Origin of the sequence: Nonomuraea marmarensis (genome assembly GCF_043197025.1) — a bacterium.
In the GTDB taxonomy this organism is placed as follows: Bacteria; Actinomycetota; Actinomycetes; order Streptosporangiales; family Streptosporangiaceae; genus Nonomuraea; species Nonomuraea marmarensis.
In genome coordinates, this window is record NZ_JBICRM010000011.1 from 1 (window position 1) to 56,365 (window position 56,365).

General features: G+C 66.8%; 55 protein-coding genes, 1 tRNA gene and 1 pseudogene (1 of these 57 cut by a window edge). 35 read left to right on the top strand and 22 right to left on the bottom strand.

Annotated features, from left to right (window positions below):
* The first annotated feature begins 210 nt into the window (after positions 1-210).
* Together ltrA and ACFLIM_RS19545 are read left to right on the top strand one after the other, a co-directional pair.
* The gene (gene ltrA, locus ACFLIM_RS19540) at positions 211-1,476 is read left to right on the top strand and encodes a group II intron reverse transcriptase/maturase (protein ID WP_393167362.1); all 1,266 of its coding nucleotides are present in this window, start codon (positions 211-213) and stop codon (positions 1,474-1,476) included.
* Between the two features lie 318 nt (positions 1,477-1,794).
* Positions 1,795-2,001 (top strand): hypothetical protein, encoded by a 207-nt coding sequence (locus ACFLIM_RS19545; protein ID WP_393167364.1) that lies wholly within the window; start codon positions 1,795-1,797, stop codon positions 1,999-2,001.
* A gap of 33 nt (positions 2,002-2,034) precedes the next feature.
* On the opposite strand, the gene ACFLIM_RS19550 is transcribed toward ACFLIM_RS19545, so the two are convergent.
* Positions 2,035-3,360: an IS701 family transposase gene (locus tag ACFLIM_RS19550; RefSeq protein ID WP_393167366.1), complete on the bottom strand. Its 1,326-nt coding sequence runs from the start codon at positions 3,358-3,360 to the stop codon at positions 2,035-2,037.
* 275 nt (positions 3,361-3,635) lie between these two features.
* Positions 3,636-4,013, bottom strand: coding sequence for a VOC family protein (locus tag ACFLIM_RS19555; protein WP_393167368.1), 378 nt, complete (start codon positions 4,011-4,013; stop codon positions 3,636-3,638).
* Between the two features lie 403 nt (positions 4,014-4,416).
* On the opposite strand from ACFLIM_RS19555, the gene ACFLIM_RS19560 reads away from it, so the two are divergent.
* Positions 4,417-4,899 (top strand): hypothetical protein, encoded by a 483-nt coding sequence (locus ACFLIM_RS19560; protein ID WP_393167370.1) that lies wholly within the window; start codon positions 4,417-4,419, stop codon positions 4,897-4,899.
* A 294-nt stretch (positions 4,900-5,193) separates the two neighbouring features.
* Here the strand turns inward: ACFLIM_RS19560 and ACFLIM_RS19565 are convergent, their stop codons facing one another.
* Positions 5,194-5,502: a helix-turn-helix domain-containing protein gene (locus ACFLIM_RS19565; protein WP_393167372.1), complete on the bottom strand. Its 309-nt coding sequence runs from the start codon at positions 5,500-5,502 to the stop codon at positions 5,194-5,196.
* Between the two features lie 726 nt (positions 5,503-6,228).
* Here ACFLIM_RS19565 and ACFLIM_RS19570 point away from each other — a divergent pair.
* Both ACFLIM_RS19570 and ACFLIM_RS19575 read left to right on the top strand, forming a co-directional pair.
* Positions 6,229-6,498 (top strand): hypothetical protein, encoded by a 270-nt coding sequence (locus ACFLIM_RS19570; RefSeq protein ID WP_393167374.1) that lies wholly within the window; start codon positions 6,229-6,231, stop codon positions 6,496-6,498.
* Entirely contained in the window at positions 6,495-7,424 is a 930-nt protein-coding gene (locus tag ACFLIM_RS19575; RefSeq protein WP_393167376.1) for a hypothetical protein, read from the top strand. Before ACFLIM_RS19570 ends, ACFLIM_RS19575 begins: the two co-directional genes overlap by 4 nt.
* A 742-nt stretch (positions 7,425-8,166) precedes the next feature.
* Here the strand turns inward: ACFLIM_RS19575 and ACFLIM_RS19580 are convergent.
* From ACFLIM_RS19580 to ACFLIM_RS19590, 3 genes are all read right to left on the bottom strand, one after another.
* Entirely contained in the window at positions 8,167-8,643 is a 477-nt protein-coding gene (locus ACFLIM_RS19580) for a hypothetical protein (RefSeq protein WP_393167378.1), read from the bottom strand.
* 511 nt (positions 8,644-9,154) lie between these two features.
* On the bottom strand, positions 9,155-9,475 hold the full coding sequence (locus tag ACFLIM_RS19585) for an ASCH domain-containing protein (RefSeq protein ID WP_393167821.1): 321 nt from the start codon (positions 9,473-9,475) through the stop codon (positions 9,155-9,157).
* A gap of 37 nt (positions 9,476-9,512) precedes the next feature.
* Entirely contained in the window at positions 9,513-9,863 is a 351-nt protein-coding gene (locus ACFLIM_RS19590) for a hypothetical protein (protein WP_393167380.1), read from the bottom strand.
* A gap of 1,428 nt (positions 9,864-11,291) precedes the next feature.
* Here ACFLIM_RS19590 and ACFLIM_RS19595 point away from each other — a divergent pair.
* From ACFLIM_RS19595 to ACFLIM_RS19650, 12 genes are read left to right on the top strand one after another with little or no spacing between them, the layout of a single operon-like run.
* The gene (locus tag ACFLIM_RS19595; RefSeq protein ID WP_393167381.1) at positions 11,292-11,693 is read left to right on the top strand and encodes a hypothetical protein; all 402 of its coding nucleotides are present in this window, start codon (positions 11,292-11,294) and stop codon (positions 11,691-11,693) included.
* Positions 11,672-12,463: a hypothetical protein gene (locus ACFLIM_RS19600; RefSeq protein ID WP_393167383.1), complete on the top strand. Its 792-nt coding sequence runs from the start codon at positions 11,672-11,674 to the stop codon at positions 12,461-12,463. Before ACFLIM_RS19595 ends, ACFLIM_RS19600 begins: the two co-directional genes overlap by 22 nt.
* Positions 12,464-13,147 (top strand): SAF domain-containing protein, encoded by a 684-nt coding sequence (locus tag ACFLIM_RS19605; RefSeq protein WP_393167385.1) that lies wholly within the window; start codon positions 12,464-12,466, stop codon positions 13,145-13,147.
* Complete coding sequence (locus tag ACFLIM_RS19610; protein ID WP_393167387.1) at positions 13,148-13,909, top strand: hypothetical protein; 762 nt, start codon at positions 13,148-13,150, stop codon at positions 13,907-13,909.
* Complete coding sequence (locus ACFLIM_RS19615; RefSeq protein WP_393167388.1) at positions 13,906-15,279, top strand: CpaF family protein; 1,374 nt, start codon at positions 13,906-13,908, stop codon at positions 15,277-15,279. Before ACFLIM_RS19610 ends, ACFLIM_RS19615 begins: the two co-directional genes overlap by 4 nt.
* On the top strand, positions 15,276-16,148 hold the full coding sequence (locus ACFLIM_RS19620) for a type II secretion system F family protein (RefSeq protein ID WP_393167390.1): 873 nt from the start codon (positions 15,276-15,278) through the stop codon (positions 16,146-16,148). The genes ACFLIM_RS19615 and ACFLIM_RS19620 overlap by 4 nt, the downstream gene beginning before the upstream one ends.
* Positions 16,145-16,984: a hypothetical protein gene (locus ACFLIM_RS19625; protein WP_393167392.1), complete on the top strand. Its 840-nt coding sequence runs from the start codon at positions 16,145-16,147 to the stop codon at positions 16,982-16,984. Before ACFLIM_RS19620 ends, ACFLIM_RS19625 begins: the two co-directional genes overlap by 4 nt.
* A gap of 14 nt (positions 16,985-16,998) precedes the next feature.
* Complete coding sequence (locus tag ACFLIM_RS19630; protein WP_393167394.1) at positions 16,999-17,211, top strand: hypothetical protein; 213 nt, start codon at positions 16,999-17,001, stop codon at positions 17,209-17,211.
* An 11-nt stretch (positions 17,212-17,222) separates the two neighbouring features.
* Entirely contained in the window at positions 17,223-17,618 is a 396-nt protein-coding gene (locus ACFLIM_RS19635; protein WP_393167396.1) for a TadE family protein, read from the top strand.
* Positions 17,615-18,034 carry a TadE/TadG family type IV pilus assembly protein gene (locus ACFLIM_RS19640; RefSeq protein WP_393167397.1) on the top strand — a complete coding sequence of 140 codons (420 nt, stop codon included), beginning with the start codon at positions 17,615-17,617 and terminating at the stop codon, positions 18,032-18,034. The genes ACFLIM_RS19635 and ACFLIM_RS19640 overlap by 4 nt, the downstream gene beginning before the upstream one ends.
* A 3-nt stretch (positions 18,035-18,037) precedes the next feature.
* Positions 18,038-18,469 carry a pilus assembly protein TadG-related protein gene (locus ACFLIM_RS19645; RefSeq protein ID WP_393167399.1) on the top strand — a complete coding sequence of 144 codons (432 nt, stop codon included), beginning with the start codon at positions 18,038-18,040 and terminating at the stop codon, positions 18,467-18,469.
* Positions 18,466-20,943: a hypothetical protein gene (locus ACFLIM_RS19650; protein ID WP_393167401.1), complete on the top strand. Its 2,478-nt coding sequence runs from the start codon at positions 18,466-18,468 to the stop codon at positions 20,941-20,943. The genes ACFLIM_RS19645 and ACFLIM_RS19650 overlap by 4 nt, the downstream gene beginning before the upstream one ends.
* 21 nt (positions 20,944-20,964) lie before the next feature.
* Here the strand turns inward: ACFLIM_RS19650 and ACFLIM_RS19655 are convergent, their stop codons facing one another.
* From ACFLIM_RS19655 to ACFLIM_RS19680, 6 genes are all read right to left on the bottom strand, one after another.
* On the bottom strand, positions 20,965-22,056 hold the full coding sequence (locus tag ACFLIM_RS19655; RefSeq protein WP_393167403.1) for a serine hydrolase domain-containing protein: 1,092 nt from the start codon (positions 22,054-22,056) through the stop codon (positions 20,965-20,967).
* A gap of 25 nt (positions 22,057-22,081) precedes the next feature.
* Entirely contained in the window at positions 22,082-23,164 is a 1,083-nt protein-coding gene (locus ACFLIM_RS19660; RefSeq protein ID WP_393167405.1) for a glycosyltransferase family 4 protein, read from the bottom strand.
* Positions 23,161-23,598, bottom strand: a complete 438-nt coding sequence (locus ACFLIM_RS19665; protein WP_393167823.1) for a dCTP deaminase — start codon at positions 23,596-23,598, stop codon at positions 23,161-23,163. Before ACFLIM_RS19665 ends, ACFLIM_RS19660 begins: the two co-directional genes overlap by 4 nt.
* Before the next feature lie 100 nt (positions 23,599-23,698).
* On the bottom strand, positions 23,699-24,232 hold the full coding sequence (dcd, locus tag ACFLIM_RS19670; protein WP_393167406.1) for a dCTP deaminase: 534 nt from the start codon (positions 24,230-24,232) through the stop codon (positions 23,699-23,701).
* On the bottom strand, positions 24,229-25,437 hold the full coding sequence (locus ACFLIM_RS19675; RefSeq protein WP_393167408.1) for a metallophosphoesterase: 1,209 nt from the start codon (positions 25,435-25,437) through the stop codon (positions 24,229-24,231). The genes dcd and ACFLIM_RS19675 overlap by 4 nt, the downstream gene beginning before the upstream one ends.
* Positions 25,434-26,750 carry a hypothetical protein gene (locus ACFLIM_RS19680; RefSeq protein ID WP_393167410.1) on the bottom strand — a complete coding sequence of 439 codons (1,317 nt, stop codon included), beginning with the start codon at positions 26,748-26,750 and terminating at the stop codon, positions 25,434-25,436. Before ACFLIM_RS19680 ends, ACFLIM_RS19675 begins: the two co-directional genes overlap by 4 nt.
* A gap of 441 nt (positions 26,751-27,191) precedes the next feature.
* On the opposite strand from ACFLIM_RS19680, the gene ACFLIM_RS19685 reads away from it, so the two are divergent.
* Together ACFLIM_RS19685 and ACFLIM_RS19690 are read left to right on the top strand one after the other, a co-directional pair.
* Complete coding sequence (locus ACFLIM_RS19685) at positions 27,192-28,175, top strand: hypothetical protein (protein ID WP_393167412.1); 984 nt, start codon at positions 27,192-27,194, stop codon at positions 28,173-28,175.
* Between the two features lie 11 nt (positions 28,176-28,186).
* Positions 28,187-28,804 carry a 2'-5' RNA ligase family protein gene (locus tag ACFLIM_RS19690; protein ID WP_393167414.1) on the top strand — a complete coding sequence of 206 codons (618 nt, stop codon included), beginning with the start codon at positions 28,187-28,189 and terminating at the stop codon, positions 28,802-28,804.
* Positions 28,805-28,941: 137 nt separating this feature from the next.
* Here ACFLIM_RS19690 and ACFLIM_RS19695 read toward each other — a convergent pair whose 3' ends face one another.
* The gene (locus ACFLIM_RS19695; protein WP_393167416.1) at positions 28,942-29,166 is read right to left on the bottom strand and encodes a hypothetical protein; all 225 of its coding nucleotides are present in this window, start codon (positions 29,164-29,166) and stop codon (positions 28,942-28,944) included.
* A 739-nt stretch (positions 29,167-29,905) separates the two neighbouring features.
* Here ACFLIM_RS19695 and ACFLIM_RS19700 point away from each other — a divergent pair.
* From ACFLIM_RS19700 to vph, 9 genes and pseudogenes are all read left to right on the top strand, one after another.
* Positions 29,906-30,658 carry a hypothetical protein gene (locus tag ACFLIM_RS19700; protein ID WP_393167418.1) on the top strand — a complete coding sequence of 251 codons (753 nt, stop codon included), beginning with the start codon at positions 29,906-29,908 and terminating at the stop codon, positions 30,656-30,658.
* Positions 30,659-31,110: 452 nt separating this feature from the next.
* Positions 31,111-31,431: a hypothetical protein gene (locus ACFLIM_RS19705; protein WP_393167420.1), complete on the top strand. Its 321-nt coding sequence runs from the start codon at positions 31,111-31,113 to the stop codon at positions 31,429-31,431.
* Positions 31,418-31,843: a hypothetical protein gene (locus ACFLIM_RS19710; RefSeq protein ID WP_393167422.1), complete on the top strand. Its 426-nt coding sequence runs from the start codon at positions 31,418-31,420 to the stop codon at positions 31,841-31,843. The genes ACFLIM_RS19705 and ACFLIM_RS19710 overlap by 14 nt, the downstream gene beginning before the upstream one ends.
* A gap of 6 nt (positions 31,844-31,849) precedes the next feature.
* Positions 31,850-32,143, top strand: coding sequence for a hypothetical protein (locus tag ACFLIM_RS19715; RefSeq protein ID WP_393167424.1), 294 nt, complete (start codon positions 31,850-31,852; stop codon positions 32,141-32,143).
* A gap of 277 nt (positions 32,144-32,420) precedes the next feature.
* Complete coding sequence (locus ACFLIM_RS19720; protein WP_393167426.1) at positions 32,421-33,464, top strand: DUF4192 domain-containing protein; 1,044 nt, start codon at positions 32,421-32,423, stop codon at positions 33,462-33,464.
* A 6-nt stretch (positions 33,465-33,470) separates the two neighbouring features.
* Entirely contained in the window at positions 33,471-34,949 is a 1,479-nt protein-coding gene (locus ACFLIM_RS19725) for a YifB family Mg chelatase-like AAA ATPase (RefSeq protein WP_393167428.1), read from the top strand.
* A gap of 83 nt (positions 34,950-35,032) precedes the next feature.
* On the top strand, positions 35,033-36,070 hold the full coding sequence (locus ACFLIM_RS19730; protein WP_393167430.1) for a DUF932 domain-containing protein: 1,038 nt from the start codon (positions 35,033-35,035) through the stop codon (positions 36,068-36,070).
* Between the two features lie 92 nt (positions 36,071-36,162).
* Positions 36,163-36,645: a hypothetical protein gene (locus tag ACFLIM_RS19735; RefSeq protein ID WP_393167432.1), complete on the top strand. Its 483-nt coding sequence runs from the start codon at positions 36,163-36,165 to the stop codon at positions 36,643-36,645.
* Between the two features lie 134 nt (positions 36,646-36,779).
* A pseudogene (gene vph, locus ACFLIM_RS19740) lies at positions 36,780-37,624 on the top strand (viomycin phosphotransferase).
* A gap of 131 nt (positions 37,625-37,755) precedes the next feature.
* On the opposite strand, the gene ACFLIM_RS19745 reads toward vph, so the two are convergent.
* From ACFLIM_RS19745 to ACFLIM_RS19775, 7 genes are all read right to left on the bottom strand, one after another.
* A complete protein-coding gene (locus tag ACFLIM_RS19745) occupies positions 37,756-39,048 on the bottom strand; it encodes a C40 family peptidase (RefSeq protein WP_393167434.1) in 1,293 nt (430 codons plus the stop codon).
* Positions 39,045-39,935: a replication-relaxation family protein gene (locus ACFLIM_RS19750; protein ID WP_393167436.1), complete on the bottom strand. Its 891-nt coding sequence runs from the start codon at positions 39,933-39,935 to the stop codon at positions 39,045-39,047. The genes ACFLIM_RS19745 and ACFLIM_RS19750 overlap by 4 nt, the downstream gene beginning before the upstream one ends.
* A gap of 14 nt (positions 39,936-39,949) precedes the next feature.
* Positions 39,950-42,319 (bottom strand): type IV secretory system conjugative DNA transfer family protein, encoded by a 2,370-nt coding sequence (locus ACFLIM_RS19755; protein ID WP_393167438.1) that lies wholly within the window; start codon positions 42,317-42,319, stop codon positions 39,950-39,952.
* Positions 42,316-43,995, bottom strand: coding sequence for a VirB4 family type IV secretion system protein (locus ACFLIM_RS19760; protein WP_393167440.1), 1,680 nt, complete (start codon positions 43,993-43,995; stop codon positions 42,316-42,318). Before ACFLIM_RS19760 ends, ACFLIM_RS19755 begins: the two co-directional genes overlap by 4 nt.
* Positions 43,996-44,063: 68 nt before the next feature.
* The gene (locus tag ACFLIM_RS19765) at positions 44,064-45,002 is read right to left on the bottom strand and encodes a PrgI family protein (protein ID WP_393167442.1); all 939 of its coding nucleotides are present in this window, start codon (positions 45,000-45,002) and stop codon (positions 44,064-44,066) included.
* Complete coding sequence (locus tag ACFLIM_RS19770; protein ID WP_393167444.1) at positions 44,999-46,594, bottom strand: conjugal transfer protein TrbL family protein; 1,596 nt, start codon at positions 46,592-46,594, stop codon at positions 44,999-45,001. The genes ACFLIM_RS19765 and ACFLIM_RS19770 overlap by 4 nt, the downstream gene beginning before the upstream one ends.
* A 5-nt stretch (positions 46,595-46,599) precedes the next feature.
* Entirely contained in the window at positions 46,600-47,871 is a 1,272-nt protein-coding gene (locus ACFLIM_RS19775; protein ID WP_393167446.1) for a hypothetical protein, read from the bottom strand.
* Positions 47,872-48,477: 606 nt separating this feature from the next.
* Between ACFLIM_RS19775 and ACFLIM_RS19780 the strand changes: the two genes are divergently transcribed.
* The 6 genes from ACFLIM_RS19780 (at position 48,478) to ACFLIM_RS19805 (ending at position 54,459) form a co-directional block, all read left to right on the top strand.
* Positions 48,478-48,939, top strand: coding sequence for an XF1762 family protein (locus ACFLIM_RS19780; RefSeq protein ID WP_393167825.1), 462 nt, complete (start codon positions 48,478-48,480; stop codon positions 48,937-48,939).
* Positions 48,936-50,102, top strand: a complete 1,167-nt coding sequence (gene dcm, locus ACFLIM_RS19785; RefSeq protein WP_393167448.1) for a DNA cytosine methyltransferase — start codon at positions 48,936-48,938, stop codon at positions 50,100-50,102. Before ACFLIM_RS19780 ends, dcm begins: the two co-directional genes overlap by 4 nt.
* Positions 50,099-50,341, top strand: a complete 243-nt coding sequence (locus tag ACFLIM_RS19790; RefSeq protein ID WP_393167450.1) for a helix-turn-helix domain-containing protein — start codon at positions 50,099-50,101, stop codon at positions 50,339-50,341. The genes dcm and ACFLIM_RS19790 overlap by 4 nt, the downstream gene beginning before the upstream one ends.
* A 151-nt stretch (positions 50,342-50,492) precedes the next feature.
* Positions 50,493-50,642: a hypothetical protein gene (locus tag ACFLIM_RS19795; RefSeq protein WP_393167452.1), complete on the top strand. Its 150-nt coding sequence runs from the start codon at positions 50,493-50,495 to the stop codon at positions 50,640-50,642.
* Between the two features lie 218 nt (positions 50,643-50,860).
* The gene (locus tag ACFLIM_RS19800) at positions 50,861-52,699 is read left to right on the top strand and encodes an ATP-dependent nuclease (protein WP_393167454.1); all 1,839 of its coding nucleotides are present in this window, start codon (positions 50,861-50,863) and stop codon (positions 52,697-52,699) included.
* Entirely contained in the window at positions 52,696-54,459 is a 1,764-nt protein-coding gene (locus ACFLIM_RS19805; protein WP_393167456.1) for a UvrD-helicase domain-containing protein, read from the top strand. Before ACFLIM_RS19800 ends, ACFLIM_RS19805 begins: the two co-directional genes overlap by 4 nt.
* 641 nt (positions 54,460-55,100) lie before the next feature.
* On the opposite strand, the gene ACFLIM_RS19810 is transcribed toward ACFLIM_RS19805, so the two are convergent.
* Both ACFLIM_RS19810 and ACFLIM_RS19815 read right to left on the bottom strand, forming a co-directional pair.
* Positions 55,101-55,174, bottom strand: a tRNA-Pro gene (locus ACFLIM_RS19810).
* Positions 55,175-55,238: 64 nt separating this feature from the next.
* Positions 55,239-56,102 (bottom strand): metallophosphoesterase, encoded by an 864-nt coding sequence (locus ACFLIM_RS19815; protein ID WP_393167827.1) that lies wholly within the window; start codon positions 56,100-56,102, stop codon positions 55,239-55,241.
* A 97-nt stretch (positions 56,103-56,199) separates the two neighbouring features.
* Between ACFLIM_RS19815 and ACFLIM_RS19820 the strand changes: the two genes are divergently transcribed.
* A protein-coding gene (locus ACFLIM_RS19820; RefSeq protein WP_393167458.1) for a GatB/YqeY domain-containing protein crosses the window boundary here: on the top strand, positions 56,200-56,365 show its start. 296 nt of this gene lie beyond the right edge of the window; 166 of the gene's 462 nt are visible here — the first part of the coding sequence; its start codon is at positions 56,200-56,202; its stop codon lies off the right edge, out of view.

Here is a 56,365-nt window from a genome sequence, read left to right on the forward strand (position 1 = left end):
CATGTTTGCTCACTGGAAATGGGTCTCGGGTGCCTGGGGACCAGGATGACAAGAGCCGTGTAAGTCGAGAGGTTTACGCACGGATCTGTGGGAGCCGGGAGGGGAGGTTCCTCCCGGCTACCCGACCTCCTGTAATGGGGGTGGAGCGAAGGAGCCGGACTGTCCTGGTGATGTTCGTTCGGGCAACCAGAGGTTTCTGGGAGGGATCGAGTGGGCGAGCCGAAGTCGATGGAAAAGCCGTTCAGTATTTCGAAGTGGCTCGTGTGGGAGGCATATCAGAGAGTCAAGGCCAATAGGGGAGCGCCAGGTGTGGATGGGTGCTCGATTGAGGACTTTGAGGCTGATCTGGAGAACAACCTCTACCGGATATGGAATCGGATGTCCTCGGGAAGTTACTTCCCACCCCCGGTGCTGGCGGTGGAGATACCGAAATCGCATGGCGGGGTAAGGGTCCTCGGCGTGCCCACCGTAGCGGACAGAATCGCGCAGACAGTGGTAGCCATGGAACTGGAGAAACGGGTGGAACCTAAATTCCATCCCGACTCCTATGGCTATCGGCCGAGACGGTCCGCGTTGGATGCGGTGGGAACATGTCGGCAACGCTGCTGGGAGTACGACTGGGCAGTCGATTTGGACATCCAGAAATTCTTCGACAGCGTGGACCACTCCCTCATGGTCAAGGCGGTCGAGACGAACACCGACCAACCATGGGTGGTGCTGTATGTAAAGCGCTGGCTTGTTGCGCCGATACAGCATCCCGATGGATCCCTGCATGAGCGGGAGAAAGGAACGCCGCAAGGCTCGGCTGTTTCTCCCGTGTTAGCCAACCTATTCCTCCACTATGCGTTCGACATGTGGATGGCAAGGAACTTTCCGGCCGTCCGGTTCGAGAGATACGTGGATGATGCGGTGGTCCACTGTGCAGACCTGCCGCAGGCGAAAATGCTGCGCGATGCGATTGGCCAGCGGATGGTCGAGGTCGGGCTGCAACTGCACCCGGACAAGACCCGGATAGTCTACTGCAAGGACAGCAACAGGCGAGGGGATTATCCTAATGTCTGGTTCACGTTCTTGGGTTATACCTTCCGTCCCCGCAGGGCGCGGAACAAGCGAAGGGGCGTGCGTTTCACGTCGTTTCAGCCCGCGATGAGCCGGGAGAAGCTGGTCGAGAAAGGCAGGGAAGTCCGCGGCTGGCGACTGCACAGGAGACCTAACGACACTCTGGAAGACCTCGCGGCAGCGATCAATCCGATCGTGCGAGGTTGGATGACCTACTGGGGACGGTACTACCGAACCGAGATGGATCCCCTTCTTAAGCGCATCAATACCTACCTGATGCGCTGGGCCCGGAAGAAGTACAAGCGGCTGCGTGGGTTCAAACGGCTCAAAGCCTGGTGGAAAGGGGTCACCCAACGGGACTCCGGACTGTTTGCGCACTGGGCCTGGACGCACCGATTCCACCCGACTGGATGGTAAGAGCGGAGTGACGGGAGACCGTCACGCTCCGTTCTGTGGGAGCCCGGGGGTGCGATTCCCCCGGGCTACCCGACACTGCAAGGACCAATCACGGCGTGGCTCGTACGAACATGTCGCGTTCACGTTCCTGGGGTTCACGTTCCAGCCGAGGCAGGCGCAGGACAAGTACGGGAGGCGGTTTCTTAACTTCCTGCCTGCGATCAGCAATGACGCCCTCAAAAGGCTCGGTGCCGTCGTTCGTGGATGGCGGCTGCACCAGCGGGTCAATCTCACTGAGCAAGAGCTCGCCAAGGCGATCAACCCGATCGTCGCGGCTGGATGCGGTACTACGGCCGGTTCTACCGGTCGAAGCTGTACCGGCTCCTGACGCGCATCAACGCCTATCTGATGCGCTGGGTCCGCTCGAAGTACAAACGGCTGCGGGCGAGAAAGAAGGCCCACCAGGCGTGGCTGAGGGTCACCAAGCAGTACCCAAGGCTGTTCGCGCACTGGCGTTGGATCGTCACCATGCCCGCCGTCTGGTGACCAGGGTGACTCGTGTTTCGCACTTGTGGGTGATCATGTTTCGGCTGCTGCCCAGGCTGCCAGGACGGCCTGGGTTTCTTCGGGTGTGGCCTGGTAGGGGGCTCGGGGCCGAAAACGTTCGGCGATGATGACGCGGCGGAGCTTGATCACCATGTCTTCGAAGGACGGTTCGGTCTTGGTGGTGTACCACCGTGAGCGTGCCCGGCGTTCGGCGGTGTCGGCGGGGCTGTGGCCGCTCATGGCGTACCACAGAATGGTCAGACTGAGACAGATCATGCCGAACGGCACGGTGCGTTCCACCGCGAGTCGGGTGCGGTTGCGGGCCTGGCCGACGCCCAGGCTCTGGCGGGCGTCGAAGAAGGCGACCTCGATGCACCAGCGGGCGGCGTAGCGGGCGATGAGATCTTCGGCGGGTGAGAGTAGGTCGGTGGTGATCAGGGGCAGGCCGTAGCCGCGGTTGTCGCCGTCGCGGGTACGGGGCAGGGCATCGCGGACCAGGATCACCCGGATGCTCTGGGTGCGGAAGGGGCCGTACCACAGGCACACCGTCTCGGATAGGTGCACGGTGTCGGTGCGTCCGTAGCGGCGCACCCGGGTGGTGCGCCAGGCGCCGGCGGCGGCCAGGTCGGCCGGGGTGCCGAGCCGGGCGCCTTTGGTGCGGGGCCGTCCGGACTTGCCGGTTCTGGGCGGAGGCAGGGCGTGCAGGACTGAGGTGACCTTCAGCCGGCTGGTCCAGGTGATCGCGTCATGCAGGCCGCGTAGATGTTCACCGGCGTAGGCGGCATCGCCGACGGCGTGCACCATCCGGGTGGGGTAGCGGGCGGCGATCGCCTCGACCATCTCCCGGGCGAACGCGATCTTGCCGGTGCGTCCGGGACGCCATAGCCGGGCCAGCACCGGCAGGCAGAGCGGCCGGGACAGGAACGGCAGCTGCACGATGATCCCGGCGATCACCCAGCAGTTGCCGAACCCGATCGGCTTGGGCCCCTTGGCTGCGCCGTCGTGATGCCAGGCGACGCCGAACACTTTCTTGCCCGACCGTTTGAACAGGGTGTCATCGACCACCACGGTGAGCGCCGAGCCCGGCGGCAGCAGCCGGGCCACGATCAGATCGCACAACGCCAGCCCGACAGTGTCGGTGCGCCAGCGGGCGGTGGAGAAGAAGCGGTGTGCGCGGCAGTGATGCCACACCCGTTCCAAGCCGGCGCCCAGCAGCATCCCGCACACCGTGCGGCGCCGCGTCTGCGCGATCAACCCCACCACCAGAGCGGCGAACGAGCGGTGACCCGGTGCGGTGAAACAGGACCGGAACACCGTCAGCAGCGCAGCCAGCGAGGGTAACGTGCCATCGGGGAGCATCGGCGGATTCACCTTCTACCAGGGTGTTACAGACACCGCCGATGCTCCTCCGGCATCTCCACGTCCGCCCCGCAGACCAGCGAAGGCACGCGGAAACATCCCCCTCGCCACATGCACGACGATCAAAGAAAACTGCGAAACACGAGGGGTGACAAGAGCCGTATAAATCGAGAGGTTTACGTACGGATCTGTGGGAGCCGGGAGGTGAGATCCCTCCCGGCTACCCGACCGCCCGAGGGATGATCGTTTCCCTCTGGCTGTTCCGGCTTGTGACCTCAGCGGGGGTCAGCGACGCAGAATTCGTTGCCCTCCGGGTCTCGCATGATCGTCCAGGAGTCGAACTCGCGCACCATCGATGCGCCTTGCGAGATCAGCCGTTCGACTTCAGCCGACCGATCAGCGGCGATGAGATCGAGATGGATGTGGTTGCCGGGGTTTCCAGTCTCAGGGACTTCACTGAAGAACAAAATTGGCCCGGGGCCGTCGACGGCCACGTTGGGGTCGGTCTCGGGCGTTCGGCCCAGGCTGGCGAGCCGTTCGATCTCCGCCTCGTCGTATGGTCGTATCTCGTATCCGTCTAGCGCTTGTGCCCAGAACCGGGCCATCGCAGACGGCCGCTTACAATGAAACACGATCTCCCGTAATACCGCCATTTATGTCCCCTTTCGGCTTTTGGAAGCGGTACCCGCTCGGCAACCTTACGAGCTGGCGATCCGGATCACCATCGCCTGGTCTGCAGCGATAAGACGAGGCCGAGGTCACTTGCGGTCCCTTGATCCGGGGGAATCGGCAACCATGAAGGCTCGGCCCACCTTTGCTGTCAACGGCCCGCCAAGTTGCTGTGTGGAATGCGGTCGCTTTCCGGATCGCGTCGGCGTGAACGATGACCTCGGCGGTGATCGTTTCCGGGCGGTTGGCGGGATCGTCGTTCTCGAGCGGTTTCGTTGAGGGATCTTGCAGTCTTCAGGGTCAGCGATGCCATTGCCGCCTACAGTGTGGAGTTGCAGCCATGCGGTGAGTGATGGCGGTGGTCTGGGGACTGCTGCGAGGGAGGCGATGGTGACGTCGCTGCTGACAAAGCTGGAGCGGGCCGAAGAATCCGCGCGGCAGCAATGCGCTGAGCTGTCCGGGCAGATGGAAGAGCTGCAGGAGCAGCTGGCCGTGGCGCAGCGTCGCCTGGAACGGCTGTCCATCGCACGCGAGGAGTTGACCGCGCTGGAGGCGGCCGACGAGCCGGCCGACGCGAAGCCCGGCGATGCCGCCGAAGGCAATCAGGATGCAGGCCGCAGCGGCCTGGAACCCGCCGGGCACACGGAGGTTCCTCAGGAGCGTCCGGCTCTGCGGGGGCTGCGCAAGGACGCGGTGGTGTTGCTGGCCAGCTGCGACAAGCCGCTGCGGGCGCGGGATGTGGTGCGGGCGCTGGGTCAGCAGGATGTCCGCGGCCAGGTGGAGGGGATGCGCCGCGGCTCAAGCGGCTGGTGGACGATGGCTGGCTGGCCGAGCACGAGCAGGGCCTGTTCACGATCGCGGCTGGGGTGAACGGGTTCGCCGGCGAAGGGAGCGCCGCCACGAGCTGAGTACGGCTTGCCGGTCTGGCGACCGGGTCAAACAGTGGTGCCGCCGAGTTGCAGCTCGACGGCACCGGGTTGCGTGAAGACCCACCAAGACCTAACTCTTTGAAGGCTCGCGCCTTCTGAGCGTAACGCGATAGGTGATCGCTTGGAGGCTGTCGAGCCAAATGACGGCTGCTTCTGCCCGGATGTCCGGGTTGTCTGGGGTGGCGGGAGGGAAGGCTCGATCATGCCGTCCATGTCATCACGGCGCCCGGCACCGTCATCGGGGCGCCGAGGAGTTGTCCGGCCACAGCCGGGCAGCGAGCGTGGTCTCCAGCAGGGCGATGGTGGCCACGTCTGGCCAGGACCGCCCGGCCAGCAGGTCGGCGATGGACTGGCGGTTGACGCCGGAGGCGGCGGCCAGGCCGCGCAGGCTCAGGCGGCGTTCGGCCAGGATGCCGGCCAGGGTGGCGGCGATGGCCTGGACGACGGCGGCGGCGGGATGGCTGGCCAGGTTAGCGTGGGGCCAGGCCTGCGGATCCTCGGCCAGGTCCCGGGGGGCGGCCGAGCGCGCGCGTCCTCCGACCATGACAAAGCACTCCTTTCGGTGGATGTCGTCGCTCTGCGTAACGGCTGCTGTCCTGCCGCTATGGGTGGGGTGTGACCCTCGATCCCGCGACCTCGGCAAGGATCACCAGCTACCGGCCGCAGCATGCTCCGCCGGAGTGGGAACGCATCTGCGGGCATGTGCGCATGCTGGTCGCTGCCAGCGCCGACCGCTCCCCCTACCGGGTGGAACGGCTGCTCACCGCAACCACCCGCCTGGCCGTGTGGTGTCACCGCTCCGGTCTGCCGGATGACCCGGAAGTGTGGTTGCGGCATGAGACGATCGACGCGTTCGTCCTGACCGGCTGCACTGACCTGGCCCCGAGTTCGGCGCAGACCTACCGCAGCTGGCTGCGGCACATGCGCGCCACGCTGGCCTGGCTGGAACGCGGTGAACAGGCGCCGCCGCCGATGAAGGCCCCCAAGAAGGTCAGCCCGCCATACTCGCCGGCCCAACTCGGCCACCTGCGCGGCTGGGCCGAACGCCTGCCCGGCCAGGCCAGAGGCGACGCGCTGGCGTTGATTGCACTCGCCTTCGGCTGTGGTCTGACCTCCGGGGAGGTGGCCGCCGTCCGCACCGAACATCTGCGCCGCCTGGGCTCCGGCGCGATCGTGGTCACCGTCCCCGACACGCAGCGGTTGATCGTCTGCCGCGCCGCCTGGGAGGACGTCCTGGTTCAACGCCGCCGACCAGCCGGGCGACCGGTTTGTGTTCCGGCCCAGGCGCGCCGCCCGGCACGCCAAGAACCTGTTCAGTTCCTGGACGGCTCGTCACCGGCCGACCGGCGGTCTGCCCGCGCTGTCGGTGCGCCGGCTGCGCTCCTCGTGGATCGTCGAGTTGCTGAGCGCGAGGATCGATCTGGGCGTGGTGGCCGCCGCGGCCGGGATGAGCACCTCCGCGCTGGCCCGCTACCAGCATTTCGTCCCCGCTTTGGACGAGCCCACCGCGGTCGCGCTGCTGCGCGGCCGCGCCATGTGAGTGCGGCGAAGCCACGCGCCTGGCCGCCGCGCACCACCCGAGCCCGAGCCACCCGGCCCCGGCCTCCCACCAAGCAGACCCCGCAGATCCCCGACGCCGTCACCAGCCACTACGCCCGACTGTTGGACGACTCCGGCATCATGCCGTTGATCGACGTCGAGCTCGGCCCACGCGCAGGACCGGCGGGAGTGCCGATCCGGGCGGTGCTCGTCTGTCTGATGGTCTCGATCCACTACAGCGGCAAGGCCACGCTGGCCGAAGCCTGGCGGCTGGCCGCCTTCTGCCTGTCCCCGACCGCCCGTGAACATTTGGGACTGGACGCCGACCGGCCACCTGCCGACGATCCGCACGCCTGCCTGGCCGACAACCGGCGTTTCTACCGCGCCTTCGACCGGCTCACCAGCTTGCTCGATCCGGCCCGCCACAACCGCCGCACCCGCCTGCCCCAAGCGCAGGCCGACCTGCTCGCCACCGCCTGGCAAGACGACGACCCCGACCACGCCCGCAAGCGGGACCTGCTGCAAGACCTCGTCACCGCGCTCGTGCTCACCCCGGCCCGCTGGAGCAAAGGCCGCGGCTACCTGGCAGGATTTGGCGGCGACGTCGGCATCGACACCACGGCCGCCCCGGTCTTCGCCCGCCCGCCCCGAACTCGCCGCTCCACCGGCGAACTGATCGCCTCCACCGAGATCACCGCGGGCTGGCACCACTCGGCTGGCAACGGCCCACCCGAGTACGGCTACAGCGCCACCCTCACCGTCGCCGCCCGCACCCGCTCGGTTCCCGGCTCTTTCCCACAACTGGCGCTCGGCCTGGTCCTCGACCACTTCCTCGACCAATGGCGCCACACCCACCAGCCCCCAGATGACCCCGACACATCCGCCGACATCCTTCAGATCCCAACAGAGCGCCCCGATGTCCGGTGACATCCAACACGGCCCGCTTCGACGCTCTGACCTGCACGGGCCTGTTTGAGTGGCACGCGCTCGGGACGTTGATCGTGTCGAATGAGCCTCACGGCATGTGGGTCGGGCCAACTTGGGTGACGCGTAGGTAGGGCGTGACTTGGGAGAACGCCTCCAGCAGTGCCTCAAGACATCGAACGGGCCGGAATCGATGGCATCCGGCCGACTTCGTTGTCACCGGACACCCGACCGCTCGCCGCTCACGGGCCGGAGCAGGCCGCCACTGTTCTGTCGCAGCGGAAATTGAGCGATTCTCATCGAAGTTTGAGTGATCGTGGCTCGGCTGCTGTTCTCTCATCTGCCTTCTGGCGTTGCTTTCGGCGTTCTCGGTAGGCCCATACTCGGCACGCGTCCGAGCACCAGAGCCGAGGCAGACCGCGGGGGTCGTCGCGAGGCAGCGGAGTGTCGCATCGGCCGCATCGTCGGCGCGCTGGCTGGCTGGCGCGGCGACAATCACGAGAGCACCAGCGGGATGGGGGACTGTACCGTTCTCTTTACAGACCCGACGAGATTGTGGCAGGGAAGGGGTCGCACTTGGACGTCGAGGGGTGGAGAGTGGGCGGCAACGCGGGCGCTCGACCTTGGCCCGACGGGGAGCATCGACCGCGTTGCCGCCCGCTCGTGAGCGGAGCGATGCGGGTTCGGAAGTGCTCCCTTCACCTGGAAGGGGGCTTCCCGCATTGCTCCGCCCTGTCTGTTGCGATCAAGGTTTCAGCGTCAGCTCCACGCAGGTGCCGCAGGCTCCGGTTGCTGTGGGCGTGAATCGCAGGGACCAACCGCACACTGGAAGGGGATGAACCTGTTGTCCACACAGAGCCCTTCGAGGGCCCACCTGGATGGCGTATTCGTCCAGTGCGAAGGCATGCTGGTCGCGTTCGATCGTGTGCTGGTCAAGCCCAACCGCATGTTGCACAGTCCGGTGGCCGACAGTTAACAGGCCCACCCGGTAGGAGATCTCCACTTTCTCGGCGTCATTTGCTTTGTGCTCAAGGATGTCGAGATCGTCCCAATGTACAGCCCAGCGTCGGCAGCCCAGGGGCAGGTCGTAGAGGTCGCCGTCGAGCTTGACCAGGGCTATCGAGCCGAGGCGCAGCAGTTCGACCACCACCCCTTGACGGCCCAACAGGTAGTCGGCGTATCTGCGTGTCTCCGCTGGACTGTGCTCCAACTGATCGATCACGACCCGGCTTCCCCTCTCCCGGGGGTGTCTCACGACGGCGCCTCTCCCATAGCCCCGCCAGGCGGCAAGCCCGGCCATGACAGAGGACGAGCCGCGCGTTGCCGCTGAGGCGGCATCACACCTTCGCCGCGTGGGCCGATACATCGGGTGAGCCGACCGGAGTCTCCCTCAGCCTTGAGCGCTGTGAGGAGGGCCGTCGGTTGTGCCGTCGTCTGAGGGGCCGCCGTCGAAGCCCTTTCGGGGAGGCAGTCGAACCAGACGTTTACCGTCGCGGGTCCGCGGTGCTCATCGTCGTCCAGGGATAGTTCGGTGTCGTCGGCTTGTGGATGTGGTTCTGCAGGGAGTTCCCCCGCCATGGATGCAGTGCATGGCCTAGGGGTGCGCAGTGAAGGATTCATCCCCCCAGCCAAGCCGCTGACCTTGGGATAAAGCAGGATGGCAATGTCGGACAGGCAGGGACACGACCTGGCCTGGTGGGTGTCCTCCGTGGCGCGTGGGTTCTGCTGACGGTTTATTGCCCGGGTGTCTCGATCCCGATGGCGAGGACACCGAGGCGTTCTTTCTCTGCTGGGTAGATGTTTCGGATCATCGCGAGCAACTCGTCGGTGCTTTTGCCGAGGTCGCCGCCGATGGCGATCGGGTCCTCATGCTGGAGCATGTCCTCGAAGGAGACGTACTCGCTCACTCGCGTGACCCGGGTCCGTAGCCGCTCATTCCCGGAGAGGAAGTCGAGGTCCTGGCCAGGCTGGATCTTGCGCATGCTCGCGTACCCCACCCGCACCTCCACCGTCTTGACGCCTGAGGCGATGAGGTCGAAGTACAGCTTGCGGATATGGAGTTCCCGCCGGGCGGGATGTCCTTACGCTCGCTCACGGGGCCGCTCCTACCTGCGTGGCAGCCAGCGCCGACTCGAATTCCGCCGCGTGGCTCGTTCCGGGATGCTGAATCGCAAGGGCGGTGTTCAGGTCGGCCGCCCGTGCTTGTACGAAGGCGACCAACCGCGGCGAGGACAACGCCTGCAGGCCGAGTGTCACCGCCTCCTTGGCAGAGCCGAGGAAGGCTAGCGCGATACCGAGATCCAGGTGGGCGATCGCCTCTCGGCTGAGAGATCGTTTGCCGATCGGTGTCGCGTCGTGTGCTTCGGTCGCCCTCTCGGCGTGGTGGCGGGCTTGTTCGTAGTCGCCGAGCCAGATCAAGGACGAGGCGGTGTAAGTGGTCATCGCATAGGCGGACAGTGGGCCGGTGTCGGTGCCGTCGGGGCGGGTGGGGTGCGGCTAGGCAGGGCGTTCCACAGGCGGTGGGCCTGCTGGTGGCTGGCGTGGAAGTCGTCGCGGTTGCCGACCCGGGCGTGGCCGCGCGATGCTTGGGCGTGCAGCCGTACCGCGAGCGGATGATCGACGGGGACGTGGACGAGGCCGCGCAGCGCAGCGGAGACCGCTCGGGCGGGCTGGCCAGCGTGCAGGGCGATGGAGGCCATGGCGTCGGCGGCCCAGGCGCACAGCTCGTCGTGCCCAGCCTGGTCGGCGTGCTCGAAGCAGTCGATGGGCGTACGCCTCGCCGGTCAGCGGGTCGCCCAGGTCGTGGGCGAGCCAGGCCAGAATCTCCGACAGCCATCCGGCGTAGACGAACAACTCCCGCTGTTCCTTGAGGGTGTGCGGGCCGGCGATGAGCTGATCCACTTTGCGCCGGTAGAGGCGGGCCACGGTGAACAGGTCCGCCGGAGGGCGGCGCGAGTAGCTTCCCGAGATATCGCAGACCACGGCGTGGAGATGATCCAGCGTCCCGCGGCCGACGGCGGAGGTGTTCGCGCGACGGGTGAACTCCAGAGCCTCGTCGGCGGCCTCGCCCAGCACCTGGCCGACCGGCGGCCAGGCCCAGTTTGAGGGCGTCGCGTCGGTTCGTGGGTTCGTCCTCCTCTCGCGATTCGGACTGGTGGCTTTCCTCCTTATTGTTCTCTCGTTCGTCGAACAGCATTCGCACGTCGCGGGAGAAGATGCGGCTGTAGAGCAGCCGGTAGCGCTCGGTCATCGTGGTGACCTCGCCGGACTCCCAGCGGCGGATGGGCCGGACGAGCGAGGCGTGATCGGGGAAGGGTTCGTTCCCGGCGGCCTCCCGTAGACGGCGGGCCGTGCTGTGCACGTCCCAGTCGCGCGCCTGACGCTCGGCTCGGATGCGTGCAGGCCATCCCATCATCGTCACCTACGAACTTTCGGAGAAACGTCACGTGACGTGTCGTCGCCGTCTTCGATTGTCCCCCTCGACCGGTGCTCGTGCAGGTCCCATTTCCGCGCCCATGGCGTCGTCTCTGCTTGCCGATAAGCAAACTGGGAGTGATCGGTGCGAATCGCTCCAGTCTTTCCATGGGCCGGGTGGATCTGATCACGTTCTGGAGAATCTGCTGCTCACGGCCTTGATGAGGGCTTTGTTGAAACCCTACGCTACTCTTCGAATTCGAGTAATCGCTTGGAGTCAAGATGGGGATGGTTGTGGTGATTCGTGGTCGTGCCCTGGCGCTCCTATTCGTGCCGATGGGGGTGACGGCATGCCAAGCGGCCGCCCCAACGAGCTTGCCACCGCGAACACCGCCCACCGCATCCACTGCGGCATCCACGCCCAAGCCTTCCCCGACCACGCCCCACGATCTGATCGTGGACACTTATTCGGCCTACTGGCCCGTTCTGGCCGAGGCGGGTAGATCGTCGCCTGACCAGGCGCGGGAGTTGCTGAAGCCGTACGTGAAAGGTGGCTATCTTGACCATCTCGTCGACGGCGTCCGAGACATGGTCAAGCAAGGGCGCGAGCCTTACGGCCAGGCAATTCCGCGCATCAAGGAAGTCCGTGTGGGCGGTAACTACGCCGAGGTCACCGATTGTCTGGACATGTCCAAAGCGGCCATAGCCGACCGGCGTACACACCGGCTCATTCCCGAGACTGCAGACGCCAAGACCACGACGACCGTCACGGCAATTTTGGAACGCTCCCAGGACGGGCGGTGGCGGCTGACGGGACTGAGCATGAAGGGGGCGACATGCACGTTGCCATCGCGATGAGTTCGCTTCTCGCCCTGCTGGCAGGCGCTTACGGACCCCCGACCGAGGACAACGGGGCCACCCGCATGGGCGGGGATTGGGTCACCTACGGCGTCCACAGGCAGACCGAACCAGGCGCCGCAGGCGCCGCCGGAAGAGGGACAAGTGGAGGCTTCGGCGACTGCCACGGCATTGGCGGGCCAGGGCAGATCAGCTACGTCCAGTGCGACACCGGGCCGGACGGTCAGCGCAACGTCTTCAACGCCGTTGTGCCTGGAGATCGGGCGGCCCCAGCGGTTACCCCCGAGATGCTCATGGAGCAGGCACTGCGGCTGCTCACACCGCCTACACCAAAGATCGTCACCGCTCCGCCTCGGGGCAAGAACGGGTACGTGGGCCTGCGGCAGTTCTTCTGGGCCGAGCCAGGCCAATGGCATCCCATCAGCAAGAAGGTCACGGCAGGTCCGGTCTGGGCGGAGGTCACCGCAGCCCCGACCAAGTTGACCATCCAGCCCGGCGCAGGCCAGGCGACACTCAGCTGCCCGGGACCCGGCGTGCCGTACGACCCGGCGAAGTCGCCAGACGATCAGAACATCGAGTGCACGCACGTCTTCACCGAGTCCAGTGCCGGGCTTCCCAAGTCGCAGTACCAGGTGAAATTTTCGACGGTCTGGTCCGCCAACTGGACCGGCTCGGGTGGTGCCGGTGGCCCGCTCGCGCCGATCACCACCTCGACGACGTTCCCGCTGCGGATCGGGCAGGCCCCCGCGCTGGTTGGAAGGAGTTCGTGAATGGCGCGCAAGATTCAGCCCGCGGCGCCCGGTCAGTCGTCCAACGGTGAGGTTCCGCCGGCGCAGGTGCCCAAGCTGCTGGCGCAGCCGCGTCAGCGTAGGCGCAGTTCGTTGGTGCTGGGCGCACTCGTCGTCCTCGGCGGTACGGCGATGGCCGTCCACACGGTCAACCGGCTGAGTGATCGCGAATCGGTCCTCGTCATGACCCGGGATGTCGCGTTCGGACAGCCTCTCACCGCCGAGAACGTCTCCACCGCCATGGTGGACGGGGATCAGAATGTGGCGACCGTGCGAGGCGAGGACCTGCGACAGGTGATCGGCATGCGGGCGGCCGTCGATCTAATGCGCGGCATGCTCGTCCAGCCCAGGATGGTCACCGACCAGGTCACGCCGCAGGCAGATCAGCAGCTCATCCCGATCGCGGTCAAGCCGAGTCGTCTTCCGGCGCGCGGGCTGCGGCCGGGCGATCGGCTCCTCGTCGTGCCGAGACCTGAGGGGCAGGCCGTACCCGAGGCCCAGGCGTCGTCGGGCGCCATCGAGGCCGTGGTGGACCAGGTGAAGGGGCCGGACAACGACGGGCTCATGGTGGTGGACGTCCTGGTGAACAAGAGCGATGGCCCCAAACTGGCTCCGCTGGCCGCCGACGGTCAGGTCGCCTTGGCGCTCATTCCGAGGAGACCGTGAATGGCGATGTACGCGCTGATGAGCCCAGGTGGGTCGCCCGGAGTCACCACCACCGCGCTGGCTCTCACCTACGCCTGGGAAGGGCGGGCATTGCTGGCTGAATGCGATCCCCAAGGTGGTGATGTCCTACGCGGGTTCCTGGCCGGAAGTATGGACCAGCACGAGTGCGGCTTGCTGGAGCTGACGCTGGCCGCCGCCCACAACCCGGATCCGGGCATTCTGTGGCGGCACGTCATCGCGCTCGATCACGACGCCCGCAACTGGCTGCTGCTGCCCGGCCTGCGCGATCCTCGGCATCTGGTGCAGCTCGACGGCGCCTGGGACATCATCGCGGGGATTCTCAAGGCGGCGCAGAGCACTGCCGACGTGGTGGTGGACGTCGGCCAGATCGGCCGATCCGATACCCCCACCAGCCTCATCACGGCTTGTGATCTGGCGGTCATGCTGGTGCATCCCACACTGAAGCATGTCGCTCAGGCGCGCCCGCGTCTGGATGCGCTGGGCCGTCACATCGGTGGCGATGTCGCTGTCGGACTGTGCGTGATCGGCAACGGTCCCTACTCTCTCAAGGAGATCAGCGGAGCACTCTTCGAGCTGCCCGTGCTGGCATGGATCCCGTACGACCCGAAATCCGCCGCGGTGCTCTCCGACGGCAACCGTGCCAAGAAGTCCTTTCATCGCTCCGCGCTGATACGCGGCACCTCCCAGATGGGCGCTGCCATGAGAAACCACCTTGCCCAGGCAGAGGTGGTGACCCAATGAGCCGTTCGTGGCCGCCGCAGACGCCGATCGACCCCGTCCTCATGTCGCAGCCGCCGACACCTCCGGACAACGGCCAGACGTTTCGCGACGCGGTGCTCGCCATCACGACCGCGGTCGCGGACGACCTCAAGGACACCGAGGACCGTGACGAGGCACGCCAGGTCATCCAGGCGCGGGTCCAGCAGTGGTCGCAGGACCAGGTCGCCGCAGGTGTCCCGGTCAGCTTCGCGACGCAGCGCCGGCTCGTCGACGCCGTGATCGACGAACGATTCGAGCTGGGCGTGCTCACGCCGTACCTCAACGATCGTCGGGTGGAGAGCATCGACCTCAACGGATGCGACCAGGTGTGGATCACCTACAACGACGGCAGCTGCAGACGCGGCCCTGCCATCGCCACCAGCGACGACGACCTGATCAAGATGATCCAGATGTGGGCTCTGCACAAGAGCTACAACCCGCGCGAGTTCTCCGCCGCGAATCCACTGCTCAACACCGCGCTGCAGCCGGGCGACGGCGACGACGGTGTGGGGGTACGGCTCAGCGCCACCATGGCCGTCACCCGCCGTCCGTGCGCCAGCATCCGCTGCCACCGCCTCGTCGACGTCACCCTCGATGACCTGGTCAAGCTCGGCACCATCAACCGCAGCCTGTACGCCTTCCTGCGCGCCGCCGTCCTGGCCCGGCTGAACATCGTCATCACCGGCGGCACCGCAGCAGGCAAGACGACACTGCTGCGCGCTCTGGCCTCGGTGATTGACCCGGCCGAGCGGCTGGCCACGCTGGAGTCGGACTACGAGCTCTTCCTCGACCGACTCACGCACCGCCACCAGAACGTGATCGCCTTCCAGGTACGCCAGGCCAACTCCGAGGGCGCCGGCACCATCGGGCTGAACGACCTGATCCCGCACTCCCTGCGCAAGAACATCAAGCGGATCATCGTGGGCGAGGTGCGGGCCGACGAGATCGTGCCGATGTTCGAAGCGATGAACACCGGCCATCCCGGCTCCATGTGCACCATCCATGCCGACGGCACCGAGGAGATCTTCAACAGGATCGTCATGCTGTGGACGCGCGGCGTCGGTGCCCAGACCCCGCCGGCCGTCATCCACCTCAACACTGGCGAAACCATCGACCTGGTCGTCCACCTGCGACTGGATCCGGCGACCAACACCCGGTTCGTCTCCGAGGTCCTCGAGGTCCTGCCCCCGGCCGACAGCGAGCTGCCCAGCCGCAACCATCTCTACCGGCCGACCGGGCCAGGTGGCAGGGCCGTACCGGACATCACCCCACAGTGCCTGCCCCGGCTGAAGGCGGTCGGCTTCGATCCTGCCCAACTCGATCCGTTCACCGCGCGCTGGGAAATCCGATGAACACCCTCTCCCTGCTGGGCGGGTTCAGCGCCGCCATGATTTTGGGCGGCACGCTGAGCATCATCGCGGCCCTGCGCGCCCCCGATGATGAACAACCTGTCCGCCCGCCCTCTCGCTGGGCCGGCCTCGGCAGGACACTTCTGGCGCACTATCGGCTGATCGCCTTGGCTCTGGCGGTGTCGGTGGCGGTGCATGCGTTCACCGGCTGGCCAGTCGCGGCTGTCGCCGCCGGGGCGGCCGTGTTCACGCTGCCCAAAGCAATGACCGGCAAGGCAGCCGCCGAGCGCATCCGCAAGCTGGAGGCTCTGGAACTGTGGACCCGCCGCCTGGCGGACCTGCTCGTCGCAGGCAGGGCTCTGGAACAGGCGCTGGAGCACAGCGCGGCCCGCAACGTCCCACCGGCCATCGCCGCCCCGGTCACCACACTGGCCCGGCGGCTTTGTGTCACCCGGATGCCGACCGAGGAGGCGTTGCGACTGTTCGCCGACGAACTGGACGATCCCATCGGGGACCGCATCGCCGCCGCCCTCATCCTGGTCGCCCGCCGTCGGGGGAAAGGCGCCAGCGCCGTACTCCAGCAGCTCGCCGAGCTGGTGGCCAAGGACGTCTCCGACCGCCGGGAGGTGGAGGCGGCCCGCGCCGAACACCGCACCACCGTGCGCTGGATCATCGCCATCCTCGTCCTGTTCAGTGCCCTGGCCGTCTTCCAGAAGTCGTACGTCGCGCCCTTCGGCACTCCGCTTGGCCAGGTCGTCTTGGCCATCGTGGCGCTCTTCTACGCGGGAACGCTGGTCTGGCTCCACCGACTTGGGACCGCCGCGCCCGGGCACCGCTTCCTCAACAACAACGACGCTGGGACGAAGCGATGAACGTGCTGGCCATGGCGTCCGGAGCGCTGATCACTCTCGGGCTGCTGATCGTGACGCACGAGCTGATGCCCGGCCCGCCCCGGCTGGATGCCGCGCTCGCTCGCCTGGACGGGCGTCCTGCCCCGGTACGTGGCGACTGGATCAGGCTGAGGCTGGCCCGGTTGCCGATCCCGCGCGACGATCTGGCGCTGCTGGGCATCAGCGTGGAACGCTTCACCCTCCAGCGCATCGGTTTCCTGTTGATCGGACTGCTGTTCCCAGTGCCGCTCAGCCTGCTCTGCACTTTCGCCGGATTCCCCCTACCCTGGGCCATCCCCACGGGTGCCGCCGTCATTCTCGCAGTGCTGTTCGCGCTGATCCCTGACATCAGCGCCCGCCGCCAGGCCCACGAACGCCGCCGCGAGTTCCGCGCCGCCCTGGCAACCTACCTGGACATGGTCGCCCTGGAACGCGCCGCCGGCGCAGGTCCTCCCCAGGCCCTGCAGGCCCCTGTGGATATCTGCACCGGATGGGTGTTCAGCCAGATCGCCCAGGTACTCCAGCACGCCAAACGCGCCGGCGAACAGCCCTGGCGCGGCCTCGGCACGCTCGGCGAACGGGTCGGCATCCCCCAGCTCACCGAACTGGCCGACATCGCCGAAGACGCCGGCTCCGAAGGCACCCGCGTGCTGTCCACGCTGCTGGCCAAGGCCCAGTCCATGCGCACCGCCGCGCTGGCCGACGCCCGCGCCCAGGCCAACAGCCGTACCAGCGAAATGCCCATCGCCATCGGCTTGTCGATCTTCGGCTTCCTGGGGCTCGTCTGCTTTCCCGCCATCTACCGCATCATGAGCTGAAAAGGGGGACACCCGTGCCCAAACTCCTGCCACCCGAGACCGCCTACTGGAAAGCCGTCACCGCGCTGCTCCGGGACCGCCTCGAACGCGCCCGCAAAGACCCGGAAAAGGGTGCCATGTCCGCCGAAGCAATGATCATCATCGCCGCGCTCGTGCTGGTCGCGGTCACTGTCATGGGCATCGTCACCGCCAAGATCGTCGACAAGGCGAACACGATCAACCTCTAGGCAGGGGACCGGTGCACACCTTCCGTGCCGCTCGGGGCAGCGTCACCGCGGAGACGGTGATCGCCCTGCCCGTCATCATGCTCGCCATCTTGGCCTGCATGCAGCTGTGCCTGCAGTTCTTCGCCCAGTCGGTCGCGCTCGCCGCCGCCCAGCAAGGCGTCCGGGCCGCACGAGCGTACGGCGGATCCCAGGACTCGGGCGCGGGCGTGGCCAAGCGCTACGCCGAGCAGACCGCCAGCGGTTTCCTGACCTCGATCAGCACGGCCAGCACCGGCGACGCCACCACCATCCGGATCACCGTGCGCGGCCAATCCCTGTCCCTGGTGCCGTTCCTACCCTCCATCGAGGTCTCCGAGGAAGCGGCTGGCCCCGTCGAACGCTTCACCACACCCGAGCGGACGACATGAACGAGCAGGGCAGTGTCACCGTGGAGGCCATCCTCGCCCTCACGGCCATCGTGCTGGTCATCCTGCTCGGCGTCGCCGCCGGCCGGATCACCGTGGCCAGTGCCGCCGTGGAGGCCGCCGCCCGAGATGCCGCCCGCCAGGCATCCATCGCCCATACCGCCGCCGCGGCCAGCACCAACGCCGAAACCAGCGCCCATGAATCTCTGAAGAGCCAAGGCGCGAACTGCGCGGCGGTCACGGTGGAGGTGAACGCGAAAGGCTTCAGCCGTCCGGTTGGCTCCCCGGCTGATGTGTCGGCGACGGTTTCCTGCACCGTGCCACTGGCGGACCTCGCCTTCCCAGGACTGCCGGGAGCTATGGAGCGGCGTGCCACCTCCACCAGCCCATTGGATCCCTACCGCGAAAGACGGAGGTGAGGCATGCAGAAATGGGTGATCCGCAATCCCGAGCGAGGCTCGGTCACGCCATACGCCCTCATCTTCATTACGGTTCTCATGCTCTTCATCGGGCTGGTCGTTGACGTCGGCAACAAGCTCCGGGCCGGATGGGAAGCGGTCGGCGTCGCCGAGGAGGCCGCGAGAGCCGGCGCCGGAGAGATTGACCGAGCCGCCGCTTACCTCGGTCACGAACTCGTCGTTGACCGGAGCGCCGCTCTACGTGCCGCCCAAGCCCACCTGTCCAACAGCGGCCACCAAGGCAATGTCACGATCTCCGGTCCGACGTCCGTCCGCGTCACCGTCACCGTGACCAAAGAGACCTGGCTGCTCTCCCTGGTGGGCTTGTCCACTGTGTCGATGACCGCTCACGCCAATGCTGACCTGGTAGCCGGTGTCGAAGGACCGAATCGATGACGGTGCTCCGCCTGTTGCGTGCGCTGGCCGCATCCGCCGTCCTGCTCGCTGCCGTGGTCGGCTTTCCCATCCTGTTCTACAAGATCACAGGACTTCCCCTTCCTGACCGCTTGCCCACGCTGCGGCAGATCGCCGACAAGCTGACCGCCCCTGACGATGGCACCTTGTTTGTTACGGCCCTGGAACTCGTCGCCTGGGGAGCCTGGGCCACGTTCTCCTTCTCCGTCATCTGCGAGGTTGTCGCCAAATGGCGGGGCCGACGCATCGCTCCCCGGCTCCCGGGACTGCGGGGAATGCAGCGCCTCGCCGCATACCTGGTCGCGTCCGCAACGCTGACCGTCCTCGCCCCCGGTGTGAGTGACGCTACGGCACCGCCACCGGTCGTCGCCATGGCACCTCTCCACCCTCTTGGGCAGGCCGCAACCACAGAAGTCGATTCGCCTTCGGAAGAGCGGATCTACCACGTGAGGAAAGGCGACACCCTGTGGGACATCGCTGACAAGGAACTCGGCAGCCCACGCCGCTGGCCCATGATCTGGAAGCTCAACGCCCGATCACGGCAGCCGGACGGGCACACCTTCGCAGATCCTGGCTTGATTCGCCCCGGTTGGAAGCTCCGTCTGTCCCTCAAGCGCCCGACGCCGTCCGATACGTCCCCGACAACCGAGCAGCCTCTCGCCACAGAGGCCAGCCCGAAACCGAGACCATCGACCTCACAACCCCAGCCGCCGAGCTTACAACCCCACCCGGCGCACGAAACCACCGAGGCGATTCGCCTGTCATCAGGGTCTCTCGTAGCCCTGGCCTATGCCGCCGGAATTAGCACCGCCTACGTTGCCAATCGCCTCTACCAACGCCGACGCCGAATCCCACCCTCATCCGCAGAAGCCGTGACCGTCACCCCTGAGCCCGAACCTCCCGCACCCGTTCGGGAACTTCACCATGCCCACCGCCAAGCCTTTGTCGAGCGGGATGAACCACCACCGTCTGACGGCGAGCTGATACGACGGGACTACTCCATCGACGTGCCCGAGCAGATTCACCTGGGGCAGAGCGCTGACGGCTCTCCGCTGCGGATAGCCCTCGAAGGTCCGGGTATCGGTCTCTTCGGCCCGGGGGCCGACGCCGTGGTCCGCTATCTGCTCGTCGATCTGCTGCGCCAGTCCAGCAACTACCGCGTCCAGGTCACCGTCTCCGCGGCTCTGGCCGGAAGGCTCTTCGGCCTTACGGAAGGGGATCTTCATCGAATCGCCGGCGGGCTGCCTGGACTACTTCTGGCGGCCTCGCATGAACAGGCCCTGCGGCACTTCGAGGAGACATACTTCATGCGCAGGCGGATGGTGCTCGAACGCGAGTCCTCAGAGATCGGTGACCTGCGCCGCACCGACCCGGGCGAAGCCCTGCCCGCGATCCTGCTCATCACCGAACTCGATGACGAGGTCTACGAACACGTCACGGCGCCGCTTATGTCCGCCCAGAGCGCAGGAGTCGGTGCTGTGTTCTTGGGATCCTGGCCGGGCGGCGTCACCTGCGAAATCAGCAGTACACACTTCGTGGAGGCAGCCGAAGGCCGCGGCTCCGACGCTCTGGCCGACGGCGAACTGTTCCATACCACTGCGGAGGAAGCCGCAGCTCACCTACGACAACTAGCCTCCGTGGAATGCGGAGTTGTCGTCGACATTGAGTCGGCGTCGAGGGACAGCCAACCCGATTGCCCGGGCGCAGCCCTCGTCCGCCTGACGATTCTGGGCCATCCCACGGTCTACGTGCGCGACAAGGGGGAGCCGCTGCCGCTGAGCTGGTTGCAGCTGAACACGCTGACCTATCTCGCCCTTAACCCGAACGGAGTAACTCGTGATCAGCTGACCGCCGCGCTGTGGCCGGACGATTGCGGCAAGGACATCCACAACGCCCTGCGCCACCTCCGGAGCGCGCTCGTCGCCGGAACGGACTACAAGAGCGTCGAGGCGAAGCGGGCACCCTTCATCAGTGCTTCGACCACGAAGGACTCCGCGATCTACCGCATCGATCGCAACCTGATCAGTGTGGATCTGTGGGATTACGAGTCGGCACTGGAGCAGGTTCGGACCGCGGTAGCCCCAGCGGATCGTGTCGCTGCTCTATCGAAAACCGCCCGGCTGTGCACAGGCGAACTGGCTGAAGGATTGACAGCGGAATGGGTTGAGGACCATCGGTATCCGTTGACCCGGTCCCAAGCAGATATTCTTTCTCAGCTGGCAGAACACCTGGTAGAGGAGGACCCCGAACAGGCGCTGTCGGCGCTGGAACGTGCGCGCGAACTGGACCCGGACACCGAGGAAACGTACTTTCGGATCATTCTCCTTCAAGTGCGTCTCGACAGGCGCGATGACGCGTCCCGTACCGCCGAGCTGCTACGCCAACATCAACGCAGCCTCGGTCTGTCGGGGGATTACCAGACAGAAAGACGTCTGGCGGAGGTTCTCCGTAGGTGACCACCACGGTACGACAACGCCTCACCCGAACGTCAGAGAGCGAAAGAGGTTGCGGATTTCGTTCAGTGGTTGGCGGTCCCGGCCGAAGTACAGCTTGTTGGTCAGCAGGACAGCCCAGCGGCCTTGTTTGAGGGAGGTCCACATGCCGGTCCCGGTGAAGCCGTAGTGCATGTAGATGCCGTCCGCCGGGTCGGTGTCCGGGGCGGGGTGCCAGAACAGGCCACGCGGCGGTCGGAGGTCGCCGGTGTGGACCTGGAAAGATTCCTGGATCCAGGCTGCGCTGAAGCCGTTTCGGGTGCCGGGGTCGAGGAGGCGTTGGAGGAACGTCGCCAGGTCGGCCACGGTGGAGAAGGCGCCGGCGATTCCGCATGCGCCGCCCAGTAGCCGGGCGGAGAAGTCGTGGGCCATGCCCTTGAGGTATCGGCCCGTTTGCTCGTCGTACTCGGTGGGGGCGCAGCGCTTGATGAGCTCGGAGGGAAGCGGACCGAAGCGAGTGGTGGTCATGCCGATGGGCTGCCAGATGCGTTTCTGGGCGAGCTGGTCCAGGGGTATGGAAGTGAGGTGTTCGACGAGGAAACCGAGGATGAGGGCGGCACGGTCGGTGTATTCGACGGCTTGGCCTGGGGGCCGGTGCAGGGGTTCGCGCAGGACGCCGGTGCGGATCCGATCGGGGTCGGTGCCGTAGAGATTCTTGAGGTTGGCTCGCAGTGGTACGCCCGCAGTGTGGGTGAGGAGCTGGCGTACGGTGACGCGTGCGAGTTGGTAGCCGTCCAGGTCTGGCATGAGCACGCCGAGTGGATCATCCAGGTTCAGGCGCTCTTGATCCCACAGCAGGCCGATGACCGACCAGACGGCGACGATCTTGGTGAGACTGGCGATGTCGAAGACGGTGTCCCGGGTCATGGGATCGCTGCCGTCGTAGGGGTCGAGGAACCCGCAGGAGCCGGTGTAATGGATGCGGTCAGCGTCGCCGATACCCCATACAGCCCCGGGATAGACCCTGTGCTCGACGCCATAACGGAGGAGTTGATCGATTCGATCCGGATCGGGCGTCATGATCTGCCTCTCGGTGCGGTCGCTGTGGTGGCCAGCGTAGTAACGGGCAGCGGTCATGGCTGGTGAGCCACACGGCGTGGCATCAGGCGATCTGGTTGCCAAGAACGGTGAGCGCTTGGGCGGTGCTGCTGATAGGGAAGCGGCGGGCGTTGCTGAGACCCACAGTGCGCAACTCGGCGCGTGCGGTTGGGTCGTTCCGCAGGGTGCGCAGGGCGGAGGCGAGCGCGTCCGGGTTGGTGAAGTCGGTCGGTAGGGCGGTGTCGCCGAGCACGTCGATGAGGCCGGGCACGGGCTGGTAGAGGACGGGTAGGCCGCAGGCTTGTGCTTCGACGGCGACCAGGCCGAAGGCTTCCAGCGCGGTGGAGGGCACAGCGAGCGCGTCGTGCTCGTCGAAGGTGTCCCACAGCTGAGACCGATCAAGCCAACCGAGGTAGTGGTGTTCGCAGTCAGCCTTGCGAAGCTGCTCGGCGAACTTCGCGTACTCGGCCGCGGGGGCGGCGATGCTCAAGGTCATGTTTCTGTTGTTTGCGCATGCGGTCGCAAGCACTCCCACGCCCTTCTCGGAGGTAAGCCGTCCTGCATAGAGCAGGCTGAAGGGCCGGTCATAAGTTCGCGGTGACGTCGGTGGGCGGTGCAGGAGGTGGTCGGGGATACCCCAGGGGATGTGCTCGACCTTGGCGATGTCCAGGTTTGGCGCGAGACGGCGTAGTCGGTCGGCCATTGCTGGGGTGGGTACCACGATGGCGGTGGCGCGGTGGGCGCTCTGGCGAAGAACCTGGCGTTGGGTGCGGTTTGACGTGGCGGTCAGTAGGTCGGTGCCGTGGACCAGGGCGATGCTCGGGTGGCGGGGGAGCGTGTAGAGCAGGGCAGGGGTGGCGCCGAAAGTCAGGTGCTGCAGGTGGGTGATGGCCACGTTGGTGGGCTTGACGTGGGTGGCGAGCGCGGTGCTGAGGGCCTGGACATAGGTCCAGAAGCGGTGTCCGGTCAGGCACTTGCCGCTGACCTTGAGGGTCTCGATCGGCGGCCGGGTGGGGCGGTCGTCGTGGAGCATGAAGAGCCGTGCGGCAATCAGCGGGTTGGTGCCGCCGTACAGGTCATGGAGGAGTTCGACGCTGCCGCCGGGGCTTGCTGCGGGCAGGTCCAGGGCGGTGAGGATGGGCTTCACGGCTGGCCTCCGTCGCTGGCGAGTTCTTGGTAGAGGCGGGAGATGTCGATGTTGGTGCTGGCGGTGTACTTGCGGCCGTGTCGCTGGTAGCTGGCTGTGGCGCCGAAGGTGTGCAGGAAGACGAGCTTGCCGAAGGTCATGCGGGGATAGACGCGTACCGGCCGGGCCACGCGGATCTCCAGCGTCCAGGCGATGGCGTGCCCGGTATGTCCCAGGGGCGCGGAGACGTGGACCCAGATGCCGAGGGCGCCGATGGTGCGGTCGCCGTTGAGGAACTGGGCGTAGCGTTCAGAGCAGGTCCGTTCCAGGGTGAGCCCGAGATACAGGAGCCCGGGGGTGAGCACCATGCCGGTGGTGGGGATGGCGGATTCGGTGTAGTGGGTGGGGCGGGCGGCGTCCAGGGGTCCATCGCAGATTCGGATGCGGTCGTTCAGGCACCAGTCGTAGGCGTTGGGGACAGGCGGCGGGGGTCGTAGGGGTCGATGGTGATGTCGCCGCGGTGGATGGCGGCGGCGATGGCGGGGCTGGTAAGGATCATGGCAAGTCCGCCTTGTGCAGCTCGCGCCAGTATCGTGAGGGCTGCGGGCCGGCGGCGTCCTGGTATTTGCCGCGGTAGGGGTCGATGACGCCGAGTGAGACGAAGAACATGATCTGTCCGATCTTCATGCCGGGGTAGACCCGCAACGGGCGGACAGGGGAGAGCATCAGGGTCCACTGTCCGTGGAAGCCGATGTCGCCGATTGGGGCGGTGATCTCGACGAACAGGCCCAGGCGGCCGACGGAGGAGCGGCCGAACAGCAGCGGTACGAAGGAGTCCGAGCCGATCTCTTCCAGGGTGTGGCCCAGATACAGCTCCTCGGGCTGAAGGACGTGGCCGCGGTCGTCGATCGTGACGGGCTTGGTGGGGTTGGGCCGGTGGGCGTCGATGATCGGTTCGGTGTAGGTCAGCAGCGTCGGGCCCAGGCGGACGTTGTAGCTGTTGGGGTTGACCTGTTCGGCGTTGAAGGGGGAAATCCGGATGCGGCCGTCGTGGGCGGCGGCGGTGATTTCGGGGCCGGTGAGGATCACAGTCGCTCCCCGGTCAGGACGGCTTGCACGAGCCGGGCGAGCGGTAGGGGCGGGCCGTTCCAGCGTCCGCCGAAGAAGGTGTCGGCCAGATACCGCGTGGTGAGAGCGCACCGTAGCTCCGGTGCGGCCGGGTCGTGGTCGATCACCAGCGGGCCGACCTGGGCGGTCAGCTTGCCGAAAAAGTCTTTCGGATCGCCGGTGGCGTCGGCGATGTGGGCGCGTACGAGCTGGTTGGCGAACGGTTCGATGGCCAGCAAGTCGCCCTCGTGCAGCACGGAGCCGAGGTGGATAGGGCGCAGGCTGGTCTCGTTGAGCACCACGGTGTCAATGGCGTGGCGGATGCGAAGCTCGTGGGCGATCAGCATCAAGATCTCGCGCCGATCGGGAATGGTGTCACGGAATGGCTCGGCGAGAGGTGAAAGGGGATTGATCAGGCGCTCGCGTATCTCCTGGATATGAGCCAGCAGCGGTGCAATGGAGTTGTCCACGCGGGTGGTGCGGGGATATGTCCGGGCACGCACGGCCCACCGGCCGTCACGGAGCGCGGCTTCGGCGTACCCGGAGCCGAGCTCGTGGCCCTTGACCACCAGCGTGTGCTGGACCTGCACCGGTCCCTGCTGGTCGCTGTGGCAGTGCCCGGAGAAGATCACTGAGATGAACGGGCAGAGCACGGGCAGGGCGAGGTCGTGGTCGAACCCGCAGTGGCTGAGCACGATCCAGTCATCGACCGCGTCGCGGTAACGGGCTCTCAGCTCGTGCAACGCGAGCACAGGCTGGATGACGCGATGGCCGGTGCGCTCGCTGGGCGGGATGGTGGCGAACGCCTCCTCGCCGATCACCCCGGTCACGCCCACCTGCCGTCCGTCGATCCTTTCGACGCGCACTGGCCGGAACAGCGGCTCGCCGGTTCCCGCGTCGATGGCGTTGGCGCAGACCGTCATGGCCCGCAGGTCGGGTTCGAAGTGGTGGCGCCAGCCGTGGTTGCCCGGTGCGATCACGTCGTACAACAAGGCCAGGGCCCGCCGCTCGATGGCGCCGCCGCCGAGGCGGTAGTAGCCGCTGCCTTCGAAGAAGTCGCCGCAGTCCACCACGAGCGCACCGGGGCGAGCGGCGTGCAGGTGCGCCAGCATCGGCAGTGGCCGGTCGAAACTGGAATGGACATCGGTGGTGGCCAAGATGCGCTCCAGCACACGCCGCCCGCTCATGCCACGTCCACCGTGATGTCCGCGCCGAGTTGCCGTAGCTTTCTCGGGAGATTCGCGTGCCCGCGACGTAGTTGTGCCAGGCCTTTCACGGTGGTGACGCCCGCGGCGGTCAATCCCGCGACGATCAACGCGGAGCCGCTGCGGATGTCGTTGGCGGTCACCCGCGTCCCGACGAGGCGCTGCGGGCCCGAGAAGCGGCAGTGTGTGGCGGACAACTGCTCGATGGCCGCCCCGAGCCGGGCCAGTTGCGGGATCAGGTTGCCATGTCGCCCCGGATTGATGGCATCGCCGAACAGATGCACGCCAGGCGTGCCGAGGGCCAAGACCATCAGCGACGGCTCGAAATCGGCGTCCAGCCCGCCCGGCGACAGGGACGCGATCGCTCGCAGCGGCTGGCCGGTCAGCTGGGTGTCGATGGCCTGTACCGTCACGGTGTCGGCTCCGGCATGTGCGGGGATCCCGAGCCAGGCGAAGGCCTCCATGGCCGGTTGCACGTCCGCCGCGTGCACGCCTTTGATCACTGCGCACCCCCGGGTGACGGCGACCGCGCACGCGAGCGTAACGGCCTCGACTTTGTCTCCGGGCACCTCCCAGGCGAGCGAACCGGCCTCGCCTCCGCCCGGGGGCACCAGACTCACTACGTTCTCGTCCCCGTAGGTGTCCCAGCCAGCCCCCCGCAAGAAGGCCAAGATCTCGGCCACCTCGGGGGAGGCGTTTGGCTGGATGAGGGTCAACGGGCAACCCTCGACCACCGCCCGCAGAATGGCCGCCACGCTGGCACCTCGAGACCGGAACGGCAGCGTGATCTCCACCGCACGCGTCCTTCCCGCTGCTCGGTGTACGTGGTAGCCGACACTGTCCAGGAGCACCTGGTCGCCGAATGCCTCGTAGACACGGAAATGAAGGTCCATTCCCCGCTCGCCCACTGGACAGCCTCCAGGCCACGGCAGGCGTGCCTGGCCGCAGGAGGCCAGTAGCGCGGGTACGAGGTAGTACGACGCGCGGATGCTGGCTGCATCAGCGAGCTCCGGCGGTTCTGAGGCGGCGGAGATCGGCTGGATCACCACCTCCTCGGGGTTGGTGGTCGACCGAGCGATGCCGTAACCGCACTGCCGCAGCAGGGCGAGCATGGTCCGCACGTCCTGGCACTGCGGCACGTTGCTCAGGTGCACGAGGCGGCTCAGTGCCGCAGCCGCCGCGAGCAGCGGAAGCGCAGCGTTCTTCGATCCGTCCACGCGAACGGTGCCGACCAGCGGCTCCCCAGGACGGATTGCTATGGCTTCGGCAGCAGACACAGCCGAGGACGTGGTCATTATGCTCCCTTTCGACGCCAGGCCATACCACCCGAGCGGGGTCGGCCGGAAACCTCCGATGACCCTCAGTAGATGGGCTGCGGCGGAGCGTTGTCAGGAGGACAATGAGAGGCATACGCGGACGCGCATGTCCGCCTCGTCGTCCACGAAAGAGAAGACGCGATGTCACCCCAGGACATCCCGCCGTGGGCCACACGGTTGCGCACCGAGCGAGAGGCCCGGCTCTGGGATATCCCCGACATGGCTCGGGAACTGCGTCGTCTGGCCCCCGATGTGCCGGACACAGCCACTCTTACCAGAATGATCAGGAGATGGGAGGCAGGAGAGCACCTACCGGGCGCGCGCTACCAGCTCCTGTATGCCCGAGCCTTTGGTGTCTCACGCGAGCGCCTCTTCGCTCATGAGCCACCGTCGCCACAGGTCGTTGGCCAGATGGCCCCTATGTCCGCCGGCGAGGTCACCCGCTTCGGCGCCTGGGCAGAAGCGACAGATCTCGGTCCGGCCACCCTCGACTACTACGCCGGCACGGTGACACGCCTGGCTCACGACTATCTCCACCAGCCGCCCGTCCCGCTCCTGCGCACGGCCACCGAACTGGCTAGAGACCTCTTCGCCCTGCTCCAAGGCGGCCATCAACGCCTGGACCAACGACGTGAGCTCTTTGCCACGGCCGCCAAGCTCTGCGCCTTCATGGCCTGGGCTGCTGGAGACCTGGGCCGCCTTCGAGATGCGGAAGCCCATGCCCGTACCGCCCTCATCTTGGCCGACCAGGCTGACATCCCGGCAACGCGGGCGCTGGTGTTGTGCGCCCAATCCAAGACGGCGTTCTGGGATCGTCACCACCGCCGGGCCGCCGCCTTCGCCCGTCAGGGGTTCGAGTGCTCGCCGAACGACACCATAAAGGTATTCCTCGCCCTGCAAGAAGCCGACGCCTGGCAGGAACTCGGGGACGTCCCCCGTGCCCGGCAAGCGCTGCGCGACGCCGAACACGCCCGCGCGGCCATCACACAGCCCGACGAACTCGGCGGCCTGTTCTCCTGCGGTATCGCCCGCCAATGCAATTACACGATGACCGTCCACCTTCGCGCCGCAGACGTCGGCAAGGCCATCGCCGCTGCCCAATTGGGACTGGACACGTACCGGCAAGGAGAAGAACAGGCGTACGGCACGTGGGCGCAGATCCATATCGGCCTGGCCCACGCTCACCTCATCGCCCGGCAACTCGAAGCTGCGCAGACCGCCCTCCTCCCCGTCCTGGACGAGCCAGCCGAACGACGTCTGGCTCCCGTAGCCACTCGCGTTCTTGAGATCGGCAAGCTCCTGGCTCAGAGTCGATACGGAAACGACCCGTTCGCGCGGAGCCTTCGAGAGCAGATCGACACCTACAGGCCGGCAGGACAGCCGACGGAAAGGCGAGACACGTGACAGAGTCCCGGATGCGTGACCACTGGTGGTGGCGGCCCGGCTGGCGGGTCGGCCGCCGCATGTACACCTTCCACACCACCTTCCAGGACCAACCTGCCCTGCACCGCCTGGTTGCCGCCTATCAGGCCCCGCTGTCCGCGTTGAACGGCCTCGACCTCATCCCGTACCAATGGCTGCACCTGACCATGCAGGGCATCGGCTTCACCGACGAGGTCAGCGACGCGGACATCGCCGCGATCACCAGAGCCGCCGCCACACGGCTGGAGTCGGTAGGACCTGTCCAGCTGGCCTTCACCCGTCCGGTCACCGATCCCGAGGCACTGCAATTCCACGTCCAGCCCGCTGACCGCATGCGGGTGATACGGCAAGCCGTACGGCAGGCAATCGCCGATGTCTGGGACCCGGAACGGATCCCAGACGCCGAACAGTGGACCCCGCATGTGAGCATCGCCTACAGCAACTCCGATGGTCCTATCGAGCTGTACGCCAAAGCTCTCGACAGCGTGCAAGCCGAGCCCGTCACTATCACGATCCGCCGTATCCAACTCATTGTCCTCGACCGGGACGAACACGTTTATCGCTGGACCACTAAGGCAACCATTCCGCTCGTTGCGGTAGGAACCGACTAGCCGAAGGAGCATATCGACAGTCGTAGCCCGGCATGCCAAGGCGTAGTTCACCTGAAGACGTTCTGACGGCGCGGTCCGGCACCTGATGGAAGGACCGCACCTCGCATGCATCGAGGCGCGGATTCGTAGCGGCGACGCTACAACTTACGGGCGCAGGTCACGGGTACATATCCGCTCCTCAGAGTGCCGGCGTTGACGAGGTACCAGTCATAGTGTTCCGCGCCGCACTTGGTGTACGGCTTCTCGCGTCCGATGACCTTCCAGCAACTTTCGAGGACCTCTCCTTCTTTGACGAAGGCGACAACGGGAGCGTCCGGCTTCGCTTCGTCGCGGATTGCTACCTTCTTTCCTGTGATCTTCACTCGCGTTGTACAGGTGGAGGACGCTGAGACATTGTGTGGCTGGCCTTGAGCGAGTGCAGGGGAGGCGCAGACAAGGGCCAGGAGGACGGAGCTCTGAGCTAGAGCGAGGAGGCGCCACATTGTCGATCCTTTCTCTCAGGGAGTAAGGATCTTCCGTGGTCCGTGCCGCTCACAGGAGTGAATGCGGGGCTGGAATGTGAGCTGGGGGTCCGTCTCGAAAGATCACGGGGGCACGCTCTCTGGGTGGCAGAGGATCGTCTGCATCCATCGATGCCAGCAGGTCTCCTAGTAGACCTCCGAATAGCCGTGCGAATGGTTCTCCCAATTAAGTGGGAGGGTAGGCGCGCGTTACATCCGAGGTCAGAGGCATCTGAGCTGCCCGCTGTGAGCTCCGACTCATGGAGCGGAGCTGCACCATAGAGGCGTGGGTCCAGCCATGAAAGCACCTGCTTCTCTTCGAAGAGATATGCCATCCTATTATCGCTTTCAATTTACTTTCATCAATTCCTTAAGGCTTCTCGAATGCTCCCGTTAAATACCATATCTCTCCGTAAGAATCTTTAGGAAAATGGCTAGCCAATTGATTTGATCTACATATTGGGTTTTAATTGAATTAGCCAAAAGGTGAGGTGTTCCGATAAGCGGAACACGAACAGATCGGAGAGCGGTCATGGCGAAAAGCGTAATGGCAAAGTCCGTCCCAACTAGCATTCCCGGCGAGAGTCTCACGTCAGAAGACATGGCGCGCGTCACCCCGGAGGACTGGGCGGAGATCCGTAAGCTCGCCCGCGGATACTGCCGCACGGTCGACGCCACGCGATCCCGCAAGCGTATGGACGGAAGCGCCACGATCGTCAGGAGCGGTCACGCGTCGTATGGCACCGACGATGTGTCCGACGACGTCAATCAGGACGCCGTTCTTCTCTTCACGCAGCTGCTCCGCAACGTGCTCGGCAAGTGCCAGCCGGCTCCCGAGAGCGGCACAACCCGCGAAACTCAGGCGTGGATCTACGTACGGCGTGACGGCGCGCAGATGACCATCACACGAACCACACTCCAACGCTGGGCCGTCCGTGATGCCGCTGCTCGCAACGGCTACCGCGTGGACGTCCCGCCGACCGAAATGGACGCGACCCCGGGAGCTCAGCTCATGCGCGGCCTGCCGCACGCCGAGAACGTGACCCGTGCTGCGGTGGCGTTCTCCGCTGCCCAGTACAGCGCCGAGATCTTCCGCCAGGCGTTCGGAGACGGGCAGGAGTTTCCCGTCCTGCGCGAGATCATCTCCAAGGCGGAACAGGCGGAGAACCTGAAGCGGGCGGGGATCCTGGCCACTGTTGCCCAAGAACGAGAAGGCGGGGCCTACGGCTCCCGCCGCGCCGTTATCCGCGTCCGAGACGCCGCACGCGCAGAATTCCGGGAGCTCTCGGAACGCCTTGACGATGCGCGAGGCGCAACAGTGTACGCCGGAGATGAGCCGGTCATGAACGGCTGAATCGGCGGCATAAAGGGGCTCCAGAGCTCGACTCTGGAGCCCCTTTATTGTGTCCGACTAATTGGCGTGAGGCCGGACGGTTGAGGCCATCCGAAGGGCGTATTTAAGTGAGAGCATAGACATCCTGAATACGGAAGGAAGCCCACGGTCCAGGCCGGTTCTCGACTTCAATAATTACGAGCCGACCGGACGGTTGAAGTGGCCTTGTCACCGTATTTAAGTGAGGCCCGAGCGCGACGCTTCCAGGTTCGTTTAATTGAGCGCGTTCATGCGTTTTTAGGGGCCCGCGGCCAGCTTTTAGGCCGATGTGCAGACGGTCTCTCTGTCCTGAGTCGCATGCAAGGCCCGGGACGGCGCTTGTCTCGCGGCTTCTTTCCCTTCTGTTGATCTCCGTCCGGGCGGTACGGCAGGCCCGCCCGGACGGTGCTCCTGCCTATAAGGAGGTTCGTTCTATGGAGAACACCCCTGCCGAGGAGTTGCTCGTTGTGGTGTTGTGTCCGGGGCTTGCTCCGGAGGCGCACGGGCCGAGCTGTTCCTTCCGGCATCTGTTCCTGCCGCCCGCACCCGGTCGGGAGGGTGATTGGAGCGGCACGGTCTCCCATCTCGATCAGGTTCGCGAACGCTTCCCCGGAGTACTGCTTCACAAATGCCTGCGTGACGCGCTGCAGTACGGCATTCGCCGGGCTAATGCGATCGCCCTCAGCCTGGAACCTCCGCCACCGGCCGACGGCGAACGCCGACCGCGAGGAGGACATCCCTATGGCCGTTCTTGACGGCATCGCCCTGCCCCCGAGGTGGCGGATCACCTCCCGGCTGCTGGCTGGCTGGCCCATCGATGAGGGACACCTTCTCGAACTGTGGCCGCACGGTCGTACGCCAGAGGGGCGGATCCGCTGGCTGTATCGGCTCTCGTACCGCAATCGGACGATCTTCTCCGCCACGGACATCAGCTCCCCGGCCGGCACAGTCCTGTCCACCTGCACGCTGATCACCTCCGCCACGACGGTGCTCAGGTTCCTGACGCTGTGCCCGGGAGACACCGACGCCGAATACTTCGACTCCTCCACCCGTACGCAGATCAACTGGCGTGACCGCTTCGCTGAAGAGCTGTCGCTGTACGCGATGGAGGACGTGTGCGCCTACTGCGGTGGGGACCATGCTTCGCCCGGATGCGGGATGTGGTGAACGCTCATGCCGCGCAACTCCAGCTGCTCCCGCTTCCCCGGCCTCCACATGGCCCAGCGCGCCGGGTTCACTACCAGTGGCGGGCTGTCGGCCGTCTGCTCGCCGCCTGCCGAGACTGGCCGGCTGCCCGTCGAGTGGGTGCAGCGGTATCGGGCTGACGTGCCGCGGATCGTGTACGTGGTGCTGTCTTTCGCCACCCCGATCGCCTGGGTCCGTGACGACGGCGAGGTGATCATCCCTGACTGCTGCTATTCGCTGACTACCAGCCGCCACCAGCGGCTGTGTCGTATCTGGCTCTGAGCGGTAGAACGACCCGCTACCGGTACAGCGTCCATGTCTGGCGCGTCGATGTCTTCCGCCGTGCGTCATTGCGGATTGCTCCATGCTGCCGCCGCCTTAGGCGAGGCCCACACCGCACCTGGCGGCTCTGGCTGAGGTCACGCGGCGGCATCCCTACCGAACGAGTCCGACCCTGCCCCCCCAATCATCCGCCGCGTCATGCGCGCCGCATGATCCTTCGCCTGGGACCGCGCGGCGCGCTTCGTTATATGCCCACCTTCCTTGGAGGTGTCTTACCGTGACCGAAACCGCGCGCCTGTCGCATCCCATCGACTACCTGGCCATCGTGCCTTACCTGCTGGGCTTCCATCCCACGCTGAGCGTGGTCGTGCTCGCCTTCCGGGACCAGGCTCTCGCCATCGGCGTCCGCTACGACCTGCCCGGCACCCTGCGGGAGAGCGCCAACACCATCGCCCACTGCCTGAACATCCTGACCCGCAACCAGACCAGCGAGGTCGCGGTCATCGGCTACGGCTCGTCCGACCTGGCCGACCCGGTGCTGGAGGGCTTGCGGGAGGCGATCGTGCCCACCGGCATCCTGATCGCGCAGCTACTGCGCTGCCAGGACAACCACTATTGGGCCCACCCCGATGCCGGTTCCGGCACCGGTATCCCGTACGACCTCACCACCAGTCAGATCGCCGCGCAGGCCGTGGTCGCAGGCCTGTGCGCATTCCCGGATCGAGAGGCGTTCGCCGACTGCCTGACCCCGGTGGCCGGTCCCGACCGCGACGCCATCCGGAAGGCCACCGGTACGGCACGCGAGCGGGCCGCGCGCCTGCTACCCACCGCCACACCGCGGTACTGGTATGACGAGGGACTGGCGCGGGTGCACGACGCCTTCGCCAGCAGCCGGGCCAGCCAGCCGCTCACCCCGGAGCAGGTGGCCTGGCTGGGTGTGCTGCTCACCTCCGTCGTGATACGCGATGCCGCGATCACGCTGACCCGCGACTACTCCACGCCGACACACATCACGCTGTGGAGCGAAATAGTTCGCCGGGTCGAGCCCGGCTACATCGCCGCTCCCGCCACGCTGCTGGCCGTGGCCGCCTACAGCGCGGGCGCGGGGACGCTCGCCGCCATCGCCGTGGAGCGCGCCCTGGCCGCCAACCCGCGCTACACCATGGCCCAGCTGGTGGACTACGCCGTCAGCAACGGTGTGCCGCCCACCTCGATCCAGAAGATGTACACCCCCGAGGCGGCCGAGCTGATCGAGGCGCAGGTGGACAACTGCCCGCGCGCCGTCCTGCCGGTGCTGCCCGTCCCGGTTGAGGGGTGGTGAGGACCGATGACGTTCGCCGCCGTCACCTCCGCTGTCGTGATCGGCCTGTCCGGGCACGTCGTTCGGATTGAGGCCCGCGTCTGTCCGGGCCTGTCCGGTGTGCACCTGATCGGCCTGCCCGAGGCCACGGTGCCCCAGACGCGGGATCGGGTGCGCGCCGCGATCCTCAACAGCGGCTACCCCTGGCCGGATGGGCAGATCACGGTCAACGTGCTCCCGATGGGCATGCCCAAGTACGGCTCGTCGCTGGATGTAGCGATCGCGGTGGCCATCCTGGCCGCAGCTGGCACCGTCCCCGTCGACCGGCTGGCCGATACGGCCTTCCTGGGGGAGCTTGGGCTGGACGGTGCCCTGCGGCCCATCCGTGGGCTGCCCTGCGCCCTTCGGGCACTGGTCACCTCCGGCATCTGGGCCGTAGCCCTCCCCGCCGCAAGCATCGAGGAGGGCGGCCCGTGCGCGATCTTGCCCGCCGTGTCGCTGACCGATCTCATCGAGCGGCTGACCAGCGGCGCACCCGCCACCGTGCCGACGCCACGTGTCCCGACCCAGGATGCACCGGATGCACCGGTGCTGGATCTGGCCGATGTGCCAGGTAACCAGGCCGCCCGACGCGCTTTGGAAGTCTGCGCGGCCGGCGGACATCACCTACTGCTGCACGGTGACGGTCCCGCCACGATGCTGGCTGAACGCCTGCCCGGCATCCTGCCCGACCTCGACGACGCCGGCCTCGCTCAGGTCAGCGAGATCTACTCGCTGACCGAGACCCCTTGGCAGGGCCGACGTCGACCGCTGTGCGCGCCGCACTACACCAACACCGCCGCCGCGATCTTCGGCCGCCACACCACTGGTGGGCTCCGGCCCGGAGCGGTATCGCTGGCACACGCGGGCGTGCTGTTCCTCGCCGAAGCTCCCGAATACGCCCGCAGCATCCTGGATGGGCTGCGCTACCCCCTGGACACCGGCGAGATCATGCTCGCCGACGCGGGCGGCATCCTCGGCCTGCCCGCCCGTTTCCAGCTGCTGCTGGCCACCCACCCCTGCCCCTGCACCACCCCCACGCTGTGCCACTGCGGCCCCATCGAGCGCCGCCGCTACCTGAACCGGCTCGCCCCCCTGCGGGAACGCATCGAGATCACCGCTCCCATCACCCCGCTCGACCGGCTGACCGCCGAACCGGGAGAGCCTACCGCCACCGTGGCCGTCCGCGTGGCCGAGGCACGCGCCCGCGCCGCCCACCGCCTGACCGGCACCCCCTGGCAGACCAACGCGGACATTCCCGCGCTGGAGCTGCGGACCAGCCACCGCCTGGCTCCCGAGGCTTTCGACCCGCTGGACACCCCACTCCACAGCGGCGCGATCTCCCCGAGAGCGGTGACCAGGATCCTGCGTCTCGCCTGGACCCTGGCCGACCTGCGCGCCGCCGCCCGTCCCACCAGGGACGACACCCGCGAGGCCCTGCGCCTGTGGCAGGGCGAGCCCACATAACCCGCTCAAGCTGCGCCCCGGGCCGGCCCGCCCTCGGCCGCTCGGGGCTCCTTCGCATGCCTAGCCCGATCATGGAGGTCTTCATGTCCCGCGAGAGCCTGACCTGGCTGAACCAGAACACGCTGATCGGCTTCAGCGCCAAACGCGGTACTGCGTGGCACTACCGTGCCAGCCACCAAGGCGACGAGCCCAACCACTACCCCGGCCCGATCCCCGTCGCGGACGTCAAGCGCCGCCTGTTCGGCTGGGAGCCCATCGAGGGCACCCTCGAGACCAGCTATCTGACCGGTGACGGCGTCACCCGGCTGACTGACCCCACCCGCAAGACGATCATCCGGCCCGATACCGGCCACATCCTCGGCGTCTTCAAACAGGGCTTCCAAATCCACGAATACAAGCGGTGGCTCGTCCAACACATCGAAACGATCCTGGACGACGAATTGGCCATCGGCTCGGCCGGCCTCCTCAAAGGCGGCGCGGTGGCCTGGGTCCAGGTCGAGCTGCCCGACACCTGCACCACCCCGGAAGGCGTCGCCTTCCGACCGTTCCTGTCCGCCGCCACCTCACTGGACGGCTCCCTGTCCTCGACCTACCAGACCGGCGCCCAACTGATCGTCTGCGACAACACCCTTTCCGCGGCCCTGGCCTCTAACAACGCCAAACGGGTCAAGATCAAGCACTCCCGCAACAGCCTCGGCCGCGTCGTGGACGTCCGCGACGCCCTGGGCATCATCCACCAGGCCGCCGACGCCTTCGCCGCCGAAGTCCGCCAGCTGTGCCAGGTGGAGATCTCGGACGCGCACTGGCGCTCTTTCCTGGACCAGCACGTCCCCCTTCCCGCAGAGCACGGGCGCAGCCGCACCATGGCCCAGACCAAACGCCACGCCCTGATGCACCTCTGGGACCGCGACAAGCGCGTCAGCCCCTGGCGCGGCACCGCCTTCGGGGTCTTGCAGGCGGTGAACACCTTCACTCACCACGGCCAGATCGTCCGAGGAGCGGTACGAGCCGAGCGCAACATGCACCGCATGATCACCGGCGACATCGACGATCTCGACCTGGCCACCGTGCAGACGCTGGAGAAGGTCCTCGACCGTTCCATCCTGACCAAGGCCGCTTGAGTGTTGCGGGGCTCGTGGCGCTGTCATCGGTGCCACGAGCCCCGGCCGCGCCGTGGCAGGATCTCTGGGGGACTGCAGGTTCGGAGGACGCGATGAACGACGAGACGGCTGCGCTGCTCTTCGACGTGGTCGAACGCCTCGAAAAGAGCATCATCGCCCGCGACTCCCCCGCGATCGTTGCTCTCCGGGGGGAGCGCCTGCTGGTGCTCAGCGACTTCGACTACCTTCGCGATCAGCAGTCAGCTATCGCATTCGAGACGCGAGCCGCCGTCAAGGCTCAGGAGGTCGCGGCGACGCGCTGGGTTTTCGCGGTCCCGCAGGTGTGGATGATCATGCCGGACAAAGTCTTCAGCCGTGCGGTATCGAACCATCCGCTGCGCGAGGGGGAGCACGAGGCGATCACCTGGATGAGCTTCGATCAGAGCGACGGTGTGGACTACGGGCGCGTGCCGTACACGCGCCGCCCGAGCGGAGAGCCGGTGTTCGACGAGCCGGAGATGTTCACGGTGGGCGTGCGTCCCGCCGAGCACATGCCGGGATACACGCTCCTCCAGGCATTCTTCCCAGACAGCTAACGCTGTGGTTAACGCCGTCACCAGTTCTGCGGTAGACGATCAGCGCCGGTTCAATATGAACGTGTCTCGGTCAGCGCGTGGAGCGTGGTGCCACAACAGGTACGCAGATTACTCAGCAAGGGCAGCCGCTGCAGATGCATCGCGCTCTGTTTAGTCGGCTGCTGCCGGGCAGCAAACCCGAAGACCTCGCCATCCGTGAAGGACAGTTCTATCGGGTCGTGATGGGCTCGGACCGCGTGGTGTGCCTGCCCCGGACAAAGGCGGCCGCTGGGCGGCTGCCGCAACGGGCGGCCGTACTGCGCACTCTTGCCGAGCTCGATCTCGGGTTCCGTACGCCTCAGCCGCTGTTCGAGGCCGGTGCTCAAGACACAGAGGAACCGTCGTTCCTGGTCCTCAGCCGCATTCCCGGAGCACCGCTGGAGGCCGGCGCTCTCGAAGACCTCAGGGTGGCCGAGGTCGTGGCAGCGCAATACGTCACACTGCTGACCGGGCTGATCAAGGCTGGCGCTGATGAGAAGGTACGAGCGGCGCTGCCAACATCAGAAGACCGGTGGCGGCAGTTCACAGATGACGTCCGTGCCGAGTTGTTTCGGTTCATGTCCGATGGCGGGCGTCAACGGGCCGAGCGGGAGCTCGAGGCGCTAGACGGTCTTCCCGACATCACCGAGGCGTTGGTGCATGGTGACCTCGGTGCCGAGAACGTCCTATGGGTAAGCAACGACGGGTTGCCGCAGCTCAGCGGGGTGGTCGATTGGGACGAGGTCGCGATTGGTGACCCTGCCGAGGATCTCGCGGCCGTTGGCGCCAGCTACGGCCAGGACTTCTTGGACCGGTCCTGGAGCTGGGCGGCTGGTCGCACAGCGAGATGGTCACCCGCATCGCCACGATCCGCAGGACCTTTGCCCTGCAGCAGTCCCTGTCCGCTTACCAGGATGGCGATGAGGAAGAACTGGCCGATGGCCTGTCCCGCTACCGCTGAATCCACACCCGATCCCATGCACCACGGCGCACAAGCGGAAGGGCCAACGCAGTTGGCGCGGGCCCTTCCGCCGACCTACTCATACCGATTGGCCAAAAGGTGAGAGCGGTCGTGTTTAGCGTACGCCGAGGTCATCCTGGGCGTACCGCCCCGGCGAATTGTGCTTCTTGCCTCGCGGTCCATTGGCCCACTTGCACCCTGCTGCCGGTGGTCGGGGCATGTACGTAGCGCTTGCCGTCGATGTTCAGGACCACGTGATGGATGGTGGCGGGGTTGTTCGGGTTGGTGGCGAAGAACACCAGGTCTCCGGGCTTGAGTTGGGAGCGCGGTACGCGGACGCCCGCGCGCCATTGCGTTGAGGTGTGTCCGCCGATTTTCACGCCGGCTTTGGCCCAGGCGTATTCGGTCAGGCCTGAGCAGTCGAAGCCTTTGGTGCCAGCGCCGTGGCCGATGCCGTAGCTCGGTCCCATCGCGCCGCCACCGCCCCAGGCGTACGGCACTCCGATCATCTTGAGGGCGGCGACGAGGGCGACCGCGCCGCGCCCGGACGTCCGGATCGCCGCCAGGGTGTCCGGGTCGAGAACTTGGCCGATCTTCTGGGACAGTTCCTTGCAGAGCTGGCCGGCGACGGTTGTGACGATCTGCTCAGCTAGGTGGGCGGTGTCGCTGCCCAGGCTGGTGTTCTTGCGTGCGCTGGGGAGTGCGCCGGCCTCGATGCCCATCTGGACATCTGCGACGAAAGCGGCGCGGGTAACGCCGAGTGCGGTCGCCAGTTCCAGGCTGGCGCGCACCGCCTTGGTGTCCGCCGAGGACAACTTCACGCCAGACGTTCGCCCGGTGGGAGGGCTGCCCAAGGCGGTGACGAGGCGTTTCGCGCGGGCCTCGTGTTTGGCGTAGGCGTCCGGGAAGGCTGATCGTTGGATGGCTTGGGCCACGGTGGCGAGCGTTTTGGCGGTCCAGTTGTCGATTTTGATCAGCCTGGAGAAGAACGTCCGTGTGGCGTGGCGGGGGTCGGAGACCTGGGCTCGTGTACCCCAACCGTGCTGTGGATGCTGCTGGAAGATTCCGAAGGCACGGCCGTGGTCGCCCACAGTGTCGTTATGGAGCGAGGATTCCTGGAGGGCGGCGGCGATGCCGATGATGGCGGCGCGGCGCGGGAGCCCCAGTTCATCGGCCGTGCTGATGATGATGCGGGCATTGGCCGCCTGTTCTGATGTCAGGCGAAGCCCAGTGGAGGCCGTGCGGGTCTTCTCGGGGGTGGAGGGCTTGCCTGTGTAGGTGCAGACAGCCGAGGAGAGCTTCGTGGGGTCGGCTTGGGTGGCGGCGTACTGGCCTCCGCCGGCCACCCCGGCGATAACCGCGACGCTGGAGACCAACCCGCCTCCCGCGGCGATGGCTTTGACGAGCCCGGCTTCGAGGATCATTCGGCCTCCTCCTCGGCCGGCTCGGGAGCCACCTGAGGTCCGAGTCCGGGCCAGTGCTTGGCCAGCTCTGCCAGCCTGAACCGTGGACGATCGAGGTCTGTGGGCAGCCAGCGGGCTCCCGCCGGGCCGTCGTCCACGGTGCCGTTGACCGTGGCGGCGTGGCCGGTGGCGATCGGGACGAACATGTTCCCGGGGTGGTGCTTGAGCTTGTTGCGGAGGTTGGCCTCGCGGCGCTCGCCCTGGACCCAGAACAGGACCGGCGTAACGATCCTGCTGGACTCGGCCAGCTGGGCGTAGCCGTCGAGCTTGTGGGCGACTCGGTCGAGGGGTTCGGTGCCAGTGTCGTATTCGAGGAAGAACTCGATGGTGTGGTGTCCTTCGCTCCAGCGGGCGTAGGCGTCGGGCCGGGCCATCGGCGCCCATTCGGTGGCGCAGCGGTGTTCGGGCCACCAGGTGGCGAGTTCGGTTAGCGGGTGGCGGCGGGCGAAGGCGTACAGGCTGGTGGCGATTCCGTTGGTGCCGACGGTGTGGGCGAGGCGTTGGCTGTAGACGATGCTGAGGACCCGGTCGCGGCGGTAGCCGAAGTCGCTCAGGTCGACGCCGTCTTCGGAGGCGAGTACGGCGGCGGCGGTCTCGCCGATGACGTAGTGGTAGGGGGCTGTGCCCATGGCCGGTGGGAGGTTGGGGCGGAATCGTTCCAGGATGCCCATGCGGGTGAGCGCCAGCAGTCGTCGGCGCGCGGCGTCGTCGGTGTCGAAGAACATGTCGCTGACCTGCGGCGAGGTCAGGACGCGGAAGTCGCGCGTCAGGCGGATCAACTTGCGGTCGCGGTCGGTGAGGCGGGCCGCGAGTTCGGCCAGCATTCTGGGGGTGTAGCGGATGGACATGATGGGTTTCCCTTTCAGAAGGTGCGCCGGGCGTCCGGCTTCGGGGTGGTTGTGGTCGAGGTGCGGCCGTGGGCGCGTGCGGCGGCCGCTCGGATGCGCCGGGCGACGTCCGCGGCGGGCTCGGGCAGTGGCCTGGTGCGCAGCGTGAAGGGCGGGGCTTCTGCCGAGCGGACGACCAGGCGGGCCGCGGCCTGGTAGGCGTCGAGGTTGGCCAGGTCGTGCGCGGTCAGGAAGGGCGTGAAGTGGTGCTCTACCTCGCGGGCGTCCTCGGGGGACAGCGAGAAGTAGATCTTGTTGCGGGCATCGGAGGAGATGGCCTGGCGCAGTTGCCGGGGGAGTTGGGCCAGGTGCTGGTGGGCCAGGGTGAGGGAGACGCGGTAGGCGCGGGCCTCGGCGAGCATGTCGGACAGCGCGTGCGGCAGCGTGAGGAAGTTGTGGCACTCGTCCACGAAGAGCGCGGCGGGGCTGCGCGTGTGGCCGGACTTGGCGCGGCGGGAGGCGGCCTGCCACATCTGGGCGAGGATCATCGAGCCGAGCAGGCGGGCGGAGTCGTCCCCGAGGACGCCTTTGGGCAGTCGGACGAGAAGGACCCCCCCGTCGAGGACCTCGCCGAGGTCGAACGTCGAGCTGGTGGATCCGATCACGTCGCGGACGAAGGGGCGCAGCAGGAAGGCCCGGAGCTTGTTCATGATGGGGGCGGTGACATGGGCCTGGGCTGATTCCGACAGGGCGCCGTACCAGGCCCAGAACCCGCGCAGCAGCGGGTCGTCGAGGGTGGCGATGTGCCGCTGGCGGAAGGTCTTGTCGGACAGCAGGGTCGGGATGTCGGCGAGGGTGCCGTTGTTGCGGGCCAGGGTGAGGGCACAGCCGCGCAGGATGTCGTCGGTGCGCGGGCCCCAGTAGTCGGCGTAGATCTGGTGGAAGATGCCGACCAGGTTGTCCACGCCCATGGCCAGGTCGGGGCCGCCCAGGACGTTGAGGGAGGGCCGGGCGTGCCGGTCGTCGGGATCGATCAGCACGACCTTGTCGGCCGCCTCCTCCGGCATGAGGCCGAGGAGGTCGCGGACGAGGTCGCCTTTGGCCTCGATGACCACCACGCCGCGACCGGCCTCGACGTCGGAGAGGATCATCTGGGCCAGCAGGGTGGACTTGCCGGTGCCGTTCGGCCCCATCACATGGACGTGGTGGAAGGAGTCGCCGACCCGCAGGGCGACCGGACGGTCGTGGCCGGCGTCGGAGAATCCGAGCACCTTGGCGTGAGCTCCGCCGTGCGAGACCTTCGGGGACGGCGCTACGGTGTTGGCTCCCGCGCGCTGGAGCCCGGGCACCGCGGCGTCCAGGGGGAGGTGGGCGATCGCCGACAGTTCAGGGACCGACAGCAGGTAGCCGCGGCTCATCCGCCGTGACGCCAGGCGGCCGGCGGGCCGGAACAGCCGTCGTCGTTCCAGCCGGTTGTATCCGCTGAAGAGGGCGAACGCCGAGGCGAGTGCGTGGGCGCGCCCGCGGATGGCGTTCTGCCGGATCTGGCGTGCGACTTTCACGTTCGCCATGTCAGCGGTGGTGGGCTCATCGGCCTGGACGGCGTAGCGGATCGCGACTTCGTAGCGGGAGTGGTGGGCCTTGTCTCTGATGGCTCGTGCCTCGGCTGTCTCTTCCAAGCCGTCGACACGATCGGCTGCGGGCTGGCGCAGGTGGCGTGGTCCGGGGACCGCGAGGTCGAGAAGGGCTCTGATCAACCGGGCCACGGCACCGCCGCAGGCGTTGGTGAGGCGGCTGCCGGTGGCCGGGCGGGCGAGGATCTGTACGCAGGCGTGCTGCCAGCCCGGCATGCCGACGGCTGCGCCGATGAGGGCGCGTAGCGGGTCGGTGCGGTGATCGTGCCGGGTCGGTAGCCGCTCGGCACGGGCCAGGACGAGTTGCCCGCCGCTCGTGTAGCCGTCTCGGGGCACGGGCGGTTCAGCCCGATGAATGGTGGTGCGGGAGGAGGGCCAGGCGGCTTCGATCGCGTGCTCGACGAGGTACTGCGGGATCGAGCCGGGCACCCACAGGCTGATCCGCACGCCCCCGACGCCGAAGACGTACTCGAAGGCGAGGTGCGGCTGCCCGAACACCAGCCGCTTCCACGACGGCCTGAGCAGGCCGATCAGGTTGTTCCAGAGGGCCTCGGCGCCCGGCATGTTGGCCACCGGCGGCGCGAGGATCTCCACGCATCGCGCACCTCGTACGAGGCTGCGGTGCCGCAGCCGTATCGCGCATGCGCGCACCAGAACTGCAAGCACCTCGGCGCCGAACAGCACCGCGATCAGTTGCCAGACGTGGGCGGCCAGCCAGTCGAGCACCCAGGTCAGGACCGCGTCCGGGTCCTGGAGGAGGTCGTAGATCACAGCTCGTCCTCCGCGTAGTCCAGCTCGGCCAGCTCCTGCGGCGACGATGTGACCAGCGCGTGCTCACGAGCACTGGAGATCACCTGAAGCGGGCAGCGCTGCCCGCTCGTTCCGGCAGTGAGCAGGCCGGTCCCCTTTTCCGCGGACAGGAGCAGCTGTCGTTCGCCGTCCGAGAGCCGGAACGCCTCGGTGACCGTGTCGATCGCCTGTGGGGCCTGGCGGAGCAGGATCTGGGTGGTGGAGTTGGCGACGATGGCCTGGCCGAGTTCGGAGCCGAGCAGGTCGGCGGCGTCCTGGGTCACGACGGACAGGCCGGCCCAGTACTTGCGGGCGGATTTGGCCATGCGGAGCAGGAATCGGGCTCCTTCGGGGATTTTCATCAGCAGCCAGGCCTCGTCGACCACGACCAGGCGGGGGCGCCGGTTGTGGGGGTCGGAGACGCGCCGCCAGATCGCGTCCAAGGTCAGGAGGGTGCCGACGGCTTTGAGTTCGTCGGGCAGGTCACGCAGCGAGAAGACGATCAGGTGGGAGTCGGGGCGGGTGGTGGTGGGGCCGTCGAACAGCTGGCGGTGGCTGCCGGAGACGTACGGTGCCAGCCCGGCGGCCAGCTCCTTTGCTTGAGGATCGGTGTCCTCGGCCAGAGTCGCCGCCAGGTCGCTCAGGAGCGGGGGGCGGCGCTTCCAGGTGTGGGCGGCGGTGGTGATCCCGGCCTGCCGGTAGGTGGTGAGGATGGCGCGGTCGAGGGCCGCCTTGCCGGTGTTGGTGAGCGGTTCGCCGAGCATGACCGCGATCAGCGTGTGCAGGAACAGCGCTCGGCGGGTGAGCGGGTCTTCGCCTCGTTGGTTCTTGGGCGGCAGGTCGAGCGGGTTGAGACGGACCTTGGGCGCGCCGAGGTGGACGTAGGCACCGCCCACCGCGTGCGCGAGGCGGGCGTACTCGTCCTCGGGGTCGATGACGGCCACTTCGATGCCCGCGTACAGCGAGCGCAGCGCCTCCAGCTTGGTCAGGTAGCTCTTGCCGCTGCCGGAGCGGGCCAGGATGACGGAGTTGTGGTTGTCCTGGGCGAACCGGTCCCACGCCACCAGGGAGGCGCTGGCCATGTTCGCGCCGTACAGCACGGCGGTGGGGCCGAGTTCGGCGGTCAGGTCGGGGCTGGTGAAGGGGAACGCCGCGGCCAGGGCGGAGGTGTCGAACGTGCGCCGCATGGCGAGGTTGTCGTAGGCGAAGGGCAGCGAGGACACCCAGCCCTGCAGCTGGCGGAAGGTGACCTGGCGGGCGTCCAGCAGGAGGGAGGCGGCCAGCGCCCGAACCTGGGCACAGGCGTCATCGAGCTCTGTGGCGGATCTGGCGTGGACGGTGAGGTAGATCGAGGCGCGAAAGAGCTTGGCCTGGCCTCGGGCGATGCGTGCGGCCAGATCTTGGGCGTCCTCGGCGGCGGCTTCAGCGCCCGGGTCCAGGAGCCGGCCATGGTCTTGGTCGGAGCGCAGGCCCGATTCCAGCCGGGCCAGCTGCTTGCGCAGCCGGTCCGTTGCCACGAGCGAGGGGACGGGCTCGATGTGCAGCGACACGTCGAGCCGGCCGGGGTAGGTGAGCAGTGGTTCCAGCCAGCCGGGAGCGACCTCGCGCGGGTATCCGGTGATGGCCAGCGTCGCGCACAGGCTTTCCCCGACCCGCACGTGCCGAGGTTGGATGTCCACAGCCTGTGGACCGAACCCGCTGGATGGCGTAGTGGTGCGGCGGATCTTCACCAGGTGCCTCCTGTCGTGATGACCTCGCCGGGCAGGGCGATGTCGTCGTCGGGCAAAGGTGGGGCTGAGGGGTCGAAGCAGGAGGCCAGCAGCGCGGCGACGGCGCGGGCGTCCAGGAGCCGGGCGGTGAGCCCGCAGGAGCCGAGCACCCGGGAGGCCTCGTCCAGGCGGCGCAGCGCTCGCGCGGCGGCCGCGTCACGGCCGTGAGCGCCCACGGAGGGTTCGCGGATGATCAGCAGGACCTGGCGGCGCAGCAGGTCATGGCGGGCGGACAGTTCGCCGAGGAAGGCCGCGTGTTCCAGGGCGGCGGAGGCGAGCGCGGGATGCGGGAGTTGCCGGGCGTTGTCCTGCAGGGTGGCGATCGTCTCGGACAGGTCGACGCGTTCGGCCCTGACCAGGATCTGGGCGGGGCCGGACAGCGAGTTGAGCCAGCGGCCGAAGACCGCGGCCAGCGCGTCTTGTTCGTCCGGGGTGCGCAGGGCGAAGCTGACGGTGGAGACCTCGGCCACGGCGGCGACACCGTCCGGTCCGAGGTCGACCAGGCCGTCTCCGGCGACGCCGCGGGCGGGCAGCTTGAGCGGAGCGGGCGGCCGTTGGGTGTTGGCCGCCATCCAGGCAGGTGGCATGGGGATGTCCTCGAAGGAAGAGACCAGGTGCTTGGGGGAGCGCTGGTGGCGAAGGGCCGCCAGCACGTAGCGGTCGAGGGGGATGCCGTCGTGCCGGCCGATGGCCAGCAGGATCGCGCCGACGGTCACGGGCAGCGCTACCGCGGCACAGACCAGGAGCGGCACGTGATCACCGACGGCTGCGTAGGCGGCGTAGAGGATGGCCCCGGTTCCGGCCAGGATGAGCACCTGCCGGGCGGTGAACGAGCCGATGATCTTGTCGGGGGTTTCGACGTCGGCGGGAATCAGCACTGGTTGCTGCCAGGTCACCGTTGTTCACCCCCACGGCGTCGCGGACGGCGACCTCGACCGCTCGCCGAACCGCCGCCACGTGCCGGTGGCGCCGGCTTGGTATCGGGCGGAACCCATGCCGTCGGAGCGGCAGGCGGCAACGGGGTCGCCATGGCCCGACTGGTGGAAGGGACGGGACGCGCGGGGATTCCCGCCTTGGGCGCAGCGGACGGACCCGGTGGCGTCCATCGCTGGGCTGGGTTCGACCAGCGCTGGTAGGCCTGGGGAGTGGCGGAGGTGCCCCACGCGATTGGGGCGTGCGGATCGGGCGGCATCCAGCGACGCTTGGCAGACTGCCAGCGCGGCTGAGGCCCCGACGCGGTGGCTCTGGCGGCACCCCCCTGCGCGACGACGCCTGAACTACCTACAGCCCGGGTGCCACGCCCGGCCGCAGTGGCAGCGGTGACCGCAGTAGCGGCAGCCGTACCGGCAGGGCCTCCGGCAACGGCAGGCAGTACTTTGCCGACCAGCGTGGAGGCAACCGCGCCCTTGGCGGCAGCGGCAGGCTTGCCGCCACGCCTGCCCCTGCCGAGGTGCAGGGCGTTCAGGACGGGGGAGGTGAGCTTGTACGCCAGGGCGTACTTGAAGATCCGGACGATCGTGCTCCTGCTGCCGCCGGCCTGAGCGAAGATACGGCGGGAGATCCAGCCGGGGATGCGGACCAGGATGATCAGCAGGCAGAGCGCCAGGACGAGGTTGACCAGCTGTCCGGTGGGGGCGATGCCGAGAAGGAATCTGCCGTCCTGGTTGAAGAAGACCCGTACGGCGATCACAAGGGTGAGCGACTGGGCGATCTGGATGACCAGGAGACCGCTGAAGGCCCGCCACCAGAACCGGGCCAGCCCGTCGGTCTGGGGGAGCGCGTGGCAGGCCAGCGCCATGGGCGCGGCGACCACCAGGAGCAGCACCAGCGCCGACCGCATCACGAAGCTGATCAGCAGCATGATCAGCAAAACGATTGCGACGAGTTCGAGCAGGATGTAGAAGATCTGGCTGTTGCTGGGCGGCAGGATGAGCATCCGCAGGTGTGCCGCCGCCCGCTCGGCATCGAAGTCCTGCCCCAAGATCGCCTGGGACAGGGCGTTGGCGGTCTCGACGACTTTTCCGCAGATCAGGAAGCTGGTATTGGTGGCCAGGATGGCCATCGCCAGGCGCGGCAGGACCTCCTTGACCGCGTACCGGGTCTGCACGGTCTGGTGCCCCATCGCGGTGATGGCGCCGATCGTGGCCAGCAGGACGAAGGCGGTGTTGGCGATGGCGGCAGTGGCCTTCCACAGGTCGAAGACCCGGCCGCTGCCGGTCACGTGCGGCGTGGCCAGCAGCGTCACCGCGAGCACGTCGAGAAGCGGCTTGATGGCGGAGGCGGCCAGGGTGGCGAACCAGGAGTTGATCTGCTTGGTGATCCAGTCCCCGAAGCCGAAGCTCATGCCGGGCAGGGACGGCAGTTCCGGGGGAGGAGAGGGGGCCGGGTCCGCGCACGCGGTGCCGGCGGCGACTCCGAGTGCGGCCGTGGCAACAGCGGCAATGACCAGGCCGCGCGCCGTTGCCGTCATGGCAGGTGGGGAGGTCATCGTGGTCACCCGCCGCCGACGATGCGCTTGAGCACGCTGACGAACAGCGGCGCCAGCACGGCGAGGCCGTAGCCGAACGCTGCCGCCTTGAGTGCCGCCTTGGCTTTCTGGACCTCGCCCGGATCGCCGCCCGCCACCAGGTAGCGCAGGCCGCCGATGGTGAGCATGAGCGTTGCCAGCGCGGCGAGCAGGCCGATGAGCCAGTTCCGCAGATTGTCGAAGACCGTGTTGAGATCACCCGGAACCGCGGCAGCGCGTAGTGACGTGAAGGAGAACGATCCGGAATCGGCCAGCACGGCGGCAGCCGTGGCGGCGAGGACGATGGCAACTGTTGCCGCCACGAGCGCCCCGCGAAGTAGGGGGCGCCAGCGGCATCGCCGTGGTGAGCGAAGGTTCCGCGCGGAGCCGGTGAGGGTGCCCCAGCCTCCCTTCTGGTCGGTGGTGATGGGCTTCGGATCTGAGGTGATCCGGCTCCACGCGGAGATCTTGGGACGGTGCACCACCCGTCCGGGATTGCGGGAGGTGATCGCGAGGGACATTGCCGGCTCGGCCTCTCCTGCCAGAACGGCATCAGCCAAAAGCGACCGGCACCGTTTCATTGCCGCTTCCGGGGGCAGCCCCGGCACGGCAGCGGCAGCGGCCAACGTGTGACCTTCCAGCCGCGTGAGCGCGAGCGGCTTGGCGTTCGACTCAGGGACGACGTTCTTGCCGACCGCGTCGGCCAGGATGAGATCCGGGTGTTGCCACGGCGCGGCAGCCTCCCTCGAGGCGTTTTCCGGCATGTGCCGGGCAGCTTCCGCCTCGGCGTTCCGGCGGGCTCGCTCGCCGGCTCTCCCAGCGGCGGCGCACATCCGGGGCAAGATGTTGGGCCGGTCGATGTCGATGTCCTTCACCGTCGCGATGAAGGCGGCCAGGACCGCGGCATGGATGTCCGCGCGCTCTTCAGCGGCGTGGTAGAGGCACAGACGGCCGCCGATGCGGCGCAACGCCGGAACAGCCGTTCCGACCGCTGCCGCCAGCCACTGCGGGCCGTCTCGCCGGGCCCGGATCACGAGCTCGCGCCAGACGATGTCGCGGGTGGCACCGAGCAGCGTGTTCGAGGTCAGCAGCTCGCGAAGCTCCGCCAGCGGAACCTGGCGCCGAGGCAGCTCGTGAGAGAGAGCCGTGCCATCCAGAGCCAGGCCGCCGGGAGCGTACGCAAGGAGTTGGAAGACGTGCTCGGCGACGTCGAGCGGCGAGTGGTCCGTGACGGCGGTTTCGCGAAGGTCGGTACTCATCGGGTTGCTCCCCTGCGAGAGGAATTTCGGTCTCGCAACCCGGTGTAGGAGGCGCCTCTGGCGAGCCTCGTGCGGCCATCGTCGGCGGGTTCAGGCCACAGCCGCGCCCGTGGGCGGCCAAAGATCAGCTTCGGCATCCGGCCAGATGCGCCAGAGGAGCGCCTGAGATCAGCACAGCGTACGCCGACAACCCCAGCGCGTGATCTTGAAGGATCTCATGGGCGCAAGATCGAGCCCTACATCATGAGTAGAGCGGCGCTCAAGGTCAACATGCCCGAACAGACGGTCGCCGAAGCTCCGCCAGCTCTCCGCCAAGGGTGCTTGCTGGAGTGGGGAACGCGTTACCCGTTCCCGGGAGCGCTGCGGATCTGAGGCCCGCCCCAACCGGCGATGACCACGTTCATCACCGTCCCACCCGCCACCGGCGCGACGGCACGTCCGTGCCCACCAAGGCACGTGCCCGACAACACGCACAAGATCTCAAGAACACGATCAGACCAGCCCACTCCTACCGCCCCCCCGAATTCCGGCGATGACGGTCCCGTCCAATCGCCCCCTGCCAAGAGCGGCGCAGCCGACGCCCCAGGCCGGCTGATCATCGTACCGATCCCCCTGCGCACCGCCCGGGCGTTCATCGCCTGGTCCCATCGCCACCTGTTGCCTCCGCAGGGAGCCAAGTACGCCATCGGGGTCACCACCGAAGACGGCACCCTCGTCGGCGTCGTCACCGCGGGACGCCCCGTATCGCGCGTCCTCGATGACGGCCTCACCATCGAAGTCACCCGTCTGGCCACCGACAGCACGCCCAACGCCTGCTCAGCCCTGCTCGGCGCCGCCTGGCGCGCGGCCAAGGCCATGGGCTACCGCCGCCTGATCACCTACACCCGCGCCGACGAACCCGGCACCAGCCTGCACGCCGCCGGACTTCACCGCGTCGCCGACCACGCCGCCCGCCACGGCTGGGACACCCCCAGCCGACCGCACGCATCCCACGGTGCTGACGGCGTCGCCCGCGTCCTGTGGGAGATCACCGCAGGCGCACCCCGACACTGCGGCGGGGCCAAATGAGCCCCTTCCTCGGCCCGTGGATCGGCTCCCTCTGCACCGGCTACGGCGGTCTGGACATGGCCGTCATGGACGTCTACGGCGCCAGGGCAGCCTGGTGTGCGGACAACGACCCCCACGTAGGCAAGATCCTCGACAAGCGCTACCCGACCGTTCCCAACCTCGGCGACCTGACCGCCGTGGACTGGAAGGGTGTACCCCGCGTGGACATCGTCACCGCGGGTTTCCCCTGCCAGGACATCAGCTATGCCGGCCGCCACGCCGGGATGAGAAAGGACACCCGCAGTGGACTGTGCTTCACCATCGTCGACGCCCTTCGCGTACTACAGCCCGGCCTCGTCATCGTGGAAAACGTGGCCGCCCTGCGCAGCCGCGGACTCGACCGCGTACTCGGGAACCTGGCCCTGCTCGGGTACCACACGGCATGGACATGCCTACGCGCCAGCGACGTCGGTGCCCCGCACCGCCGCGAACGCCTCTTCCTTCTTGCTGCCCACCCCGAACGCACGCGACTCGCACAGCGCGGCCAGCCCGCAGAGCAGGAAGGCCGGCGGCCACCAGCTGAACCTGCCGGATGTGGCCTGCGGCTACCTGCTTCCAACCCCGGCAGCGTGCAATCCCAACGACGGGGAGGACCCTCAGACCTGGCTCAACCGACGAGCCCGCCAGCAGCCACGACGGGCGATGCCACTGGCCATCGCGATCAAACTGCTGCCGACGCCGCGGGCCAGCGACAGCGGGACTCCGGGCCGCCAGCCGAGCCCGGGCTTTCGACCACCGCTGTCTGCGGTCCTGCTACCGACCCCGAAGGCCTCAGACGGGACCAAGGGCTCCCAGTGGCAGACCGACTCTCGGGGGCATCCGACGCTGCCGGGAATCGCCGGCCGGATTGGGGCATCTACGAGCCTGCCGTCCGCCGATGGGAAGCCGTCTTCGGCTGGCCCGCCCCGGATCCGACCGAACTCGGCACCCGAGGGCAACCCCGCCTGTCCGCCCGGTTCGTCGAATGGATGATGGGCCTGCCCTCAGGCTGGGTCACCGACATCGACATCCCCCGCACCGCCCAAATGCGTGCCCTGGGAAATGGCGTCATCCCCCAGCAGGCGAAGCGTGCCCTTGGCCTGCTGATTGATCTCGCTGGACAACATGGGGAGGGTGAACAATGAGTCCGCTCACGCTCGCGGAGGTGACGGCTCTGCCTGCCGTGGTTCCTCTCCTCACAGCGGCCAGGGCCTTGGGCCTAAGCCGCAACACTGCCTACCGTCTCGTCAACCGCGGCGACTTCCCATGTCGCGTGATCAAAGCGGGTGACACGTACCGCGTGCCGACCCTGGAGCTGCTCGTGCTGATAGGCGCGGACAGAGCCACTCTCGATGCGGTCCTGGGAACCAACGCAATCAAGTAGTCATTTGACGGGAGGACCCGAGCTCCGTGCAGGAGCCGGGTCCTCCTTCAGTACTGCGTGGACGCCGCACTCGGCTCCGGCGTGATGATGACGCCTGTGCAGGAAAGTCTCGACGCTCATCCTACGGATGGGCCGGTGCAAGATCGATGCCGTGGGCGAGCTACACGCGAGGCTTGGCGAGGGCACGCTCACCATCACCCTCATCGCTGATCCCAATGGCGTTCCCAACCTGGACGAAGTCGTGGTTGACCTGCGTGACGTCGCCGAGATCGCCGCTTGCGATGCCGAGCCGGTCTTGTAGCTTCTCGGCCCAACGACGTGTTTACCTGCAGCTCGTAGGCGGCGCTTCTCCAGCGGATGTCCGAAGGTCATTTGTTGTCATTGTGCAGATCATCAGATTAGCGGATGTACGGCTCGAACATCTTTGCGCTTAGGCCACTGCCGTATGCCTTAAGCTATTCCGTACCACCAGTACCAAAGCTTCTCTATGTGTCTGAGTTTGGAAGTGGATAGCCAGCGGTGTACATCTCCGAGATCGAAGTCGAGAACTTTCGTTCCTGTGTTTCCGTGCGTGTCCCTCTGAGAAGAGACATCACGGTCCTGAGCGGCGAAAACAACGCTGGAAAGACCGCGATCATGGACGCCTTGCGGTACTTGACTGAGCCCCTCGACGGGCATCGGCCGACTGGGCTGGACAATCGCGACACGTTTCGCACCGCAGCCGAAGACGGGCTTCGGCTGAAGGCGCGCTTGGGCGACATCTCGACCAGCCAGGCAGGAACTTATATCCAAGGCCTCCTTGAGGGTGTTTCGGAAGGTGGTACACGAACCGCTTCGTGGTCGCTGAAATACACTCCTGCGCCACTTGCCCGACGACGTGGCAGAACGCTCTGGTTCGTGGGCGCGAACAGGGAGATCGGCGGTGAGCCGGAGTTTCGCCATGCCGTCCGGCATGTCCACATGCCCGCGCTTCGTGATGCCGTCCGGGAACTCGGCGAAGGCGGCAGCACAAGATTGCGCGTCATTCTGGAGGCACTGCTCGGAAGCAAAGACGCCGTGGCGGAGTTCGTGGAGCGGATCCATAGACAGTTGGCGCAGGTCACCGAAGACGATGCCCTGACCGGCCTGCGTGATCACGTTGTCAAGCCGTTGGGCGAGATAACTGCCGGCGCCCACAGACAACGGACGGAGCTTCTGCCGAGCGACTCCAGCCTGTCGTCGATAACCCGGTCGCTTCGCATGATGCTCGGAGACGCGGCGGCCACCGAACTCGATCCCGTGCGTTCCTCAGGGCTCGGGTACGCGAACATCCTGTACATCGCGACCGTACTGACGGAGTTGGAGACGGCCCGTGAGTCCGACCTCACCGTGCTGCTCGTGGAGGAGCCCGAGGCGCATCTTCACCCTCAACTCCAGACCCTGCTGCTGCGGTACTTGAAGCGCCGCGCCCAGGAATCGCGGAAGCACGAACCCCCCGATCCCACAGCCCCGGCGGGCCATATCCAGGTGATCATCAGTACCCACTCGCCCGTGCTCTCCGCAGCGGTGAGCGTCGAGGACATCGTGGTCATGACACGGCACAAGCGGCAGGGAGGCCAAGAGTGGGAGAGCCGGGCGGTGCCGATCGCCCGGCTCGGCCTGAAGGCCAAACAGGTCCGTGAGCTGGACCGCTACCTCGACATCACGAAAAACACCCTGCTCTATGGACCGCGGGCATTGCTGGTCGAAGGGATGTCCGAAGCGCTGCTGCTTCCAGCGATCGCCGAGCTGGTGCTCGATCCCATGCAGCACGAGGAGCCTGGGGAAAGGGAACGTGCCAAAGAGGCCATTGAGCGCTTTCACGGCACCACGCTGGCGCTTGTCGACGGAGTCAACTTCGACCCCTACCTCCAGGTACTGATCACCTCCGTCAGCGGCGCTCGTGTGGCACGCAGGGTGGCCGTCATCACTGATACGGACCTACCGCCGGGGGGTGGCGAGCCGAAGCGGATAAAAGACGCGAAGGATCTGGCAGCCAAGCACGGCATGACCGAGTTCGCCGTCTTCGCCGGCGCACCGACGCTGGAGCCGGAGCTGATGCGAACGGGAAACGAGGAACTGCTTCGCACGGCATTCCTCGAGTGTGCGTCGAAATCTCAACACCGCTGGGACCGGGTGATGGGAGACGAAGATCGACCGGCGGCCTTCACGGCCTTGTTCGAGCGCGACGCCGAGGGGACGAAAATCTCCAAGCCCGAATTCGCGCATGCCCTCGCGAATCTCCTTGTCCCCGGATGCGGGTTCATCGTCCCGCCATACCTCGCTGATGCGGTGAGGTTCATTTCGGCGCCCGACGCGATGGAGGCTGGCGTCAAGTGAGCCCAGAGGACAAAGAGGGGGCGGAAGCTCAGCAGCGGTCGGCCGTCTCCGCTCTGGCGCCGCTGTACGTCCCAGCATGCCCGGGCTCAGGCAAGACGCACGTGATCGTCGCTCGCCACCTTGCGCAGCCTGCCGGCCACTTCCGCCAGGCACGTGCCCTGATCTCGTTCACGCGGACCGCCCGGAACCAGATAGGAGAACGGTGTCGAGCTGAAGGTCGGGCCGAGCTGGCGGCCTTTCCGAATTTCATCGGGACCATGGACTCTTTCCTATGGGAGTTCCTCGTACGCCCGTACCTTTCAGCCGATCGTCAGTGGCAGCTGGTCGACACGTGGACGGCGATTGGTGTTGAGGTCAAGCTCGACCGAACCGTGGCTTTGGCCGAGTTCCCTTTCGTTGTGGATCCTGACGATGTTCGGGAACACGTCTCGCAGAAGCGTCTCAGCGAGAACAACCGTGGTCTGATCAGCAGCAGCAAATACCCGTGGAAAACGTGGGTGGGCGCTGTCTGGAAAGAGCGTGACCGACTCGTTGACCAGGGATATCTCAGCTGCCATGAGAGCCGGCTTTATGCGCTCAGGCATCTCACCACTCGCGCGTCTGAGGTTCTGGGGCCGCTGAGGTCACGCTTCAGTGAGGTCATGGTGGACGAGGTCCAGGACTGCTCCGTCGTCGAACTCGCCATTCTTGGGCTTCTTCACGACGCGGGACTGAAGTTCACTCTGGTCGGTGATCCCGACCAGATGATCTACGAATGGCGTGATGCCGACCGCCAGCGCCTGGACGAGTTCACGGCGAAGTTCGACAACAAGATCGAACTTACGGGCAACAGGCGTAGCACTCCTACCATCTGTGCGCTGGCGGCGACCTTGCGCTCGGGCAGCCGTTCGCCTGACATCTCGGTCGCCGGGCATGATGATGATCTGCCCGTTCTCCTCATTCCCGCCGTCTTCAAGAAGAAGGCCGTAGCCGAGTGTGTCGGTTCGGGAAGCGACGTGCTCGAGGTTTTCTGCGAGCAGGCGACGACACGTGCTGACATTCTCCCCGAAAACTGCCTCATCACGGCACGGAACAGGGAAACGCTGCCGATCATGCCGTCGCAGCGCGGCGCGAACCGGATCACACGCCTTGCAAGGGCCTGGGAGCTGGTGAACTCTGGGAGAGGTAGCGCGGCGGACATTGAGCAGGCGTGCCGCGCCGCTGCTTCGACACTCCTCGGGTACTGGTATCCGGACGTCTCGGGCAGTGTGGAGGCCATCGGCAGAAAGCAGCACCTCCAGGTCCGAGACCTGCTCAGGCAAGGCTATGCCTTCCTCGCAGCTCTCACCCAACCGCATGCGCACTGGAACAACGACGTCAACACGCTGATCAAAAGCTGGTCCCGGCCCGCGAGCGCTGTGCCGAGGGCCACCAAGGGGCTGTTCAGAGGCGGCCCTACGAGTGTGGTGAGCACGGCCGCGGTCGATCCCCGTCCGCGAATCGACATCGTCCACCAGATCAAGGGTGACGCCGCAGATGCCGTTCTGCTCTTGCTGCCCGACGCCGGAGTGGGAGCTCGATGGCGAGACGGCGACCCAGCCCATGACGAGGAACTGCGCATCCTCTATGTGGCGGTGACCCGTGCTCGCCGGCTTCTGGGTCTGGCCGTGTCAGAGGAGGAGTTGGACGTTATCCGTACCCTCCTGACGGCCGCTCGTGTTCCTTATCATGTGATCGGTCCGGCAGAGTCCCTCATGTTGAGCAGCGGCAGAAACGAATAGCGATCGGGCCGTAGAGAGAACCGGGCCGGGGCGATGCTGCTGCCCGGTTATTAGCACCCGTGGTGGGCGATGCGGCGATGGCCCTCGGTGACGCGATCTTGATCGTCAGCGCCCAATGGCCCGGTCACGGGTCACCACCACCACAACCCACCGAACCACACAAACCGATCCAATCCCGCGACGGCTGCATCCTGAAGTCTCATCCGCTGCGCTGCGGCGCCCCGCAACATGCCGTCATGGTTGGCAAGATAGATCTGAGCGTCGTTGTCCACGGCCGACTGCACTGAACCATCGTGCTGAGTGGTCGGCCGGGTGCGCAACGGCTGCCCGCATGCTTCGGGAGCTTGTTCCACATCGGTTATCGCCTTCACAGCCCGCTCACGGCTTCGAGGCGCTAGCGGCCAGCTACTGCTTGTAGAGGCAAATTTCGCTCGCAACCAGAAGTCTCGTGGTAAGGCGCTTCGTCTGAACACGTCCCCCAACTGCTCACTCTACAGAGCTGTGATCAAGGTGCCCAGGGAAACCCGTTTGAACCCGTCAGTGACCCCGGGCGGCGTTCATACGGACGGTCAAATGACGGTCAAATGATCAAGGGCCCAGTTCTCGATCTTGAGAACCAGGCCCTCACCTCGGGAAACCTGTCGGGGTGGCGGGATTTGAACCCACGACCTCTTCGTCCCGAACGAAGCGCGCTGCCAAGCTGCGCTACACCCCGGCGCACGCCGTCCCGCACGTGCTTGGAAAAGTCTAGCGGACTCCCAAGGTGCTTGTGACCGCCTTTATCGCCGGGGAACCAGGGTCAGCAGTGTCGCCTCAGGGAAGCAGGCGAAGCGGGCCGGGGCGTACGGTGAGGTGCCGAGGCCGGCGGACACGTGGAGCCAGGCGCTGTCGTGGCGGTTCAGGCCCTTCACCCTGGCCCGGTCGATGCCGCAATTGGTGACCAGGGCGCCGTAGAACGGGATGCAGAGCTGGCCCCCGTGCGTGTGGCCGGCCAGCAGGAGCTGGTAGCCGTCCGCGGCGAAGCGGGTCATGTTGCGGGGCTCGGGCGAGTGCATGACGCCCAGCCGGAGGTCGGCGTCCGCCGGTGCGGGGCCCGCCACGAGGTCGTAGCGGTCGCGGGAGATGTGGGAGTCGTGGATGCCCGCCACCGCCACGTCCAGGTCGCCCACCTTGATGCGGGCCGTGGTGTTGTTCATGTCGAGCCAGCCCTCGGCCGCCATGCCCGCCCCCAGCTCCTCCCACGGCAGGGTGGGGACGTGCTGGCGGCGTTCGTTCTTGGACGTGCGCCACAGGTAGCGGGCCGGGTTTTTCGGCTGGGGGGCGTAGAGGTCGTTGGAGCCGTAGACGAACAGGCCCGGGCGGGACAGCAGGGGCTCCAGGGCGTACAGGAGCGAGGGGACGGCCTCCGGGTGGGCGATCGAGTCGCCGGTGTTGACCACCAGGTCGGGATTGAGGGCTCCCAGGGAGCGGACCCAGTTGATCAGCATCGTCCGGCGCGGAGTCAGGTGCAGGTCCGACAGGTGGAGTACGCGTACCGGACGCTGGCCGCGCGCCAGCACGGGCACGTCGAAGCGGCGCAGGCGGAACCAGTTGCGCTCCACCACGGAGGCGTAACCCAGCCCGGCCAGGCCGAGACCGAGCATGGACAGTGGCACTGCGACGGCTTTCCTCACGTACTCATGATGCCCGAGATCCGGCACGAGGCGACCCGCGGTCCGCGCAGACGGCAAGATGGAGCGCATGAGCGCATTGAAGGACAAGCTGAAGGCCGATCTGACGGCCTCGCTGAAGAGCCGGGACGAGGTACGTCTCCGGACGGTTCGCATGGCACTGGCCGCGGTGAACGTCGAGGAGGTCGCCGGCAAGGCGGCCAGGGAGCTGACCGACGACGAGATCATCAAAGTCC

Bases quoted from the DNA above. Each gene is read 5' to 3' on its own strand.
- ACFLIM_RS19545 (WP_393167364.1), top strand. From the start codon at position 1,795: ATGCGGTACTACGGCCGGTTCTACCGGTCGAAGCTGTACCGGCTCCTG.
- ACFLIM_RS19550 (WP_393167366.1), bottom strand. From the start codon at position 3,360: ATGCTCCCCGATGGCACGTTACCCTCGCTGGCTGCGCTGCTGACGGTG.
- ACFLIM_RS19555 (WP_393167368.1), bottom strand. From the start codon at position 4,013: ATGGCGGTATTACGGGAGATCGTGTTTCATTGTAAGCGGCCGTCTGCG.
- ACFLIM_RS19560 (WP_393167370.1), top strand. From the start codon at position 4,417: ATGGTGACGTCGCTGCTGACAAAGCTGGAGCGGGCCGAAGAATCCGCG.
- ACFLIM_RS19565 (WP_393167372.1), bottom strand. From the start codon at position 5,502: ATGGTCGGAGGACGCGCGCGCTCGGCCGCCCCCCGGGACCTGGCCGAG.
- ACFLIM_RS19590 (WP_393167380.1), bottom strand. From the start codon at position 9,863: ATGACCACTTACACCGCCTCGTCCTTGATCTGGCTCGGCGACTACGAA.
- ACFLIM_RS19600 (WP_393167383.1), top strand. From the start codon at position 11,672: ATGCACGTTGCCATCGCGATGAGTTCGCTTCTCGCCCTGCTGGCAGGC.
- ACFLIM_RS19605 (WP_393167385.1), top strand. From the start codon at position 12,464: ATGGCGCGCAAGATTCAGCCCGCGGCGCCCGGTCAGTCGTCCAACGGT.
- ACFLIM_RS19610 (WP_393167387.1), top strand. From the start codon at position 13,148: ATGGCGATGTACGCGCTGATGAGCCCAGGTGGGTCGCCCGGAGTCACC.
- ACFLIM_RS19615 (WP_393167388.1), top strand. From the start codon at position 13,906: ATGAGCCGTTCGTGGCCGCCGCAGACGCCGATCGACCCCGTCCTCATG.
- ACFLIM_RS19620 (WP_393167390.1), top strand. From the start codon at position 15,276: ATGAACACCCTCTCCCTGCTGGGCGGGTTCAGCGCCGCCATGATTTTG.
- ACFLIM_RS19625 (WP_393167392.1), top strand. From the start codon at position 16,145: ATGAACGTGCTGGCCATGGCGTCCGGAGCGCTGATCACTCTCGGGCTG.
- ACFLIM_RS19640 (WP_393167397.1), top strand. From the start codon at position 17,615: ATGAACGAGCAGGGCAGTGTCACCGTGGAGGCCATCCTCGCCCTCACG.
- ACFLIM_RS19645 (WP_393167399.1), top strand. From the start codon at position 18,038: ATGCAGAAATGGGTGATCCGCAATCCCGAGCGAGGCTCGGTCACGCCA.
- ACFLIM_RS19650 (WP_393167401.1), top strand. From the start codon at position 18,466: ATGACGGTGCTCCGCCTGTTGCGTGCGCTGGCCGCATCCGCCGTCCTG.
- ACFLIM_RS19655 (WP_393167403.1), bottom strand. From the start codon at position 22,056: ATGACCGCTGCCCGTTACTACGCTGGCCACCACAGCGACCGCACCGAG.
- ACFLIM_RS19675 (WP_393167408.1), bottom strand. From the start codon at position 25,437: ATGAGCGGGCGGCGTGTGCTGGAGCGCATCTTGGCCACCACCGATGTC.
- ACFLIM_RS19680 (WP_393167410.1), bottom strand. From the start codon at position 26,750: ATGACCACGTCCTCGGCTGTGTCTGCTGCCGAAGCCATAGCAATCCGT.
- ACFLIM_RS19685 (WP_393167412.1), top strand. From the start codon at position 27,192: ATGTCCGCCGGCGAGGTCACCCGCTTCGGCGCCTGGGCAGAAGCGACA.
- ACFLIM_RS19690 (WP_393167414.1), top strand. From the start codon at position 28,187: ATGCGTGACCACTGGTGGTGGCGGCCCGGCTGGCGGGTCGGCCGCCGC.
- ACFLIM_RS19700 (WP_393167418.1), top strand. From the start codon at position 29,906: ATGGCGCGCGTCACCCCGGAGGACTGGGCGGAGATCCGTAAGCTCGCC.
- ACFLIM_RS19705 (WP_393167420.1), top strand. From the start codon at position 31,111: ATGGAGAACACCCCTGCCGAGGAGTTGCTCGTTGTGGTGTTGTGTCCG.
- ACFLIM_RS19710 (WP_393167422.1), top strand. From the start codon at position 31,418: ATGGCCGTTCTTGACGGCATCGCCCTGCCCCCGAGGTGGCGGATCACC.
- ACFLIM_RS19715 (WP_393167424.1), top strand. From the start codon at position 31,850: ATGCCGCGCAACTCCAGCTGCTCCCGCTTCCCCGGCCTCCACATGGCC.
- ACFLIM_RS19725 (WP_393167428.1), top strand. From the start codon at position 33,471: ATGACGTTCGCCGCCGTCACCTCCGCTGTCGTGATCGGCCTGTCCGGG.
- ACFLIM_RS19730 (WP_393167430.1), top strand. From the start codon at position 35,033: ATGTCCCGCGAGAGCCTGACCTGGCTGAACCAGAACACGCTGATCGGC.
- ACFLIM_RS19735 (WP_393167432.1), top strand. From the start codon at position 36,163: ATGAACGACGAGACGGCTGCGCTGCTCTTCGACGTGGTCGAACGCCTC.
- ACFLIM_RS19745 (WP_393167434.1), bottom strand. From the start codon at position 39,048: ATGATCCTCGAAGCCGGGCTCGTCAAAGCCATCGCCGCGGGAGGCGGG.
- ACFLIM_RS19750 (WP_393167436.1), bottom strand. From the start codon at position 39,935: ATGTCCATCCGCTACACCCCCAGAATGCTGGCCGAACTCGCGGCCCGC.
- ACFLIM_RS19770 (WP_393167444.1), bottom strand. From the start codon at position 46,594: ATGACCTCCCCACCTGCCATGACGGCAACGGCGCGCGGCCTGGTCATT.
- ACFLIM_RS19775 (WP_393167446.1), bottom strand. From the start codon at position 47,871: ATGAGTACCGACCTTCGCGAAACCGCCGTCACGGACCACTCGCCGCTC.
- dcm (WP_393167448.1), top strand. From the start codon at position 48,936: ATGAGCCCCTTCCTCGGCCCGTGGATCGGCTCCCTCTGCACCGGCTAC.
- ACFLIM_RS19790 (WP_393167450.1), top strand. From the start codon at position 50,099: ATGAGTCCGCTCACGCTCGCGGAGGTGACGGCTCTGCCTGCCGTGGTT.
- ACFLIM_RS19815 (WP_393167827.1), bottom strand. From the start codon at position 56,102: ATGCTCGGTCTCGGCCTGGCCGGGCTGGGTTACGCCTCCGTGGTGGAG.